At 55.3% G+C, this 57,671-nt stretch carries 54 protein-coding genes, 2 tRNA genes and 1 riboswitch (1 of these 57 running past the window's edge); of the genes, 30 read left to right on the top strand and 26 right to left on the bottom strand.

All coding sequences use genetic code 11. From position 1 onward, the window contains the following. Together CMO10_RS11485 and CMO10_RS11480 are read left to right on the top strand one after the other, a co-directional pair. Positions 1-517 carry the 3' end of a sensor domain-containing diguanylate cyclase gene (locus CMO10_RS11485; protein WP_297022119.1) on the top strand. Its footprint begins 1,220 nt before the window's first position, so 517 of the gene's 1,737 nt are visible here — the last part of the coding sequence; the start codon falls outside the window, past its left edge; the stop codon is at positions 515-517. A 12-nt stretch (positions 518-529) separates the two neighbouring features. Then, positions 530-1,921, top strand: coding sequence for a DUF2336 domain-containing protein (locus CMO10_RS11480; RefSeq protein ID WP_297022117.1), 1,392 nt, complete (start codon positions 530-532; stop codon positions 1,919-1,921). Between the two features lie 31 nt (positions 1,922-1,952). On the opposite strand, the gene CMO10_RS11475 is transcribed toward CMO10_RS11480, so the two are convergent. Beyond that, positions 1,953-2,438 (bottom strand): GNAT family N-acetyltransferase, encoded by a 486-nt coding sequence (locus tag CMO10_RS11475; RefSeq protein WP_297022115.1) that lies wholly within the window; start codon positions 2,436-2,438, stop codon positions 1,953-1,955. 39 nt (positions 2,439-2,477) lie between these two features. Further along, positions 2,478-2,729 carry a sulfurtransferase TusA family protein gene (locus CMO10_RS11470; protein WP_297022112.1) on the bottom strand — a complete coding sequence of 84 codons (252 nt, stop codon included), beginning with the start codon at positions 2,727-2,729 and terminating at the stop codon, positions 2,478-2,480. Positions 2,730-2,849: 120 nt separating this feature from the next. Here CMO10_RS11470 and CMO10_RS11465 point away from each other — a divergent pair, with 120 nt between their 5' ends. The 3 genes from CMO10_RS11465 (at position 2,850) to CMO10_RS11455 (ending at position 5,273) form a co-directional block, all read left to right on the top strand. Beyond that, on the top strand, positions 2,850-3,773 hold the full coding sequence (locus CMO10_RS11465; RefSeq protein ID WP_297022110.1) for a sulfite exporter TauE/SafE family protein: 924 nt from the start codon (positions 2,850-2,852) through the stop codon (positions 3,771-3,773). After that, on the top strand, positions 3,773-4,540 hold the full coding sequence (locus CMO10_RS11460) for a TIGR02186 family protein (RefSeq protein ID WP_297022108.1): 768 nt from the start codon (positions 3,773-3,775) through the stop codon (positions 4,538-4,540). Before CMO10_RS11465 ends, CMO10_RS11460 begins: the two co-directional genes overlap by 1 nt. 229 nt (positions 4,541-4,769) lie before the next feature. Further along, positions 4,770-5,273, top strand: a complete 504-nt coding sequence (locus tag CMO10_RS11455) for a universal stress protein (protein WP_044828764.1) — start codon at positions 4,770-4,772, stop codon at positions 5,271-5,273. Between the two features lie 23 nt (positions 5,274-5,296). On the opposite strand, the gene CMO10_RS11450 is transcribed toward CMO10_RS11455, so the two are convergent. The 4 genes from CMO10_RS11450 to CMO10_RS11435 all read right to left on the bottom strand — a co-directional run bounded on the left by CMO10_RS11450 (position 5,297) and on the right by CMO10_RS11435 (position 12,402). Next, positions 5,297-7,291 (bottom strand): glycosyltransferase, encoded by a 1,995-nt coding sequence (locus CMO10_RS11450; RefSeq protein ID WP_297022104.1) that lies wholly within the window; start codon positions 7,289-7,291, stop codon positions 5,297-5,299. A 5-nt stretch (positions 7,292-7,296) separates the two neighbouring features. Beyond that, positions 7,297-8,523 (bottom strand): HlyD family secretion protein, encoded by a 1,227-nt coding sequence (locus CMO10_RS11445; protein WP_297022101.1) that lies wholly within the window; start codon positions 8,521-8,523, stop codon positions 7,297-7,299. 97 nt (positions 8,524-8,620) lie between these two features. Continuing rightward, positions 8,621-11,059: a tetratricopeptide repeat protein gene (locus CMO10_RS11440; RefSeq protein WP_297022100.1), complete on the bottom strand. Its 2,439-nt coding sequence runs from the start codon at positions 11,057-11,059 to the stop codon at positions 8,621-8,623. Positions 11,060-11,319: 260 nt separating this feature from the next. Next, positions 11,320-12,402: a saccharopine dehydrogenase family protein gene (locus CMO10_RS11435; RefSeq protein WP_297022099.1), complete on the bottom strand. Its 1,083-nt coding sequence runs from the start codon at positions 12,400-12,402 to the stop codon at positions 11,320-11,322. 175 nt (positions 12,403-12,577) lie between these two features. Here CMO10_RS11435 and CMO10_RS11430 point away from each other — a divergent pair, with 175 nt between their 5' ends. Both CMO10_RS11430 and CMO10_RS11425 read left to right on the top strand, forming a co-directional pair. Next, positions 12,578-13,015, top strand: a complete 438-nt coding sequence (locus CMO10_RS11430; RefSeq protein WP_297022097.1) for an Lrp/AsnC family transcriptional regulator — start codon at positions 12,578-12,580, stop codon at positions 13,013-13,015. A 46-nt stretch (positions 13,016-13,061) separates the two neighbouring features. Further along, the gene (locus CMO10_RS11425; RefSeq protein ID WP_297022095.1) at positions 13,062-14,912 is read left to right on the top strand and encodes an adenylate/guanylate cyclase domain-containing protein; all 1,851 of its coding nucleotides are present in this window, start codon (positions 13,062-13,064) and stop codon (positions 14,910-14,912) included. A gap of 102 nt (positions 14,913-15,014) precedes the next feature. Here CMO10_RS11425 and ykgO read toward each other — a convergent pair whose 3' ends face one another. Beyond that, positions 15,015-15,140: a type B 50S ribosomal protein L36 gene (gene ykgO, locus CMO10_RS11420; protein WP_007090004.1), complete on the bottom strand. Its 126-nt coding sequence runs from the start codon at positions 15,138-15,140 to the stop codon at positions 15,015-15,017. A 147-nt stretch (positions 15,141-15,287) separates the two neighbouring features. Further along, positions 15,288-16,346 carry a methyltransferase domain-containing protein gene (locus tag CMO10_RS11415; RefSeq protein WP_297022093.1) on the bottom strand — a complete coding sequence of 353 codons (1,059 nt, stop codon included), beginning with the start codon at positions 16,344-16,346 and terminating at the stop codon, positions 15,288-15,290. Positions 16,347-16,529: 183 nt separating this feature from the next. Here CMO10_RS11415 and CMO10_RS11410 point away from each other — a divergent pair, with 183 nt between their 5' ends. Further along, positions 16,530-17,891, top strand: a complete 1,362-nt coding sequence (locus tag CMO10_RS11410; RefSeq protein WP_297022091.1) for a DnaJ domain-containing protein — start codon at positions 16,530-16,532, stop codon at positions 17,889-17,891. Between the two features lie 57 nt (positions 17,892-17,948). On the opposite strand, the gene CMO10_RS11405 is transcribed toward CMO10_RS11410, so the two are convergent. From CMO10_RS11405 to CMO10_RS11395, 3 genes are all read right to left on the bottom strand, one after another. Then, complete coding sequence (locus tag CMO10_RS11405; protein ID WP_297022089.1) at positions 17,949-19,409, bottom strand: aminoacyl-histidine dipeptidase; 1,461 nt, start codon at positions 19,407-19,409, stop codon at positions 17,949-17,951. A gap of 188 nt (positions 19,410-19,597) precedes the next feature. Beyond that, on the bottom strand, positions 19,598-20,107 hold the full coding sequence (locus CMO10_RS11400; RefSeq protein ID WP_297022087.1) for a GNAT family N-acetyltransferase: 510 nt from the start codon (positions 20,105-20,107) through the stop codon (positions 19,598-19,600). Between the two features lie 81 nt (positions 20,108-20,188). After that, positions 20,189-21,820, bottom strand: a complete 1,632-nt coding sequence (locus tag CMO10_RS11395; protein ID WP_297022084.1) for a diguanylate cyclase — start codon at positions 21,818-21,820, stop codon at positions 20,189-20,191. 291 nt (positions 21,821-22,111) lie between these two features. On the opposite strand from CMO10_RS11395, the gene CMO10_RS11390 reads away from it, so the two are divergent. Further along, positions 22,112-22,723, top strand: a complete 612-nt coding sequence (locus tag CMO10_RS11390; RefSeq protein WP_297022081.1) for an NUDIX domain-containing protein — start codon at positions 22,112-22,114, stop codon at positions 22,721-22,723. 139 nt (positions 22,724-22,862) lie between these two features. Further along, a complete protein-coding gene (locus tag CMO10_RS11385) occupies positions 22,863-23,861 on the top strand; it encodes a cysteine synthase A (RefSeq protein WP_297022079.1) in 999 nt (332 codons plus the stop codon). A gap of 64 nt (positions 23,862-23,925) precedes the next feature. Here CMO10_RS11385 and CMO10_RS11380 read toward each other — a convergent pair whose 3' ends face one another. Further along, complete coding sequence (locus CMO10_RS11380) at positions 23,926-25,293, bottom strand: MFS transporter (RefSeq protein ID WP_297022076.1); 1,368 nt, start codon at positions 25,291-25,293, stop codon at positions 23,926-23,928. Between the two features lie 110 nt (positions 25,294-25,403). Here CMO10_RS11380 and CMO10_RS11375 point away from each other — a divergent pair, with 110 nt between their 5' ends. The 4 genes from CMO10_RS11375 to CMO10_RS11360 all read left to right on the top strand — a co-directional run bounded on the left by CMO10_RS11375 (position 25,404) and on the right by CMO10_RS11360 (position 29,360). Beyond that, complete coding sequence (locus CMO10_RS11375; protein ID WP_297022074.1) at positions 25,404-26,294, top strand: LysR family transcriptional regulator; 891 nt, start codon at positions 25,404-25,406, stop codon at positions 26,292-26,294. Between the two features lie 129 nt (positions 26,295-26,423). Continuing rightward, positions 26,424-27,443: an LLM class flavin-dependent oxidoreductase gene (locus CMO10_RS11370; RefSeq protein ID WP_297022071.1), complete on the top strand. Its 1,020-nt coding sequence runs from the start codon at positions 26,424-26,426 to the stop codon at positions 27,441-27,443. A 182-nt stretch (positions 27,444-27,625) separates the two neighbouring features. Next, the gene (locus tag CMO10_RS11365) at positions 27,626-29,200 is read left to right on the top strand and encodes an L-lactate permease (protein WP_297022068.1); all 1,575 of its coding nucleotides are present in this window, start codon (positions 27,626-27,628) and stop codon (positions 29,198-29,200) included. Position 29,201: 1 nt separating this feature from the next. Beyond that, entirely contained in the window at positions 29,202-29,360 is a 159-nt protein-coding gene (locus tag CMO10_RS11360) for a hypothetical protein (RefSeq protein ID WP_161794619.1), read from the top strand. 53 nt (positions 29,361-29,413) lie between these two features. On the opposite strand, the gene CMO10_RS11355 is transcribed toward CMO10_RS11360, so the two are convergent. Further along, positions 29,414-30,046, bottom strand: a complete 633-nt coding sequence (locus CMO10_RS11355) for a LysE family translocator (protein ID WP_297022062.1) — start codon at positions 30,044-30,046, stop codon at positions 29,414-29,416. Positions 30,047-30,401: 355 nt separating this feature from the next. Here CMO10_RS11355 and CMO10_RS11350 point away from each other — a divergent pair, with 355 nt between their 5' ends. Both CMO10_RS11350 and CMO10_RS11345 read left to right on the top strand, forming a co-directional pair. Further along, positions 30,402-32,042, top strand: a complete 1,641-nt coding sequence (locus CMO10_RS11350; RefSeq protein WP_297022060.1) for an inverse autotransporter beta domain-containing protein — start codon at positions 30,402-30,404, stop codon at positions 32,040-32,042. A gap of 71 nt (positions 32,043-32,113) precedes the next feature. Next, positions 32,114-33,277: a PA0069 family radical SAM protein gene (locus CMO10_RS11345; protein WP_297022057.1), complete on the top strand. Its 1,164-nt coding sequence runs from the start codon at positions 32,114-32,116 to the stop codon at positions 33,275-33,277. A 48-nt stretch (positions 33,278-33,325) separates the two neighbouring features. Here the strand turns inward: CMO10_RS11345 and CMO10_RS11340 are convergent, their stop codons facing one another. The 3 genes from CMO10_RS11340 to CMO10_RS11330 all read right to left on the bottom strand — a co-directional run bounded on the left by CMO10_RS11340 (position 33,326) and on the right by CMO10_RS11330 (position 35,201). Further along, a complete protein-coding gene (locus tag CMO10_RS11340) occupies positions 33,326-33,604 on the bottom strand; it encodes a tyrosine--tRNA ligase (protein WP_297022054.1) in 279 nt (92 codons plus the stop codon). Positions 33,605-33,902: 298 nt separating this feature from the next. Next, positions 33,903-34,430: a hypothetical protein gene (locus CMO10_RS11335; protein WP_297022051.1), complete on the bottom strand. Its 528-nt coding sequence runs from the start codon at positions 34,428-34,430 to the stop codon at positions 33,903-33,905. Positions 34,431-34,517: 87 nt separating this feature from the next. Continuing rightward, positions 34,518-35,201, bottom strand: a complete 684-nt coding sequence (locus tag CMO10_RS11330) for a hypothetical protein (protein WP_297022049.1) — start codon at positions 35,199-35,201, stop codon at positions 34,518-34,520. 254 nt (positions 35,202-35,455) lie between these two features. Here CMO10_RS11330 and CMO10_RS11325 point away from each other — a divergent pair, with 254 nt between their 5' ends. The 5 genes from CMO10_RS11325 to rpmF all read left to right on the top strand — a co-directional run bounded on the left by CMO10_RS11325 (position 35,456) and on the right by rpmF (position 38,659). Continuing rightward, positions 35,456-36,166, top strand: a complete 711-nt coding sequence (locus tag CMO10_RS11325; RefSeq protein WP_297022045.1) for an alanyl-tRNA editing protein — start codon at positions 35,456-35,458, stop codon at positions 36,164-36,166. A gap of 171 nt (positions 36,167-36,337) precedes the next feature. Further along, a complete protein-coding gene (sseA, locus tag CMO10_RS11320) occupies positions 36,338-37,195 on the top strand; it encodes a 3-mercaptopyruvate sulfurtransferase (protein WP_297022042.1) in 858 nt (285 codons plus the stop codon). 41 nt (positions 37,196-37,236) lie between these two features. Further along, the gene (locus CMO10_RS11315; protein WP_297022038.1) at positions 37,237-37,755 is read left to right on the top strand and encodes a GNAT family N-acetyltransferase; all 519 of its coding nucleotides are present in this window, start codon (positions 37,237-37,239) and stop codon (positions 37,753-37,755) included. After that, on the top strand, positions 37,752-38,438 hold the full coding sequence (locus CMO10_RS11310) for a GNAT family N-acetyltransferase (protein WP_297022035.1): 687 nt from the start codon (positions 37,752-37,754) through the stop codon (positions 38,436-38,438). The genes CMO10_RS11315 and CMO10_RS11310 overlap by 4 nt, the downstream gene beginning before the upstream one ends. Before the next feature lie 41 nt (positions 38,439-38,479). Next, a complete protein-coding gene (rpmF, locus tag CMO10_RS11305; protein ID WP_007090029.1) occupies positions 38,480-38,659 on the top strand; it encodes a 50S ribosomal protein L32 in 180 nt (59 codons plus the stop codon). 129 nt (positions 38,660-38,788) lie between these two features. On the opposite strand, the gene CMO10_RS11300 is transcribed toward rpmF, so the two are convergent. Then, the gene (locus CMO10_RS11300) at positions 38,789-39,745 is read right to left on the bottom strand and encodes a threonine ammonia-lyase (protein WP_297022033.1); all 957 of its coding nucleotides are present in this window, start codon (positions 39,743-39,745) and stop codon (positions 38,789-38,791) included. Positions 39,746-39,913: 168 nt separating this feature from the next. On the opposite strand from CMO10_RS11300, the gene metC reads away from it, so the two are divergent. Then, positions 39,914-41,098, top strand: coding sequence for a cystathionine beta-lyase (gene metC, locus CMO10_RS11295; RefSeq protein WP_297022031.1), 1,185 nt, complete (start codon positions 39,914-39,916; stop codon positions 41,096-41,098). Positions 41,099-41,175: 77 nt separating this feature from the next. Here metC and CMO10_RS11290 read toward each other — a convergent pair whose 3' ends face one another. The 3 genes from CMO10_RS11290 to CMO10_RS11280 are packed head-to-tail and all read right to left on the bottom strand — an operon-like array spanning position 41,176 to position 43,269. Next, complete coding sequence (locus CMO10_RS11290; protein WP_297022028.1) at positions 41,176-41,979, bottom strand: metal ABC transporter permease; 804 nt, start codon at positions 41,977-41,979, stop codon at positions 41,176-41,178. Then, positions 41,976-42,812, bottom strand: a complete 837-nt coding sequence (gene znuC / locus CMO10_RS11285; protein WP_297022025.1) for a zinc ABC transporter ATP-binding protein ZnuC — start codon at positions 42,810-42,812, stop codon at positions 41,976-41,978. The genes CMO10_RS11290 and znuC overlap by 4 nt, the downstream gene beginning before the upstream one ends. Continuing rightward, positions 42,793-43,269 carry a Fur family transcriptional regulator gene (locus CMO10_RS11280; protein ID WP_008890884.1) on the bottom strand — a complete coding sequence of 159 codons (477 nt, stop codon included), beginning with the start codon at positions 43,267-43,269 and terminating at the stop codon, positions 42,793-42,795. Before CMO10_RS11280 ends, znuC begins: the two co-directional genes overlap by 20 nt. Positions 43,270-43,420: 151 nt before the next feature. Here CMO10_RS11280 and hisI point away from each other — a divergent pair, with 151 nt between their 5' ends. The 4 genes from hisI (at position 43,421) to CMO10_RS11260 (ending at position 47,324) form a co-directional block, all read left to right on the top strand. Beyond that, positions 43,421-43,819 carry a phosphoribosyl-AMP cyclohydrolase gene (gene hisI, locus CMO10_RS11275; RefSeq protein WP_297022022.1) on the top strand — a complete coding sequence of 133 codons (399 nt, stop codon included), beginning with the start codon at positions 43,421-43,423 and terminating at the stop codon, positions 43,817-43,819. A gap of 53 nt (positions 43,820-43,872) precedes the next feature. Beyond that, positions 43,873-45,039 (top strand): CobW family GTP-binding protein, encoded by a 1,167-nt coding sequence (locus tag CMO10_RS11270; RefSeq protein ID WP_297022019.1) that lies wholly within the window; start codon positions 43,873-43,875, stop codon positions 45,037-45,039. Between the two features lie 370 nt (positions 45,040-45,409). Next, complete coding sequence (locus CMO10_RS11265; RefSeq protein WP_297022213.1) at positions 45,410-46,210, top strand: aldo/keto reductase; 801 nt, start codon at positions 45,410-45,412, stop codon at positions 46,208-46,210. A 460-nt stretch (positions 46,211-46,670) separates the two neighbouring features. Beyond that, a complete protein-coding gene (locus CMO10_RS11260; RefSeq protein ID WP_297022016.1) occupies positions 46,671-47,324 on the top strand; it encodes a YitT family protein in 654 nt (217 codons plus the stop codon). A 17-nt stretch (positions 47,325-47,341) separates the two neighbouring features. Here the strand turns inward: CMO10_RS11260 and CMO10_RS11255 are convergent, their stop codons facing one another. Then, entirely contained in the window at positions 47,342-48,226 is an 885-nt protein-coding gene (locus CMO10_RS11255; protein ID WP_297022013.1) for an AraC family transcriptional regulator, read from the bottom strand. 306 nt (positions 48,227-48,532) lie between these two features. On the opposite strand from CMO10_RS11255, the gene CMO10_RS11250 reads away from it, so the two are divergent. Next, positions 48,533-49,621 carry a Gfo/Idh/MocA family protein gene (locus CMO10_RS11250; RefSeq protein WP_297022011.1) on the top strand — a complete coding sequence of 363 codons (1,089 nt, stop codon included), beginning with the start codon at positions 48,533-48,535 and terminating at the stop codon, positions 49,619-49,621. Positions 49,622-49,737: 116 nt separating this feature from the next. Here CMO10_RS11250 and CMO10_RS11245 read toward each other — a convergent pair. From CMO10_RS11245 to CMO10_RS11225, 5 genes are all read right to left on the bottom strand, one after another. Next, positions 49,738-49,814 (bottom strand) — tRNA-Arg (locus tag CMO10_RS11245). Positions 49,815-49,960: 146 nt separating this feature from the next. Then, positions 49,961-50,254: an ETC complex I subunit gene (locus tag CMO10_RS11240; RefSeq protein WP_297022008.1), complete on the bottom strand. Its 294-nt coding sequence runs from the start codon at positions 50,252-50,254 to the stop codon at positions 49,961-49,963. Between the two features lie 145 nt (positions 50,255-50,399). After that, a tRNA-Pro gene (locus tag CMO10_RS11235) sits at positions 50,400-50,476 on the bottom strand. Between the two features lie 171 nt (positions 50,477-50,647). Continuing rightward, entirely contained in the window at positions 50,648-51,094 is a 447-nt protein-coding gene (locus CMO10_RS11230; RefSeq protein ID WP_044828733.1) for a DUF192 domain-containing protein, read from the bottom strand. After that, positions 51,091-52,185, bottom strand: a complete 1,095-nt coding sequence (locus tag CMO10_RS11225; RefSeq protein ID WP_297022003.1) for an acetoin utilization protein AcuC — start codon at positions 52,183-52,185, stop codon at positions 51,091-51,093. The genes CMO10_RS11230 and CMO10_RS11225 overlap by 4 nt, the downstream gene beginning before the upstream one ends. Positions 52,186-52,494: 309 nt before the next feature. On the opposite strand from CMO10_RS11225, the gene CMO10_RS11220 reads away from it, so the two are divergent. The 3 genes from CMO10_RS11220 (at position 52,495) to CMO10_RS11210 (ending at position 57,632) form a co-directional block, all read left to right on the top strand. Next, on the top strand, positions 52,495-53,664 hold the full coding sequence (locus CMO10_RS11220) for a GGDEF/EAL domain-containing response regulator (RefSeq protein WP_297021998.1): 1,170 nt from the start codon (positions 52,495-52,497) through the stop codon (positions 53,662-53,664). A gap of 33 nt (positions 53,665-53,697) precedes the next feature. Further along, positions 53,698-56,664: a PAS domain S-box protein gene (locus CMO10_RS11215; RefSeq protein ID WP_297021996.1), complete on the top strand. Its 2,967-nt coding sequence runs from the start codon at positions 53,698-53,700 to the stop codon at positions 56,662-56,664. 83 nt (positions 56,665-56,747) lie between these two features. Continuing rightward, a riboswitch (TPP riboswitch) is annotated at positions 56,748-56,859 on the top strand. Beyond that, the gene (locus CMO10_RS11210) at positions 56,850-57,632 is read left to right on the top strand and encodes an ABC transporter ATP-binding protein (protein ID WP_297021994.1); all 783 of its coding nucleotides are present in this window, start codon (positions 56,850-56,852) and stop codon (positions 57,630-57,632) included. Its footprint overlaps the riboswitch before it by 10 nt. The last annotated feature ends 39 nt before the right edge of the window (positions 57,633-57,671 follow it).

The raw sequence follows: 57,671 nt of genomic DNA, 5'->3' as shown, positions 1-57,671 counted from the left end.
CATGACCGGTCTGTTGAACCGTCGCGCGTTCTTTGAGGAACTCAAACGGCGCCACAGCCGCCTGCGCCGCGAAAATGCGCCAGCAGCACTGATGTATGTCGACATGGATAACTTCAAGCTGGTCAATGACATTCATGGGCATCAGGCCGGTGATGACGCCATTCTCGCGCTGACAAAGGTCCTGCTTGATAATGTCCGCCCGGCCGATCTGGTGGCCCGCCTTGGCGGCGACGAGTTTGTTCTGTGGCTGGAAGGTGCCGACATTAACGCAGCATCGGGTCGCGCAAAGACGCTGATGAAGGAAAGTGCTGTTCTTGGCAAATATTCTGGTGATGCCCAACATCCGCTGGGCATATCCGTGGGGATTGCCGTTCATGATCCGGATTCAAGAGAAACGCTTGAACAGCTTGTGCAACGCGCAGATCAGACCATGTATCAGGTCAAGAAAGTTGGCAAAGGCCGTTTTGGCATCGCTGCCGCACCCGGATCAAAAGATCCGGCAAAAATCGAAGATTAGGAGGAATGCCCGATGAAAGGGTTTTTGCAGCGGGTATTTAACAAGCGAAGCGAAACGCCAATTACCTATGACGAGGCCAAGGAAATGGCAGCAAGCCCGGACGCAGATGTCCGTGGCAAGCTGGCACAGCGCCATGATACGCGCCCGGAAATCCTTTATTTCCTGGCCACAGATCAGGACTCTTCGGTTCGTCGCCACATCGCGGCCAACGAAGCAACCCCGGTACAGGCCGACGTTCTTCTGACCGATGACACGGATGACAGTGTCCGTGGCAGCCTGGCTGAAAAAATTGCCAAACTGTCGGCGGGGCTCAGCCCGAACGAAAGTGACAAACTGCGCCGCCTGACCTATGAGGCACTCGATAAACTCGTCCGTGACCAGGCCGTCCACGTTCGTCAGGTCATTTCAGAGACCCTCAAAGATATTGCCGACGCACCGCAGCCAATCATTCAACAGCTGGCCCGTGACGCCGAAAGCGTTGTTTGTGGCCCTGTCCTGCAATATTCCCCGGTTTTGACCGAGGATGACCTTCTTGAAATTATCGAAGGCAGTTCTGGCCGTGGCGCGCTCAGCTTTGTCTCACGCCGCAGGAATGTTGGCGAAAAGCTTGCAGATGCGATTGCAGCCAGCAGTGACAAGGATGCAATTTCGCATCTGTTGGGCAACAAGTCGGCCCAGATCCGCGAAGAAACACTTGATCAGCTGATTGACCGCGCCCCGGATTATCCGGAATGGCATGAACCCCTTGTTGAACGTCCAAGCCTGACGCCGACCGCAGCTGGTAAACTGGCGCGCTTTGTTGCTGAAAACCTGATTAGCGTGCTCGAACGTCGCAAGGATCTTAAAAAGGACCAACTTGAGGCGGTGCGTGAAGTCGTTCAGCGCCGGATTGCATCCGGGGAGTTCGAAAAGCGCGACGATGTCGCGACTGACGCTAAAAAGATCAAGACCGAAAAGGAAAAAGGCAAAGCTGCCAATAAGCCAGATCCGAAATCAGACAAGAAGGGTGTTGTCGGCGACGACGATGAGGAAGAAGGCGAACCGGCCTTTGAAAAGGCGCTTGCCATGCACGCCAAGAAAAAGCTCACCGATCAGGAAGTCGCAAAGGCCTTGGCTGCCAATGACGTCAAATTCGCCCGTGCATCCCTTGCGGTTCTGGCAGGGATTTCGCCCGATGCGGTGACCAAAGTCCTTAACACCCATTCGGCCAAGGGCGTTGTGTCACTGGCGTGGAAAGCGGGTCTTCCGGCCGACCTTGCGGTTAAAATTCAAGTTAAACTGGGCCATGTCCCGCCCAGCCAGACGCTGAACCCGCGCAGTGGCAATCAGTATCCGCTGAGTGAAGATGACATGAACTGGCAGCTTGAATTCTTTACCGGCATGGCAACCAGCGGCGTGCGCTAGTTGCCGCTGGTCAGTTCTTTCTTCTTGGGGCCTAACCCGCCGGGCGTTCCATGCTGATATGCGGGATGCCGTCTTCGTCATATTCGTCACCGAATTGCACGAAGCCAAGGCTTTCGTAAAAATCGCGAAGATATAGCTGGCCGTTAAGATAGATCGGCTTGCCAGCAAATTGCTGTTCGCAGGCCGCAATCGCCCGCTTCATCACTTCGCGTCCAATCCCCTGCCCGCGCAAGCGTTCGCTGGTGACTACCCGTCCGATCGCCGGACGGTCGCCTTGTGCGGCGTGGTCGGGATCAATTCCCGGGGCAACAATTCGGGCCGCCGCCAGAACATCATCCCCCTCATAGGCGATCACGTGTCGGCACACAGGATCAAGCCCGTCGATATCGGGAAAGATACAGGTCTGCTCGATGATGAAAATCTGCTGGCGGAGCTTTAGAAGGCTGTGCACGTGACGTGCCGACAGATCGTCAAAATCACAATCCAACCAGGTCAAATCAGGTGTTGCTGGTGCCATTCGGGAGTCTTTCATTGTGGGGCGTTTAATAATCCGTTCTCAGGCACCGGCTTTTTCAATGTGATAGACGAACACATCGCCATCCTTTTCGGATGATATCAGGCGGTTTCCCGTCATCTCGCAAAAGGATTTCATATCGGCCACAGAGCCGGGATCCGTCGCAAGAACTTTCAAAACCCCACCTTCAGTGACCTCGCGCAGCGCTTTTTTCGCCTTGAGCACCGGCATCGGGCACATAAGGCCACGCGCGTCGAGAATTGCATCATGGGGACCACTTGAAGATGACGACATGAGAAACCTTATAAAAAATACGAAACCGGTCCGATATAGCGCCAATTGGCGATTGTTGCATTTGCACAATATGTTAGACTGAACAATAACAATCAATCAAACGCTGTTAGCCTGCCCGCGATGCAAATCTATCTCCCGATTGCCGAGATATCGGTAAATATATTTCTGATCCTTGGGCTGGGCGGCGGGGTCGGCTTTTTGTCTGGCCTTTTTGGCGTTGGTGGCGGCTTTCTGATCACTCCGCTTTTGATTTTTTATGGTATCCCCCCGGCTGTCTCGGTGGCGACTGCTGCCAACCAGATTGTTGCATCTTCCGTGTCTGGCGTATTCGCCCATTGGAAACGCGGCAATGTCGACCTCAAGATGGGTCTGGTTCTACTGGCCGGCGGTATTGTCGGGTCGACAGTCGGTGTCTGGGTCTTTGCCTGGTTGCGGTCACTTGGTCAGATCGACCTTGTGATTTCGCTCTGCTACGTGATCTTCCTTGGCATCATCGGCGGGATGATGCTGTTTGAGGCGACCCGCGCGATTTTCCGTACCCGGCGTCGCGGCGGTCAGATCCGCCGATCCAAAAAGCACCAGCACAGCTTTATCCATGGCCTACCCTTCAAGATGCGGTTCTATCGCTCGGGGCTTTATATCAGCGCACTCTTGCCGCTTGCCGTTGGCTTCTTTGTCGGCATGCTAACCGCCCTTATGGGGGTTGGGGGCGGCTTTGTCATGGTGCCGGCGATGATTTATCTGCTTGGTATGCCGACCGGGGTTGTGATCGGTACATCGCTGTTTCAGATCATCTTTGTCACCGCCAACGTGACCTTCCTGCAATCGGTACAAACCCAGACTGTCGATGTCGCCCTTGCCATCCTGCTCTTGATTGGCGGCGTCATTGGTGCGCAATTTGGCGCGCAGTTTGGTGCGCGGCTTAAGGCGGAACACCTGCGTGCCCTGCTGGGCCTTCTGGTGTTGTCAGTTTGTCTGAAGCTTCTGTTTGATCTGGTGATCGCACCGAGTGATCTTTATTCCGTCATGCCGGGGGATCTGTGATGACAGTTTCTTCCCGCGTGCTTATGGCGATTGTCGCACTTGGCATCATGCCAATTCTAGGTCTTGGCGGACTAAGCAAAAAGGCCGCTGCCGATCCGCTCGTGGTGGATCTTTCGAACCATCTGGTTGCCATCACCACGGGCTTTACCGGCACCAATGTCTTGTTGTTTGGCGCGGTCGAGGATGAAGGCGATGTGATCGTCACCGTGCGCGGCCCGGACCAGGACATGGTGGTCCGCAAAAAGGAGCGCAAAGTCGGCATCTGGGTCAATAGTGAGAGCGCACGCTATAAAAACGTGCCCGCTTACTATACCAGCGCAGCCAACCGCCCGATGGATATAATCGCGCCGGCCGACGTATTACTGGATTATCGTATTGGTTTGAAAAATCTGCGCTTTGTGCCGGAAAGCAAACTGAACGACAGCGATCAGAAAGTCTATCGCGAGGCACTGGTGCGCAACATGCAAAGTGCCGGTCTGTTTGGCGAACGCCCGGCCAAGATCAGCTTCCTATCCAATCAGCTGTTTCGAACCGACATTCATTTCCCGGCCAACACCCCGACCGGCACCTACACCATCAATGTCTATCTGATCCGGGATGGTGGCGTTGCCAGCGTTAAAACAACGCCATTGGTTGTGTCCAAAACCGGGGTCAGCGCCGAGGTCTATGAGTTTGCCCATCGCTACTCGGCACTTTACGGCATTATTGCCGTGATCATTGCCGTGGTTGCCGGCTGGATTGCCAGTGTCGCGTTCCGCAAACGCTAACACCGGGTTGGCGCGATCAGCGCATGGTAGCAGCGCTTCGCACCTTGCGACTTCGCAGATGCAGCATTATTTCCCCTTATAGCGCAACGCATAAATCTTTGTCGCGATTACCAAAAATCACTTGGAAACCGGCATTGAGTTGCGGCACAATTTGACTGTCCGCTCGTAACAACAGTCCCACATCTGTTCAGTGCCGCAGCGGTTGAGTGCAACTGTTCAGAGAACCCATATGCCTTCTTTTGACGCCGATCAGGAACTCCGTGCGACCTCAAACAGGACATTTCTTGTTGTCGTGGATGACAGCGATGAAATGACCAAGGCACTGCGTTATGCCTGCCGTCGTGCGCAACATACCGGCGGCCGCGTAGCCCTTCTCAGCGTCATCGAACCTGCCGAATTCCAGCACTGGATGGCGGTTGGCGACCTGATGAAGGAAGAAGCCCGGGACGAAGCAGAATCACGCGTGAACGAACTTGCCGCCTATGTTCATGAACAAACCGGCAGCATGCCGCTTCTGTTTATTCGTGAGGGCCGTCTCAAGGACGAATTGCTGAACCTTCTTGATGAAGAAGAACAGATTTCCATTCTGGTTCTGGCGGCTGGCACGACAAGTGATGGCCCCGGCCCGCTGATTACGGCACTCACCAAAAGCGACACGGTCGGTCAGCTCCGCCTGCCGCTCACCATTGTGCCCGCAGCCCTTTCCGAAGCCGACATCGACGCGCTTAGCTAATTGGATCTCAGGGGCCGTTGCGCCTAACTCTTTACCGGTCCCCGACCAAATATCCGGCGCAACAACGCGCCCCAAAGCGCGACACTGCCCGCTGGCTTTGACGCGTTATCGATCCCGCTTGTGTAAAGCACGCGGATCAGGGCATCACGCACCTCGCCCTCTGGCTCAGGTGTAAAGTCGAGTGTCAGAACCAGCTGTTGCTGATCGTTGACGAAGGCGCGCGCCAGCTTGGCATCAAGAATAGGCAGTTCGTCAGCATCAAGCTGAATGGATGCGCCTTTCTGGAACTTCTCGCGATCAACACCCTCTGCTGGGCACATCATCCGCGCCCCGCCCAGCGACATGTCGGTAATCGTCATATCAAGCGGTTGATCATCCTTATTAGCCCTGACCCGCGCTTTCAGGGTGATCGGGAAACGTTCCTGTTGGCGTTGCACCGGGCTTTCAAAGCAGATCAGGATCGCGACAAGCAGCGTCAGCGAATTGACCGCAGCCCACAAACCACCAACCGCCAGGAAGTCGGCATTATCAATGATCCGGACATCCGTATTGATGTTGTAGAAGAACCCGCCAATCGTCAGAACGAACAACACACCAAGAATGATCGCCTCATTCATCGAGTTCCCGACCCCGGACTGCGATCCTTTGGGGGTGACCTTGAACGGGCGGCCAAATGGCCGGAGCAGCGAGGATACGACAATCGGAAACAGCCGGAGTGATACCAGCACCGCCGGCCCCTCGTTTACGATGGGATAGGCCTGCCGGCCATTGTGCCAAAGTGCTGTTCCCCAACCACCGATCAGCACCGGCAATTGCCAATAAAAGATCTCCCAGCTTCGGGCGTTTTCAAGCGGTTGCAATCCGAACCAGAAATAAAAGATCGGAATCATGATCACCAGCAAGCGGGCCGGGATATGAAACACCCAATAGATCGGAAACAGCAAAATACGCTGCCAAAGTGAAAGTCCCGGGCCAAGCGGCCCGGCTTTCAGAAACAGGGTCTGAATACCCCCCTGGCACCAACGTTCGCGCTGGGTATGAAAGGCCAACAGGCTTTCGGCAGCGAGCCCGATCGACAGCTTCTCATTGAGGTAACGCGTGCGATAACCTTTGCGCAGCATCTCAAGCGAGGTCAGAATATCCTCTGTAATCGATGCGGTTGGTACACCGCCAATGGCATCTAGTGCCTTGCGCCGCATAACCATGCAGGACCCGCAACAAAACATCGAATCCCAGGCATCAACCGACGGCGCGATATGATCAAAGAACAGCCTTTGTTCATCGGGCCAGCGATCGGCAATCCACAGATTGCGCTGCATCGGATCCTTGTTAAAGAAGTGCTGCGGCGTCTGGACAATGCCAATCGTCGGATCTTCAAAGAACCCGACAACACGTTTCAGGAAGTGGCGATAGGCGACGAAATCCGCATCGAATATGCAGACAAGATCACCATCCGAATGCGCAAGACCATTATTCACGTTCCCCGCCTTGGCGTGACTACCATCCTTGCGTGTCAGATATTTCGCACCCTTTTCCTCACAGAAATCGCGAAGCCAGTCGCGCTTGCCGTCATCAAGTACCCAGACCGTCTTGTTCGGGTAATCAATTGCAAGTGCGCCAACAATACTGCGCTCAAGCACATCAAGAGGTTCGTTATAGCTCGGGATAAAAACATCCACACTTGGCCAACTCTCATGCGGGCGGGCCGATAGTCTGGCATAGGCCTGATCGGCCTCGGCACTGCGATCAACAATTTTGCAATGAACAAGTGACTGGCGCAGCATGTCACACAGAAACACGATCTCGATCGCAAACAGGAAGACAATCCACCATCCCTGAAAGGTGGTGAGATCGGCGGGCATGACGGTTTCCGTGATCCGCCAGGGCAAATAGCGCGCGATCAGCGCAATCAGGAAAAACACAACCAGCCAACGTGCCCATAACTGATCACGTCGCAAGAATGGCGATGCCAGCATCATGACACCGATGACAAGTGCCATGGGTGCAAATTGCGCCATCCAGTTCATTCTGCCGCGTCGCTTTCAGCAAACCAGGTGTGGAACCGGCTGGGAATGCTGACTTCTGCGCGACGACCGACATTGCAAAAGGTTTCCGGACGGTCTTCAAAACCGGCATCAGGCACCTGCACCACCAGAAGCACTTCATCCTTTTTCAAAAGCGGCGGCAAGGCGGCATATTCAAGTTCCGGCGTCACAGCACGCGTGCCAATCACCCCGCTGACCGTCCCGTCATAAACCTCTGGCGAACCTTGCAGGCGCACCGTGACCGTTGTGCCAATAGCGACCCTATCCGACAGGCTCTCATCCACCGGGACTTCAACACGAATATCCGAGCAATCAAGAATCTTCGCCAAGTCATTATTCTTGGTCACAGTTGCCAGTTCGGCCGCGATCCGGCGCCAGATCAGTCCGTCAATCGGGCTGCGAACCAGCATGGATTCACGCCGACCGGCACGCGCGGTTTCATCGCGCAACTGGTTCTCGATGGATGCCATACGACCATTGGTCTCGGTCAGCTGCACATTCAGGTCGGCAATTGCCAGCACAACCTCATCAAGGCGCTGCTGTGAATACGGCACATCATTCTGGCCATCGCCGATAAAGATCCCCTTTTCAAGCGATCCGGATTCCTTGCGATAGCGTTCCTCGTCCGCACGCGCGCGTTCGACCTCTTGCAATGCCTGTTCAAGCAGGCTTTCGGCCTCATCCACACGCGCCTGTGCAACATGTCCGTCTGCAAGCAGTGTATTTTGACGGCTCAGGCTTAATTCGCGTTCCTTGACGACCGACAGCCAGCCTTTCTGACGTGCCTGGGCCTCAAGGACTTTGTAATGCAGGCTTTCGAGTGAACCCGAGACCATTTCACGCACCCGCTCGCCCAGTTCACGGCGCAGGCCGTTCAGCGTCGACAGCTTTTCGATCAAGGCAGTTTTGCGCGACCGAAGCAGCTGATACTCGCCATCAAGCTGGGCGAGCAACGCCTGGGGTTCAGTATCGTCGGTGATACGCGTGACAATCGACCCGGCAGAAACCGGTTCGCCAACATCGGGAATTGCACGAACAAGCTGACCACTGATCGGGGCCTGAATGGTCACCAGTTTGGCATTCACCACACCGTTCGGACGGATATCGGAAACCGTCAGCGGTGCGAGTTGCCAGATCGCAATAACCACAATCACCAAGGCGACAATCAGACGAACGATTTGCCCCTTGGAAAAACGCAAGACCATAAGACTACCTCAACCGGAACTGGCATGACTGCCGTGCACAAACATCCACATAGAATGTGTGGGTCGGTTGGGTAGTTTCAAGGATATCTATCGGAAATTAAATCACTTTATCTGCTGGCAGCGCGATGGATCGGTCCAGGAACTGCATATAGGCATCAAAGGATGATTTCTGACCAAACAGGATGTGCGACCGGCTCTTGATCGCGTGCGAAACCACTGAGCGTCGGCGCTTGTCAGTCGCCAGCGTCAGCGCTGTATCAACGAAATCAGCCGAATGATAGGCAACACAATCAAATACCGATATCTGGCGATAGCATGTGTGGCTACGGCGCGAGCGCGCTGCATTGCCAGGCAGGGTCACAAGCGGCACCCCAAGCCCCAAACAATCAAAGGCCAGCATCGCATCATTCCATGCCGGACTTTCCAGCACGACATCAACCGCACACAGAAGCGACAGCAAATCGGCGCGATTGCGCACATCGACAAACCGCATCCGTCCGGCCACATCCGCATGATTAACCGCAAAACGACGGCCCCACGCGGCATCCCAGCTGTCACGTTCCGGCGCAATCAACAGAAGTTCGGCCGTCTCATCAAGACGCAGGATTTCCGCAATCAGCGGATCAAACTCGGCCGTCAGGACATCAAGCGGCTGGGGACACAGATACGTGTTGCGGTCCTGCGCCAGTCGCCAACGGCGCTGCAATTCGGTCGTCGACATCTCGACCGGTTCTGGCGGGCTGGCATTCACAAACAGGCCAGGTAGGCGCACCAGTTTCTCGCTAAAGCGTTTTTCGCCACCAGCTGTTTCCCAATCCTCGGCAATCAGGTGATAGTCGATATTGGAAAGTCCACTGGTCGCGGCAATCCCGCCACCGGAAATCTGAAGCGGTGCCAGACGCCAGCTTGCCAGCAACATGGTATAGGCATCCGCCTGCGGGTCGACATAATGCAGAACATCAAGCCCAAGCCCGGAAATCACCCGTGCCGAATGCAAGGGATCAAGCGGTAATGGCACGACCAGATCGGCATGTTCATCAATGCGCGCGGTAATGTCATCCTCGCCAGTTGGCGGACGAATAATGGTGACGTCAAACCGGTCGCGATCAATCGCCTCGGCAAGGCCCGCGATCCAGCGCCCGATACCGTTGTCACACATATTGGCTGAAACGATGCCAATCCGGATTTTACCGCCAATGCGTGCGGTTGCTACCGTGACTTCCGGCACGTCATAGCCCGACACCAGCCGTTCCCAATAATGGCCAACTGCACGCAGCTGCTTGTCGCCCTCTGGACGCAATGCCGCGCGCCAGACCGGCGGGAACCGGGTCAATACAATCGGATCAATCGGATCGGTGCCGACAAATTCAAGATCAGGCTCAAGCGCATCTTCATCCAGCGTGTCATCAAGAAGATCACGCACGACTTCGTCATTCTGGGCTGCAAGGTCGGTTGGCACCGGCGCAAACAGCAACCGGCGCGCAGTGCGGAACAAGGCGGTGTTTTCACCAGCTGCAATCTTGCGATCAATGCCGTTTTGCAAAACCGATTGCGCCGATCCGGTATCGCCTTCTTCGGCAAGTTCGACAGCAAGACGGAACACCGCATCATCGCCGCCACCGGCACCGATGGCAGCACCAAACCGTTCGACCGCCTCGCTATGACGGCCGACAAGGCTAAGCGCCTCACCCATCATCAAAAGCAATTGCGGATCTTCGGGATTACGCGCCAAAAGCGGTTCAAGCGCGCCGATGGCCTCAATCCCCTGCCCGACCCGCAGGTTAAGCAGCGCAAGGGTTCTGCGCGCCTTGGCATCATCGGGATCAAGGGCAAGAACCTGTCGCAGGCAATGCTGGGCACCGGCAAACTGACCAAGCCGGAAAAGCGCATCACCATAGGCCGTCAAGGCGCGCGGGTTCCCCGGCTCCAAAGAAAGCGCACGGCGTAGTGGTTCGCTTGCGGAAACTGTGCGTCCCTGATCAAGCCGGATTTGACCGATCAGAACCAGCGCATTGACAATGTCATCGCGCATCTTGAGTGCTGTCAGACAGGATTTTTCCGCCCCCTCAACATCGCCCATCGCATATTGGCAGGCGGCATAGTTGGCATGGATTTCGGCAATGTCCGGTGCGAGCTCAAGCGCGCGTTCATAGTTTTCACGCGCGGCATCAAGTTCATCGAGCTGGCGATAGGTGTTGGCGACATTGCAATAAAGTGCTGGCGCATCCGGGCACAGGCGAATGGCGCGCTTAAACGCCCCGACGGCATCACGAAGCTTGCCAATCGCCTTTAAGGCCTGTGCATGGTCATGCTGGATTTCGGCACTATTGGCATCGGCGATCGCGGCTCGTCCCATACGTTCAGCGGCCAGGGTCTGGTTCCCGTGACGCATGGCGACCAGGCCTGCCAGATGCATTGCTTCTGCGGCCTGCGGGAATGAACGGATCATTCGCTGACAGGATTCTTCTGCCTCTGCATAGCGACCTGCCTCATACAGGTTCAAAGCAGAACGGTAGATGTCGGCAAAATCAGACAAGGAATACCTATTACCCAAGAGAAACCGTATTTTGCCCCACCATAAGGTCGAAGCGTTAACAAACCACGTCTTTGCCATAAATTTTCCAACCATTCCATGCGTGGAAAAACAGTGCAGATATGCCGCTTTGACCGCCGAACCTCACCCAACCAATCAGGTCAACAATCGCCACATAAAACATTGAAAACAAAAAGAACCCCTCGGAAACGTTTCCGAAGGGCTCTTTGTACAGGGGCTTATGGATGCGCCAATTGGCCTGATTAGTTGGTGTAGCCGAAGTATCGCCCGAACCGGTTTGCCAGAAAATCTTCGAGTGTGACCTCTTCCTGACGCACATAACCGGATGCTGGCAATTTACCGGTCAGAACCATATCCATCACGGCACACAAACCGGCCGATGTCGTGATCTGGATCGCCGACCAGTCCTTGCCGCCAACATGCGTACCATGCACCTTGCGAATGAAGCTCTCTTCGCGCAGTTCGCCGCGTTGGGTTCCAACCGCATCGGCAAAGATCACGATCACATCCTGCTTCGTCACTGGCAGGGCATTCTCAAAGATCTCCTTCATCATATCCGGGCGCTCGCCCAGACGAAGGTCCTCTATCAGGATTTTCAGGATTTCCTGATGCCCCGGATAGCGCACAGTCTTGTAATCAAGATTATCGACCTTGCCCTCAAGCATATCGCACAAGGCGCCGACGCCTCCCGACGTATTGAAGGCCTCATACTCCGTGCCATCGATGGTGAAGCGCTCATAGCCTTCAAGCGGCAGCACTTCGACGCGCTTGCCATTCAGGATCGCTTCACACGGATTGAGATACTCGTTGATCAAACCATCGGTCGACCAGGTCAGGTTATATTTCAAACGGTTGGTCGGATTTTGCGGCAAGGCTCCGACACGCAGGCGAAGCTTGTTCACACGATCAAAGCGCTTAAACAGGTCGTGGGCCGCAATCGAGATGAACCCGGGTGCCAGACCACATTGCGGGACAAAGGCACATTCCGCGCCCTTGGAAATTTCGCGAATGGCGCGCGTGGTTTCAACGTCTTCGGTAACGTCAAAATAGGATGCCCCGACCGCACGTGCGACGCGGGCAATCGCCACATTCAAAAAGAACGGACAGGTCGACAAAATCGCGTCATGCCCCTTGGCGGCCTCGGTCAATGCGGCCTCATCGGTGACATCGACCTTTACAAGCGTCGCGGCATCATCCTGGGCACAGATCTCAAGCATATCACCACTGGCATCGGCCAGCGTGACCGCATAATCGCCACTTTCATTGAGCATTACCGCAGCAATACGGCCGATCTTCCCGGCCCCGAGGATCAAAATCTTTTTCATTTTCTCTAACTCCCGAACGAACAGACATCATCAGCACTGTTTCACCTGTGATGCTGCGCCTGCCCTGATCATGTTTTGTTTTTGCCTAATAATGTTCCGCCGCTAGACGAACGCTTTCAACCCGGCAATACTGTTAAAACAAAACAAAAACCCGTCATTTTAATGGGCTTTACCGATGAAACGTCAGATAGATGAAACTGATCGCCGACTAATCACCCGCCTGCAGGAAAATGCCCGCATTCCGACCGCCGCCCTTGCACGCGAAGTCGGCCTGTCACGCAGCGCTGTTCAGGAACGTTTGGAACGCCTTGAAAAGGCCGAGGTCATAAAGGGCTACACCGTTCAGCTTGGCGACCATGCAAAGCCCGTATTGCTTGCCGAAGTCATGATCCAGCTTGAACAGAAACAGTCGGTTGGTGTGGTTGGCGCACTTCAGAAAATCCCGCATTGCATTCGCTGTCTTGCGGTTTCTGGCGAGTATGACCTGATTGCCGAGGTTGCAGCCAACACGCCAGAGGAACTTGACGGCGTTCTTGACCGGATCGGCGGGATGGCCGGAATAAAACGCACATCAAGTTCGATCATCCTTTCAACCAAGTTCGATCGCCGCTAAGATCAGCGCGGGGTTGGGGAAAACCTCTTTTCGGGAAGAAAACCGAGTGAAATCAAAACGCAGATACTCTGTCCTGTCTGTACTGCTTGCCGGTTTTATCGCCACCAGTGTCTTTGGCGTCGGACTATCCCTTTATGTTGGTCTCGGAACGGCCTATGAGAACACCCGCAATTTGTGGGTGATGCTGGCCGATATTGATCTGACATCGGTCCAACGCACCATGCATGAACGCATGAGCGAGGTTGATCAACGTTCCGACTGGGTTGCCGAACAGGTGGCAAGTGGCGTCCTTGATCCAAGTTTCCAATATGGTTGGACCAATGCCATGCGCGCCCTTGCGGCAGCCGACATGGATGTCATGGCCTATGGATTGGTGACCGGCGACCGCCAATTCATCGGCTTTAACCCGGAAGATATGAGCGAAATCAGGCGCACCCTGCCCGAAGACGACATTCTTTTTTCCGAACTTGCGCATATCCGCGGCCCCGTAACCAACCGGACCGGCTATCCACGCTGGGACCCGTTCTTTAACCGCACCGTCCTGACAAGCTGGGTGCCACTTTTCTATGACGGACATTATCTGGGCACCTTCATCCAGTACCTATCGCTGTCCAATCTGTCAGAAAGCCTGATCCGTGGCCGTGAAGATTTGCCCGGCACGCCCTTTATCCTGATTGGCGGCAATCGGGTGATGGCCCATCCTGAACTTAGAAACTGGGGCGAGAAAACCGCAAGCGCAGGCGACAATGGTGCGGAAATCGCCCGCAGCCCAATCCCCCTGCCCACAATTCATGATATCGGTGATCCGGTTCTGGCCAACATTGGCAAGTCCGAAAACATCAAGCTTGATCCCGATGACGAACGCCATAGCAGCGGCATCAGCCTTGCGGGGCTTAGTCACAATGACCGTTATCATCTGATCGTCACGCGTCAGATCCTCACCGCCCCGATTTCACCGGTTGTAATCGGCATGTATTTTGACGAGGAACTGTTTGACGATGAATGGGATCGACTGGTTCTGGCATCCGTCCTTGGCGGCGGCGTTTTCGTGTTGTCGGTCATCGTTGCGATTATCCTGTCGCGCCACTTCACCAAACCGATCCGCCGTTTTGCCAGTGCTGCACGCGCCTTTGAAGACGAAGACATTGCGTCCTCGGATATCCCGCAACTTAAGGGCAGCCGCATTCGCGAATATGACGACGCTGCCAGGTCATTCAATCACATGATGATGGCCGTTCACGACCGCGAACGTATCACCAGCCTGTTTGGTAAGTTCGTACCACAATCGATTGCCAAAAAACTTCTGGCATCGGGCAATGATTCCGGCGTCCTGCCGCCGCAGACCTCAGAAGCCACGGTGCTGTTTGTTGATATTGTAGGCTTTACGTCCATGTGCGAAAGCCTTGATCCGAAACAGATCATCGCCATGCTCAATGATTATTTCGATTGCGCAACCCGGATCATCGAGGAACGTGGCGGCATCATCACCCAGTTCCAAGGCGATGCCATCCTTGCTGTCTATAACGTGTTTGATGATCTTGAAAACCATGCGGACGCAGCCGTCGACAGCGCCATCGCGCTTCAAGCCGAAGTCGAAAAACGCACCTTCGAGGGCCTTGAGCTCAAGGTTCGCTGTGGTGTGAATACCGGCTCGATGGTTGCCGGGAATGTCGGCGCAAAGGCACGCCTGTCCTTTACGGTGCATGGCGATGCCGTCAACACGGCCTCACGGCTGGAACAGGAAAATAAGGTACTGGGCACCAATATCCTGATTTCGGAAACGACCCGCAACCTGATGGCCAACCCGGACCGGGTCAGCAAGGCGGGGGATGTTCTGCTGCGCGGGCGTCACACGCGAACCGAGCTTTTCACAACCAATCCGAAAAATCAGGCATAGCTCTTGCGGCGCGCCGAAGGAAAAGCATCCAGACAAAACAAAACGCCGCATTGGATAAACCGATGCGGCGTTTTGTAAAACCTTAGAACAAGGTACCGGGAATTAACCCTGGCGTGCCTTGAAACGCGGGTTCTTTTTATTGATCACGTATACGCGGCCACGGCGGCGCACGATACGGCAGCCTTTTTCCCGCAGCTTCGCGGATTTCAATGAGTTCCGGATCTTCATAATCTTAAACCTTAGAAACTTGGCCCCTTCGAGGAAGCCGGAAAATAGAAGTACGACATGCCCCTGTCAACACCTAAAACAGGTTGCGGCGACAGAAAGTGGAACAAATCCCCTTCAAGTCGCCAGCAGCACATAAATTCCGAGCGATCAGTTGATCGTTGCGTAGAACCGATAAAAGGCCAGGCTGCCATTTTCAAGCATTTTTACGCGATTCATCCACATTTCCATCTCTGGCTCGAGATAATCCATGATATCGGGGTCAAGACCAGCGTTCTGAATGTCTGAAAGCATCGTCATCCAGGCGAGTTTGATATGCTTAAGATGCGTTTCCGACTCATCCTTGGCGATGCGGATATCAAATTTCAGCTGCCCCAAACGCGATTTGTATTCCTGTGCGGTCCAAGGGAACAGTTCTTCGTCTTCAAGCTTCGCCCAGTTTGCCAGCTCATTCTCATCAAGATCGCGTGTCAGAACATAATCGGTAATCAAAAGCTGCCCGTGTTCACGCAGGGTTTCGGCCAAAGCGGCCAGAAACGTTTCCTTCCCCGGGATTTTGTAGAGCTCGCCATAGGAATAAACGACGTTGAAATAGCCCTTGCGAAGGTCTGGCTGCAGCGGATCAAACTTCTGAACCGGGACTTTCTTCTGAACACCGGCATGAACCGATCGATCCATCCCCAAAAGTGCCAGTTCACCATCCGGCTCAAGCGCGGTTACCCAGACACCAAGCCGATCGGCAAGCACACGCGCCACACCACCCAGCTTCGCACCGATCTCAAGACAACTTAGCGTCTCATCGAGTGCAAGCGGCTTTGCAAGTTCCAGCGCATATTCATGCCCGCCGGGCATCATGATGCCATGATCAAACAGCTTGTCATAAAGGCGGATACGATCAGGCGGCCAGCGACCGATTTCTTCATCAAGATCGAGCTCGGAAAGCTCCGGCTCGACCGGGCGCGCCAGCCAGACACGCATCTTGCGCAACCAGTCGGCATAGGCATCGATTTCAAGCTGCAGCAGGTAATACTCGACCGGGTCGTCATAGCCTTCCCACTTGGCACGCAACCGCGTCCCGAGACCAAGATGATGTCCCGGCGGCATTTCGAACTCGGGCGCCTCCCCTTCGGCGACGCCAGCGGACATGCCATCCGCATCGGACATATCGTCATCCGCTTTGGACTTGCGTTGCCAGAATTTCAGTTTCAAAGCGACTACCTGTTCGTTCTCATTTGGCGCTCATGTGATTCTTGAAAATATGGCAATTAGTCAAAAGTGACAACGTGTTAAGATTTCAACCCTATGATTGTATGGTGAAATGCCATCTTTAAAATTATTATCGGCTGATTTCGCGCGCCGGAAAGCATGTCTTGACAGGAATTTTCATCAATCATGAGCACTGATCGCCTCGGCATCTACTATCGCATGCTGAACATTGCGCCCGGCGCGAGCGCGAAGGAAATCAAGCTGGCCTACCGCAAACTGGCCTTTGAATTTCACCCTGACCGCAACACCGACCCGGACTCGGAAGACAAGTTCAAGGACATCACCGAGGCCTATGAAATTCTGATTGGCGAACGCAAACCACCAAAGCAGGCTGGCAATGGCACGGCAGGCACCCAAAAGCCGGGGAATAACGGTAACGGGCAATCAACATCGACCGGATATGGGCCGAATGCCGCGGGCCCGCAAAACGCCAACCGCCAAAAACAAGGTTTCGCCGGTGATGGCCGCAAGCAGGATAAGCCCAAGGAAACCGCCGAGGAAAAAGTTGCGCGTGCTAATCAGGCCTATCGCGAACAGCAGGCCAAAACCAATGCGCGCAAAAGCAACATTCATCCCGGTGCACGGCGCCATAAAACCAAGAAAACCGAACCCAACGCACAGGGTTTTATTCAATGCGCGGTCACAGGCGTCGTATCGGCCCAACCGCGCCAGGTTGAATTCAAGGTCGTGCGCGGTTTTCTGAATTCCTGCAATATCGAAACCATCACCGCCAACCTTGCCCCCAAGGGCGCAAAGCGCATGGCGCTGAAAGCCAGCTTCAAAACCTGGCTGCGCGGTTTCTGGGGTTGGAAAAGCTTCCTCCCCGCATGGAAAGCGATCTTGGGAAATATGCGCGGCGGTACGTTCCCGCCTGAAGGCAACGCCAAGATGCTGTTTACACAAGCCAATGCCTTTGAACGATCAGGCAACAAGCCGCTTGCCCGCGCGGTATTGCTTCAAGCACTTGATTTCATCGGCAGCAACCGCTCTGTCCTTGCCGAACAGGTACGCGCGACCCAGCGTCGCCTTGATGACGGACAACCGGCACGCCGTGTGCGTGATGAATGGAAACGTGCGGGCATGTTTGATGCCCTTTTGCATCTCAGCCCGCTATTTTTCCTGATTTTTGCGGCCCTGATCGCCTTTGGCCCGGGTCAGGGCTTTGTCACCCGTGACATTCCGGAAATTGTCGCCCGGCAGAGCACGGAAATCACCAAACAGGTCAAGGACCTGATCGGGAATGACCGCGAACCTTATTATGTTGATCGCGAACTTCTGAACCTGCGCGACGGGCCAAGTGTCAATGATAACATCATTCGCCGCCTCACCCGGTTTGAAACCGTCTATGTCGCTGGTGACAGTCAGGGTTTCTGGATCGAAATCGAAACCAGCATCGGCGAAAGCGGTTTTGTAAACCTTGATGCTCTGGTGCCAGGCAACGGTTCTGAAGCCCGTGATGCATGGTGTTCCGAAAACAAATGCGACTGACCGGTTTCCCGATCAGTCGCATCAAATTCCGCAAGCCCTGAAATGGACTTATCCGTTTTATCCTTTGGCCGGGATCGCCTTAAGCGCCGCCAGAAGGTAATCCCAGAAGCGCGCAACGCTTGGGACATGCACGCATTCATCCGGGCTGTGGGCACGTTTGATGGTCGGACCAAACGAAACCATATCCCAATGCGGATACTTTGATCCCAGAACACCGCATTCAAGACCCGCGTGGATCACGCGAATTTCCGGCTCCTTGCCAAACATGTCCTTGTGAACAGACTTCATCAGACTGACCACTTCGCTGTTGGCATCCGGCTTCCAGCCCGGATAGGCATCGCCCCAGGCAACCGACGCGCCTATATTTTCAAACACCGCCGTTGCCACTTCGCGCATGGCATCGCGGGCCGAGTTGATCGAGCTGCGCGCAGACAAGGTGACGTCGGCCTTACCATCGGCAAGCTTGACGATGGCGAGGTTGATCGAGGTTTCTACAACCCCTTCGACCGAAGTGCTCATGGCCTGAACACCGTTCGGCGCACCAACGCAGGCATTGTTGAATGCCTTGGAGTCTTTTGCGCTCATCGCCTTGGCAGGAAGATCTGCCTCGGTCGCGCGAATGGCGAAGTTTGGTTCAATCGCGCCGATTTCGTCTTTGACGTCATTTGCAAATGCGCCAAGAGCTGCTTCAAAATCGGAAGCCTTGCCTTCGGGCAAGACGATGGTGGCAAACGATTCACGCGGGATGGCGTTGCGTGCGGTACCGGCATTGATCGCAACGATACGCGCATCAAAATCACGGATAGCAGTGCGCAGGAAACGCGCCATCAGTTTGTTGGCGTTGCCAAGACCCAGAATAATATCAATGCCTGAATGGCCACCTTTCAAACCGGTCAGCGCAATCTCGCGCGTGACCTGTCCGGCGCCAACGGCTTCTTCTGCATATTCATAGCTTGCCACAAGATCACCACCGCCAGCACAGCCAACGCAGAGCTCATACTCGTCTTCGGTATCAAGGTTGAGCAGGACCTCGCCTTTCAGGCGGCCCGGTTCAAGGTTCATCGCACCGGTCAGGCCACGTTCTTCATCAACCGTGAACAGAAGTTCAAGCGGTCCGTGCTCAAGACCATCTTCGGTCATGAAGCCCATCATGGCCGCAGCACCAATGCCATTATCAGCACCAAGGGTGGTGTTGTCGGCCGTGATCCATTCGCCGTCCATTACCATGCGGATCGGGTCGGTATCAAAATTGTGGGTCGAGCCAGAATTGGCCTGGGTCACCATATCGACATGGGCCTGCAGAATGACCATTTTGCGGTCTTCAAATCCCGCACTTGCCGGAACAGAGACAACAAGGTTGCTGCCGCTATCGCGGAAATGCGCAAGGCCCTTGTCATCGGCCATCTTTTCGAGAAGCTGCAAAACAGCTTCTTCCTTGTTGGACGGACGCGGGGTATCGCAAAGTTTCTGGAAATTGTCCCAGATTGCGACGGGCGCAATTTTACGGATCTCGTTCACGGTGGCGCTCCTGGCAAATTTTCGTCTACGGGTTCTCACTTACCCAGACCTGTTGATTACCTTATTGCCGCGCGAATTTAAAGCATGCCCAAGGCGTTTTTACCCAAGCCACATACAAATTCGAAAAAATAGGGCGTTAACCGCAATTAACGCGATCAAGACACCAATCTGCGCAACAAGATTTTACGTTAATTGACGCCAACCACCTGACTACGGCGTTGCAACAGCATGACATCACGCCAAAGCCCCGCCATCGGGCCATAGCCCATACGTCCAAGCCCGCGTTTACGGCCAACCGTTTCAAAGCCAAGGGATTGGTGCAGGGCAATGCTGGCTTCATTTTCCGGGAAAATACCGGCCTCAAGCGACCAGATGCCGTGCTCTTCGCTGGATTTGATCAGTGCCGCCAAAAGGGATTTGCCAACACCCTGCCCCTGACAATCCGGGTCGACATAAACCGATATCTCGGCAATGCCACGATAAACACATCGGTTTGAAACGCCCGACAACCCGGCCCAGCCGATTACCATGTCGTTATCATCGCAGGCAACCAGACGGCATTCGGGCAAATGTCCCTGATCCCAGCTTTCCCAGGTACCCGGGTCTTCCTGAAATGTGGCATGGCCGGATTTGATCGCCCGGCCATAGATTTCAACAACGCGATCCCCGTCGGACGGGGTCATGGGACGAATATGCATCAACGCCTCGCTAAGCACATAGCCAAAGGGTTTGGCAGCGGATTGAAACTTTGATGGGAATATTAATCGAAGAACAGCCGATCAGCTATCGGCTTCTTCCCCGGAAAAGCGAAAGATCAGCTGATCGCGGCCGGCGTCCTTGGCGGCATACATCGCTGTGTCGGCGACCTTCATGGCCTCCGCCAGCTCGATGAAGTTCTGACGCCCTTCGCCGCCCACGGTCGCGCCAAAGCTTGCCGTGACATGGACAAACTGCTTGCCGGACTTGTCGATCGGCACCTTGATCTCGCGGATCATGTTCGACAGCCGCTCGCCAATGCGTTTGGTCACGGCGGCCGTTGCCGATGGCAAAAGCACCGCAAACTCTTCACCGCCCAGACGCACCACAAGGTCATCATCACGCAAGGCCTGGCGCAGAGTATCGGCGACCTTTTCAAGAACCCGGTCACCTATTGCATGGCCATAGGTGTCATTGACGTTCTTGAAGTAATCCAGATCAAGGATGATCAGACCAAAGATCCAGCTTTTGTCCTTCAGGTGGCGAATTTCGCGCAAACGGCTGACCGCACTTTCAAAGCCGCGACGATTAAGCGCGCGGGTCAGCGCATCGGTCGAAGCCAGCGTATCAAGCATCTGTTCCTTGCGCTTGTGATCGGTGATGTCGGTGGCCGACACCATCACGCCGCCATCATCCATCATGTTCATGCGGATATCGGCCAACCGCCCCGATGGCGTTTCCATTTCATCAAGCGTCGCATGACCATGGCCGTTTCGCTTCATCTCGGCACAGCATTCATGCAACGCCGAAATATCAAAACCGTGGCTGTCATCATCGGTTTTCTCGCCCCCGAACAGGCGTGAGAATTCGTGATTGAAATGAACAACTTCAAGATTGTCATCAAGCATCGCAACCGCTGATGGCACCATCCGGATGACTTCGGTTACCGCCTGCTCAAGACTTGCCTTGGCGCGGACAAGCTGCTGATGCATCTCGACTTCATCGCGGACATCATGCGCGGTCGTCAAAATGGCGGGCTTGCCATCATGCCAAAGAATGCGCTCATCGGTGAGATCCCGCCAAACCGAACTACCATCATCGAGAAGATCACGTACGCGGTGCCGGTCACCGCGCCGTTCACCATTGAGGATGGCGGCAACATGTTTGATCGCACGCGGGCGGTTTTCTTCCGGGATAAAGCGCAGGATATTGGGATTTTCCATGAATGAACTGGCGCTTTTCGCCCCCATCAAACGGGCGAAGCTTTCATTCACGTAAAGTGCTGTCATGTTGCGATGGACCATGACACCGATAAAGGATCGGCCCAGCATGTGGTCGACCTGCATCGCAGTCGTGCCATTGTCGATCATCTGGGCTGTCGTCAGAACCGCATTGCCGTCTTCCCACTCGACGGTCTCGTCGCTGATTTCCATCCAGACCGGGGTGCCGTCCGTCCGGATGTTATAGACCTTCTTCCAGCCGTGGAAGCCGCTGCTGTTCTGGAAATTCTCGGAAAGCTTGTCCGCCTCGTGATGGAAGCTTGGCGGGATATACTGATGCATGTCAGGGTCGCTCATGAAGTCGCGAACATCCCGACGGCCCAGCATTTTCGCATAGGCATCATTGACATACACAGCTTCAAGATCCTTGTGTACAACAACACCTACACGTGACCGCCCATACAGACGTGCGATTTCCGTTGGCTCGAACCGCATCAACGTCCTGTATCCCCCAAAGACACTAAACCCTGAATTAAAGCACAGTTATTTGCGACTTGTTTCCGTGCCCGACATATCCAAAAGGTTACACCAGTTCTGATACAATTGAAACCAGCGGATGGCGCCCCTACCCCGACGAAGGGCACCCCGCCGCGAAAACGGTCTGGTATCAACCAACAATAGATAAATCCGAATGCACATAAGCATAATAGAATATTAAGAACAATGACAAATCACCACGCTGCCACCATAAAGACCGCAGATATCGGGAGAAACTCTGTGAAACCCATGCAATTTAAAATAATTGACCTGAAACGCACCTGGGACGGCTATTGCAAGATCGATGTCTATCGCCTGCAACATGACCGATTTGACGGCAGCCAAAGCAATATTCTCGAGCGCGAAATTCTCGAACGTGGTCACGCCGTGTCCGTCCTGCCCTATGATCCGGTGCGCGACGAAGTCGTCCTGATTGAACAGTTCCGACCTGGCACCATATCAGTACAGGCCAGCAATCCGGATATGCCCGTTTGGCTGACGGAAATCGTCGCTGGCATCATCGAAGACGGTGAAACGGCCGAAGACGTTGCCCGCCGCGAAACGCATGAAGAAGCCGGATGCAACATCATCGGGACGCCGGAACTGATATCGCACTATTACGTAACGCCGGGCTGTTCGAGTGAAACCGTCACCCTGTATTACGGACAGGTCGACACCACCAATGTCGGCGGATTGCACGGTGTCGCCGAGGAAGGCGAAGACATTCGGGTCTTTACCGTCTCGGCGGAAGAATGCTTTGCGATGTTGCAGAATGGACAACTCTGCAATGCAATGACGACCATCGCGGTCCAGTGGCTGATGCTCAACCGTGATCGACTTCGGCAGAATTCAGGGGTTTGAACAGTTCACCGCAATTGATGGGAAAAGCGATAATCACACAAATTTTACGTGTTATTTTTTTAAACTGCCTTGACTTTTGTGTGCAAAAAGACCAATCAACTATCAAACACATTTGAAATCACCATGTTTGGAGTCTGTCATGGACATTCGCAATGGCACCATCGAAGCCATTGGCCGCACCCCGCTTGTGAAGCTTAAAAAGGTTTCCGAGCTGACGGGCTGCACCATTCTTGGCAAGGCGGAATACGCAAACCCGGGCGGGTCGGTCAAGGACCGTGCTGCCCTTGCCATCATTCGCGATGCCGAGGCGCGCGGCCTTCTGAAACCGGGCGGCGTTATCGTCGAAGGTACGGCTGGCAATACCGGCATTGGTCTTGCCACCGTGGGCAATGCGCTGGGCTATCGCACCGTGATCGTCATCCCCGAAACGCAAAGCCAGGAAAAGAAAGACCTTCTGCGTCTTCTGGGGGCTGATCTGCGCGAAGTACCTGCCGTCCCCTATCGTGATCAGAACAACTATGTGCATGTCTCCCGCCGTCTGGCCGAAGAACTTGCACAGTCCGAACCAAATGGCGCGATCTGGGCCAACCAGTTCGACAACGTTGCCAACCGTCAGGGTCACATCGACACCACCGCCCCGGAAATCTGGGACCAAACCGATGGTAAGGTTGATGGCTTTATCTGTGCGGTCGGCACCGGCGGCACGCTGGCTGGTGTTTCCATGGGCCTTAAGGAGCGCAACAAAAACATCCAGATCGGTCTTGCCGATCCGATGGGTGCGGCGCTTTACAGCCACTACAAGTTCGGCGAACTGAAATCCGAAGGCAGTTCGATCTCCGAGGGCATCGGTCAGGGTCGTATCACCGCCAACCTTGAAGGCATCGAAATCGATCACCCGTTCCAGATCTCGGACGAGGAAATGCTACCGATCGTCTTTGACTTGCTTAAGGAAGAAGGCCTGTGCATGGGTGGCTCGACCGGGATCAACGTTGCTGGTGCGGTGCGCCTTGCCCGTGAACTTGGCCCGGGCAAAACCATCGTCACCATTCTCTGTGACCTTGGCACCCGCTATCAGAGCAAGCTCTGGAACCCCGCCTTCCTTAAGGAAAAAGGCCTGCCGAGCCCTGATTGGCTCTAAGCCCGGCCCAAATCCGTTCCAAAAGATTAAACCCCCGTCCAATGTGGCGGGGGTTTTGTTTTGATCAGGCCGTTCGAGCGACCTGCATTTCTGATTGGCGGGCCGCCTGTGCCGCGCGCGCCCAAAGGTAAAGCCCGCACAAAAGCCCGCAAAGCAACAGCGAACCGGCGAAGCCCGCCACCGCGTTCCAGCCGCCCTGATCCCAGAACCAGCCACCGACCGATCCCATGATGCTTGAACCCAGATAATAGGCCAGCAGGTAAAGCGACGATGCGTGGCCCTTGGCCGTTTCGGCGAGCCGCCCGACCCAGCCACTGGCAATCGAATGGGCGACAAAAAACCCGCTGGTCAGGATGACGATCCCGCCAATAATCACCGAAAGACTGTCTGCCACCGTCAAGCCGACCCCAACGGCGGCCAGCATCAAGCCCGCGACCAGCACCGGACCACGGCCGATCTTGTCAGACAGTGCACCGGCAACTGATGAGGTCACCGAGCCACACAGATAGACAACAAAGATCAGACCGATCTGGCTCTGACTAAGGCTATAGGGCGCATCCGAAAGCCTGAACCCGACATAGTTGAACACGGTGACGAAACAGCCCATGGCAAAGGCACCAATCAGGAACACGAACGGCAAGCCGGCATGTTTCAGATGCCCGCCCCAGGCGCGCACGTGATAGCCCACCTGAAAGCCCGGACGGCGCACGAAATTGCGTGATGCCGGCAACAGGATGGCAAATCCAAGGGCCGCGACAAGACCAAGCGCCCCCATCGCACCAAGGGCAACATGCCAGCCAAACAGATCGGTCAGGAAGCCAATCACAACACGGCCACTCAGGCCACCGATTGCCGTGCCGCTGATATAAATCCCCATCGCCATGCCAAGGCCCTTGGGATCGATTTCCTCAGCCAGATAAGCCATGGCAACAGCAGGAACCCCGCCCAGCATCAGCCCTTCAAGCGCGCGCACGACAAGAAACGCATGCCAGTCCGACAGAAACGGTGCAATCAGGTTCAGAACCGATGCCACACAAATGGAAATCAGCATCAATTGCTTGCGCCCGACGGCCTCGGACACCGCCCCGGCCAATAAAATGGCGAAGGCGAGAAAGCCGGTCGTCAGTGACAGCGCAAGCGAGCTTTCCGCAGGCCCGACCATGAAATGCCCGGCGAGCTCCGGCAAAAGCGGTTGCACACAGTAAATCAGCGAAAAGGTAGCGTAGCCTGCCAGAAACAGTGCAATGCTGATACGGCGAAACGCACCCGATCCCGGCATGATCCCCACTGGATCATCGGTTTCGGCGACGTTGGTGGACGCGAGCGGGCTGAGCGAACGCATATCATGCGACGCATCAGATATCGCCGTATCAGCGGCACTTTCAGAAACTGCGGAATGTGCTTCCTGGGCATTTTCCCGAGAAACAGCCATTTGCGACCTCATTTGGAGCAAATCAAAAGGTGACGCTTATGATTGCACTCTCGACCTCATCCGTCCAATATATGGAAGTGTCTTTTGTGATATGTTTTGGATATATCAAAATGGAACTGCGCCATATCCGCTACTTCCTTGCCGTCGCCCGCGAAGGCAACTTTACCCGTGCGGCTGCGCGCATTGGCATAGGGCAACCGCCACTTAGTCAGCAAATCCGCGACCTGGAACATGAAATCGGAACCGCCCTTTTCCACCGGTTGCCGCATGGGGCCGAACTGACCGAAGCCGGAACGGCATTTCTTGAGGTCGTAGCCCAATTCCCTGATCTCGCAGAGCGCGCCATTCGCGCCGCCCAACGGGCCGGGCGCGGCGAAGTCGGATCCATCCGGGTTGGGTTTACCGCATCTGCCGCCTTCAGCCCCTCTGTCCCGAGGGTATTTCGTGACTTCCGGCGCAGTTACCCCGGCGTTGAAATGACGCTGGAAGAAGCCAACTCGGCCCAGCTGGTCGCTGGCCTTAATGATGAACGCCTTGATGCGGTCTTTCTGCGTCAGGATGCGATTGCCGGTGATGGCATTCGCCTGCATGTGATTTCAAGCGAACCGATGGTGCTCGTCCTGCCGTCCGGACATCCGGCTGCGCAGCGAGAAAAGGTTGCCCTTTCCGAGCTTTGTGACGAGGCCCTGATCCTGACCCCGCGCGCTGTCGGCCCGACCCATTACGACAAGGTCGTCACAGCCTGTCGTGACGCCGGATTTGAACCCCAAATGGGTCAGATCGCCCCGCAGCTGGGATCGGTGATCAATTTCGTCGCCGCCGAACTTGGTTTTTCACTGGTTCCCAAACCAATGACGCAGTTGCAAGCCAAGGGCGTTGCCTATCGCGAGATCGAAGGCGAAGTCCCGATTGCACAGCTCTCGCTTGCCTATCGCAGCAATGACATCTCGACCGCACTGCGTAATTTCGTCAGCCGCACTCTGAGCGCCCACCAAGGCTGACCCGGCCAACCAATCTGCCTTCGGGGCTGGCATGGGGGAAATTTCACGCTAGATTAATGCCAACCGTGAAATCAGGCGCGCCGCAAAAAACCAATTCTGCGATTCCCGCGCCAAACCGAAAGTCTGGCTATGCTACGATATTCCCTTCTTGATCTTTGCCCGGTGAATGCGGGTGAACATCCCTCTGACGCGCTGCGCAATACACTGGCGCTTGCGCAACATGCCGAAAAGCTTGGCTACCATCGCTACTGGCTGGCCGAACATCACAATATGCCCGGCATCGCGAGTGCCGCGACGTCTGTCGTGATGGCGCATGTGGCGGCGGGCACCAAAACCATACGGGTCGGTTCGGGCGGTGTGATGCTACCCAACCATGCGCCGCTTGTGATCGCCGAACAGTTCGGCACCCTTGATGCGCTTCATCCCGGCCGTATTGATCTGGGCATCGGCCGTGCGCCGGGTACGGACCAACGCACCGCCGCCGCCCTTCGCCGCGATATGCATGGTTCCGAAGAACGTTTTATTCAGGATGTCTTGCAGGTTCAGGCATTCCTTGCCCCGCTTGAAGGCAACCCGCCGATCCGTGCCGTCCCGGGTTATGGATCACAGGTTCCGATGTGGCTCCTTGGCAGCAGCCTGTTTTCTGCTGATCTGGCGGCACGCCTTGGCCTGCCCTTCGCCTTTGCCTCGCACTTTGCACCCGACATGCTGATGGATGCGCTCACCCTTTATCGCAACCGGTTCGAGCCAAGCGAACAGCTTGATAAACCCTATGCGATTGCCGCCATGGGCTTCTTTGCAGCTGATACCGACGAGGAAGGTGAATATTTGGCAACCTCGATGCAGCAGCAGTTCCTTAATCTGCGGCGCGGAACACCCGGACAGTTGCCCAAACCGGTCAAGGACATGAACGAGGTCTGGAACCGCGTTGAAAAGGCCGGCGTCGATCACGCCATGCGCTACGCCGCCATCGGGGGCCGTGACACGGTGCGCAAGAAACTGCGTGAGTTTGCCTATATGACCAGCGCCGATGAAATCATGGTGACTGCCAACATCTATGATCAGACCGCACGTCTGAAATCCTTTGAAATTGCCGCTGATCTGTTTGGGGAAATTAACGAAAAGTCTGACAATAAAGACTGCGCCTAAAGGCCGACAGACCATACGCTTTTCGCAAATGCCGGGCTCCATGAGAGTCCGGCATTTGCATTTCATCATACGAAATACCAGAACACACCACTTGCGCTTGCATCATTGGTCGGACAATATGCGCCTCCCGTTGAATCCATCAACGATAGCCCCATGTTTCAAAAGGTTATGGTGCGCCCTTCATGACCGACTTCCTGCTGGCAGCCCTGCCAATCGCGACCATTCTGTTTCTAATGATCAAGGCCAACTGGGGTGCTGCGCGCGCCGGTGCCGCCGCATGGTTTGTGACGGTCATCCTTGCCGTCTTCTTCTTTGGCGCACCGACCGACATGCTGATCATCGCCCAGGCCAAGGGCGTGATGCTGGCCCTTTATATCCTGTATATCGTCTGGGCAGCCCTGATCCTTTATTTCGCGGCCGAAGAAGCTGGCGCGATCAAGACCATCGGGCGCGCCATTCGATCGCTGACCGATGATCGCCCGCTACAACTCCTGATATTGGGCTACGTCTTTGCCAGCTTCCTGCAGGGCGTTGCAGGCTTTGGCGTTCCGATTGCCGTTGTTGCACCGCTTTTACTGGGCATGGGCTTTTCGCCCGTGCTGGCCGTTGCCGCACCGATGATTGGCCATAGCTGGTCGGTGCTGTTTGGCAATATGGCGACCTCGTTCGAAGCGCTGATTGGTGTGACCGGCATTCCGGGCACGGAACTGACCCATTATTCCGCGATCCTTCTGGGCTTGTCGGGCTTTATGTGTGGTGCTGCTGTGCTGTGGCTGGATGGCGGGTTCCGCACCATTCGCCGCCGCATTGTGCCGCTGGTCCTGATTTCCGGTGTGATGGGTGTCGTGCAGTATTTCATGGCCAATTACGGTGTGTGGACGCTGGGTGGCCTGACCGCCGGTATTGCCGGACTGGTTACCTCGATCATCGTGACACGGTTCTGGAAGCCTCATCCCGATGATGTCGCCGAACAGGTTGCCGATGATCATCACCACATGCCTTTGATCGAGGCGCTGACACCCTATCTGGTCTTCATCGTTCTGGTGACTCTCGCGACCTTTGTCCCGGCCGTTGAAATGCTTCTGGGCACGGCCCGCTTCACGCTTGATTTCCCGGAAACCGCCACAGCAGCCGGTTGGGTGATCGAAGCCGAAAGTGCCAAGGCCATCGCCATCTTTGGCCATCCGGGTGCGCTGTTGCTCTATACCGCTGCCATCAGCTTTACCTTCTTCAAGCTCCGCCGCCATTACGATAACGGGATTGGCAAACGCATCTGGCAACGCACGCTTAAAAGCGGCCTTCCGACCAGTATTGGCATGGTGCCGGTGATCGGCCTTGCCATCATCATGGATCACGCGGGCATGACCTATGCCCTGGCCGAAGGCGGTGCAGCGATCTTCTCAGGCGCCTTTGCCGTCGCCTATCCGGTGATCTCGCCCGCCATTGGCGCACTGGGTGCCTTCATGACCGGCAGCACCAACAATTCCAACGTCGTCTTTGGCATGTTCCAGCGCCACACAGCCGAACTTTCCGGTCTATCGACCGCCCTTGTTCTTGCCGCACAGGCAACGGGCGCATCGCTTGGCAGTATGCTGGCCCCGTCAAAAATCCTGGTGGGTTGTTCGACAGTGGGTCTGTCGGGCAAGGAAGGACCGGTCTTGTCGGTCGTTCTTAAAACCGGTGTCATCCTGACCGCTCTTTGCGGCTTCATGGCGCTAGGCATTCTTTTGATCACGACGATGAACGGGGGCGCATAATATGAAACAGAAACTGTTCAATCCGGTCTTTCTCGTCCTGACCTCGATCATTCTGCCGATCGCGGCCTTTGAAGCACTGGTGACAGACAACATTGCCGCAAGCGACATCCTGTTCGCCCTGTTCTGCGCGATCATGGCGCTGATCGTCGCGCGCAAATAAAAGGCCCGCCGACCAAACGGACGACGGGCACTTTTCAAAACTTGCCAAAAACCTTACGGGCGGAGCGCTGCCAGCTTGACGCCAAAGGCAATGAACACCGCCCCTGTAGTTGCCTTGAGCGCGCGCTGGAAACGGCCACTGCCGGCAAAACGCGTGAGACGCGCCAGCAACATGATCATGGCGGCAAACCACACGGCATTGATCGCCGCATGCAGGCAGACCAGCATGAAGGCCGACGTCACCGCCCCCTCACCCACGGGGATGAATTGCGGGAAGGCTGCCAGATAAAAGATCGAAACCTTCGGGTTAAGGGCGTTGGTCAAGAACCCCTCACCATAGGCCTTGATGAGCGTGCGCTTGCGCTTTGCCGGTGAAACCTCGGCAACGGTTTTCACCCCACGCCATGCATCACGCAGCGCCTTGAACCCGACCCAGCACAAATAGGTCGCACCAAGGAACTTCACGATCATAAATGCCTGTGCCGATTGCACCAGAATCACCGAAATACCAAGGATCGACAATGTTCCGTGCAGGTAAAAGGCACTGACGAACCCGGCGACATTGGCCATCCCGGCCGCGCGCCCGGATGTCGGGACGGTTTTTGCGACCAGCACGCCATTGGGTCCCGGCGACATGACAAGCAGTGACGCAACCAGCGCAAAACTCAAAACCTGTGACCAATCCATGGGGCGATCCTTTGCAAATGATCAAACGGTGCGCATTGACAGATGACGTTTCGCACCTTGTCTTGACTATATCCCGGCTCGATCAACCAGCAAGAAAATCATTGTGACCATACATTTTCCCTGCCCGATCCGGTCAGCCTGCCGGGACCAGGAAAATGATAACTTCTGGGAAAATGATAAAGAATAGAAGTGGCCGCCAGGATCAGGCGGCACTACGGTCGTTTCAATAAAAATCAACATGGCAAAAGCCATGCAACGGCGGGGCACGAAACTCCCCACGAGCAAAATCTTCTGATGTCTTGGCAATGTGCCTGCACCCGCAGGCGCAATGTGAGCCCTGCTGACTAGGTTAAACATGCACGTTACCCGATCCATCCGCTCCATCGCCCTTTGCGCCCCCTTTCTGCTAGCTGCAACAGTTGCCCATGCCGCCGCAGAACCATCCGGCCCAAAATGGGGACCGCATATTGATCTGGAAGGCAAAGGCGGGACGGACCGTAACATTGGCGAGACGGACCTGTTCATTCCGCTTTGGCAGGATGAGGACACACTGACCTTCACCAGCCTTCGCGCCCGGATGGATGACAATAACAGCCACGAAGGGAACTTCGGTCTTGGCATCCGTCAGATGCTTGATTCGGGATGGAACATTGGCGGCTACGGGTATTTTGACCGCCGCCACAGCCCCTATGGCAACAAATTCAACCAATTGACCTTCGGCGCAGAGGCCCTGTCGCTTGATTGGGATTTTCGCGCCAATGCCTATGTCCCCATCGGCACCACACAATACTTCGAGGACAGCCTCAGTACTGTCGATGTGAGCGGCACCACCTTGATGTATAGTCAGGGCGAAGAACGTGCCCTGCGAGGTTTTGACGGGGAAATTGGCTGGCGCATTCCGTTATTTAAGGCTGATGCTGGACAGCAACTCCGTGCCTATGCGGGTGGTTATCGCTTTACGGAAGACGGTGTTGATACGGTACAGGGTCCGCGTGGGCGACTGGACCTGACCTTTGATGAAGTTCCTTTTTTATGGGAAGGATCGCGCTTCTCGCTCGGGGCTGAAATTCAGCATGACAGTCCACGCGGCACGCAGGGTTTTGCCAGCTTCCGCCTTCGTATCCCCTTACAAGGTTTTGGCGATGCCCCGAAACCACGCCTGACAGCGATGGAACGACGCATGACCGATCCGATCATCCGCGACATTGATGTGGTCAGTCAGGCCGGACAGTTCTCGGAAGCAAGCGCAATCACCCAAACAGCGGACGGCGAAACGATCACGCTTTTAAACAGCAATTCAACGTCGGCGGGCGATTTTGCCACCGCCATTGCCAATGCAGGTGCCAATTCCACCGTTGTGCTGAGCGGGAACTACACAAATGTCAGTTCCATCACCAATGTTCAGGATGGGCAAACAATTGTCGGCGGAGGTGCACTCGACATCAAAACACCGACAGGGCGTCCGGTTACGGTCACCATCCCAGATTCCTCAATCTCGGGCCCGGGTGACAGCGGCGGTGGTAGTGGCGCCGGCCGCTTCTTTGACATGGCCGATAACAGCAGCCTGATTGGTGTGACGGCAAACCTTACCCGGTCATCAAGCACAACCATCGTGAGAATCGCCGGCAAGAACAATGTCACAATTCGCGACAACAAACTGACAACAACCGTCAGCGGGTCAACTGCATCCACTTTTGATATCGAAGACGGTCAAAATATTACAATTGAAAATAATGACATATCCATAATTGCCAATGGCAGCACTTCTCATTTCCTGGCGATCCGTGGCACCAACTCAAACATCAGAGTCAACGACAACAAGATTTACACAACAGGGACGGCCGCCACCAAACGTTACATTTTGCTTGCTGGAAGCGTAAATATATCCAACCTGTCTGGTACAGGTAATACGTCCAACATCACCACGTGTTACATTGGTGGCAGCCTTGGCACCGTTACAGGAACAATCACGACAAACGGCACCAATTGCCCCTGAGCTGATACTTCACAAATTTATGCCATCGCCTTTAACTTGAACGTTCTTCTTTTGTTCCTTATCATGTCTACATGAAGAACAACATCGCACAGACGTCCGATCCAACCCCTACCGCCATTTTTGATGATGGGTGGTCAAACGCGGGATGTGAGCCGAACATCTTGCCCGCCCGCGGACAAAAGGGGCGCGGGGCCGTGTCCAATGTTGATGGCCGGTTTGAAAGACATATCCATCAGGCGGTTGATGATGGCTGGGCCACCCACCTGCTTGAAGAACAGGAACCGCCGCGCATCAAAACCACCCTTGGCATAGATGGCGCGCGATCTGTCATCACCCGTAATCAAAGCCCCGATGTGCCGTTTGACCGGTCGATCAACCCCTATCGCGGGTGTGAGCATGGCTGTGTCTATTGCTTTGCCCGCCCGACACATGCCTATCTGGGCCTGTCCCCGGGGCTTGATTTTGAGACCAGGCTTTTCTGGAAACCGGAAGCCGCCCAGCTTTTGCGCAAGCAACTCTCATCCAAGGCCTACCAACCCGCCCCGATCGTGATTGGCACAAGTACGGATCCCTATCAGCCAGTTGACCGTAAAAAGAACCTGACGCGCTCCATCATCGAAGTCCTGTCTGACTGCCAGCATCCCTTTTCGCTGATTACCAAAAGCGCACTGGTTACCCGCGACATTGACCTGATCGCGCCGATGGCCGCCCGAAATCGAGCATCGGTTGCCGTTTCAGTCACAAGCCTTGATCACCGGCTGTCAAACCTTCTTGAACCGCGCGCCTCTGCGCCGCATCGAAGGCTTGAGGCGATCCGGAAGCTTTCAGATGCCGGCATCCCAGTCACCGTGCTGTGCGCGCCGATCATCCCGGGCCTCAATGACATGGAAATCGAAAAGATCGTCGCCGCCTGCAAGGAAGCCGGGGCGCAATCGATTGCCCATATCGTGCTCCGCCTACCGCTTGAAATCGCGGATCTGTTCGAAGAATGGCTTGATGCCCATTACCCGGACCGCAAGGCCAAGGTGATGTCGCTAATCCGCCAGATGCGCGATGGTCAAACCTATCAATCGGAATTTGGCACCCGCATGCGCGGCACCGGCCCGATTGCCGATCTGATCGCCAAACGTTTTGAAACTGCGCGCAAAAAGCATGATCTGGTCAACAGATCACTTAACCTTGATTGCAGCGGTTTCAAACGCCCCTGCGCGAACGGGCAAATGTCGCTGTTTTAACACCACCAGCAACATCGCCCCTCGCCTGCACTCGATATGGCATGCTGATCAATCCGCACGCCGGATCAGCATTGTGCTTTTCGCGCCAACCGTCAGGCGCAGCACTTCGCCATCATCAAAGGCGTAGCTCAGGATATGATGATCCGGATCGGTTATCGGCCTGCCTTCGATCCTGACAGCTCCGCTTGCGACAAGCTCGCCTGCGGCCAGACTGGTATCGGCAAAACCCGCCATCAGAATAAGCGGCACCACCCCAATCCCGTCTTTCAGGGCATTGGGCGTGAAATCAAGTGTCGGCATGCGATCGGCAATAGAAATATGGGTCATTTTCCGGTTTCCTTGTTGGTGAAGCCACCTCGGGCAAACCGGTTCATGGAAAAAACAAAGGCCGCCCTGGGGCAGCCGGTCTTGGTTTATTTTACAAACATCAACAGGCGCCGCGCTATGTGCACGACGTAAAATAGGCGTTCTGATGTGTAACAATGTTTTCCATGCTTTTATGCATATGGCGCTTTTTTGGTTTGGTCAAGCCGCTTATTTAGAGCACCTCCCAGCAAAGAAAACACCCGCCAGAAAACCGGCGGGTGCGACGAAAGCTTGATTGATAAGCTGGTTAGCGGAACTTTTAGCTCACCACGCGATAACGTGCGTGGGCTGCCGGTTCGCTAATGATGGCCGGATCAATCATGGCGTTGATTGCTTCCTGTGCCTCGCTGGCAGCAACACCTTCGCGGTCTTTGGCAGTCACATTGCCATCTTCGGAAAGCGCCCTTGCGCGTGCGTTTTCAAAGAAGCGCAGACCGCGTTTTTCCATGACATACAGGGTTTCACCACCCCATTCTCCGGTCCAGACAAGCCCCGAAAGGCCTTCCATTTCGCGTTCAATGCGGGTCGGTGAAATCGGCATGCCAAGGCAGGTGGTCAAAAGGAAGGAAAGCTCGGCCGCGGTAACACCATCTTCGCAGCATTCCTCGGCCAGAACTGACATCACGGCCATGGTCACAACCCGAAGCGAAACCTTGTCGGTCTCAAGCCCCGGGAAACGATTCTGCTGAAGTTCAACAATGTCATTGGCGATACGATCAACATCCCCACGGATGACATAACGCCCGCGCCATACCCGGCAGCTGCTTCTGACTTCCCACTCGCTCATGATTTTGGTCCCACCCGTTTTTGTTTGTCCCTGCAAAAAAGATACAACAATCATACATTTCGTCAATATCTTTTTCGACTTTTTGTATTATTTTCTACACTCTTGACGGAACCACTGGAAGCCATCGCCGGCAACGGTATATCCGTCCTCGTTTTCGACCTCTTCCAGGTAACCCCGCAGCACCGCTGCATGGAAATCGCGACTGAAATTTCGCGGCATCCGCAGATGATCTTGACGGCGCAGCAATCGGCGCACGTCCCCACGTGTGACGAAACTTCTGCCATCACGATATTGCAGCCAGATCGCAGCAAGCAAAATCGTCTCGGCAAAGCCACGCGGCTGCAAGCGCGCCACGAGATCGCCAAAGCTTCCGACAAATCCGGTGATAAACATGCCGGGATCAATGGCACCCGAAACTGCCAGGTCACCGCCATATCCCGATACTGGTTGCCCCGCACCTACTGCGGTTCCCCCACCCGCAGCATCGCGAGCATAATCATCACTCAAACGCCCAGCACTGTCAGATACAGTCGCGCCAGACTCTGCACGTTGCACGCTGCGCCCGTCATCAGAAGCGCTCTGCACATTCCCTTGCGCCCGCACTGCTGGTCCTGCCGATACAGGCCCCGCCATCATGCCCGCTCCAGACGGCGCCTGCCCGAAGAGAGCCGCCATCACCACAGGTAAACGCGCCGGCGGGATCGCACATTCGAGATCCACCGGCCCGAAGTCCCCTTCACCGGAAAGTTTGACATGAATAACGGCTGGCACGGCTGCTGTACTCCTGAATTACACGGCACCGATACCATACACTTCGTATATATTTCAACATAAATCTAATATTTATGTATAATTTTATACATTCCACGGTTGAGCACCCCAGCAACTTTGTGCTCGACAACGCCTTTGCACCCACCGCACCATGAACCAACAAACCGGCCCTGCGCATCTACCTGCCCCGCCAAGGACCTGCGCGCTGGCCGGAGAAATCAAGAACGCCACCACACGGGAAGGAAGAGAGAAACATGACACGTCTTTTGTTTCGCGAAGACGCCTATGCACAGAATTGCACCGCCACCGTCACCAGCATTTCAGATCGCGGCATCGAGCTTGATCAAACCGTGTTTTATGCCACAGCAGGCGGACAGTCCGGCGATATCGGAACCCTGACCCTTGCCGATGGCACGGCATTACCTGTCGCAACCACAGTCAAGGATCGCGAAACCGGACGCATCCTGCATATCATTGCCGATGATCACCCCCTGCCCGCGGTTGGTGATGCCATCACAGCCGAGCTTGACTGGGACAACCGTCACAAGCTGATGCGCTTTCACACCTGCCTGCATCTACTATGTGCCGTGATCGAGGGGGATGTGACCGGCGGCAATATAGCCGCCCACAAGGCACGCCTTGATTTCAACCTGCCGGAAGCAGCACTTGATAAGGACGAAATCACCGAAAAGCTCAATGAGCTGATCGCACGCGATGCCGATGTGTATGATGGTGAAATCACGGTGGCCGAACTTAAAGCCAATCCGGAACTGGTGCGCACCATGTCCGTGCAGCCACCGATGGATGGCAACGCGATCCGCACTGTCACCATCGAAGGCATTGATTTCCAACCATGTGGCGGCACCCATGTCCGCAAAACCGGTGAAATCGGCAAGGTCACAGTATCGAAGATCGAAAAGAAAGGCCGTCAGAACCGCCGCATCAACGTCGTCTTTGCAGACTGACGTGCATTATATCTGACAACCGGCAGATGGCGCGCAAACCCAACAGCGCGCTGTGACTGCCGGTTGCCAGCGGACGGCAGGACCGTTACAAATTTAGACTGAAACTCAGGACCAATTTAAAATGATCCCGGAGCCAACCGGAATCACACCATTGCCAATCGGAGCTTGTCCATGACCAACCCACTTTCCGACGCCCTTGTTTCCACCCAATGGCTTGCGGATCACCTTGATGCACCGGACGTGCGCGTCGTCGATGCCAGCTGGTATATGCCAGCCGAAAACAAGAATGCCCGCGACTTCTATGACGCAGAACATATTCCGGGCGCGGTTTTCTTTGATATTGATGATATCGCCGCCGACGATAGCGCCCCGCTGCCGCACATGATGCCTGATGCGATCAAGTTTTCCGCCAAGGTCCGCAAGCTCGGCCTTGGTGACGGTGTCCGTGTCGTGGTCTATGGCCAACAGGGCTCCGCCCTTGCCGCGTGCCGCGCATGGTGGATGCTGCGTCATTTTGGTCATCATGACGTTGTTGTGCTTGATGGCGGTTTGCCGAAATGGCTGGCCGAAGGACGCCCGGTGACCGATGCCCCGACCCCGCCGCGCGAACGCCACTTCACCGCACGCGCCAACAGCTTCCTGCTGCGTGAATTTGATCAGGTTCTCTCGAACGTCAAAACCAAACGCGAACAGCTGGTCGATGCCCGCGCGGGCGAACGGTTCCGCGGCGAGGTCGATGATCCCTGGGGCAAATCCGGCCACGTTCCCGGCTCCTATAACCTGCCCTTTACCGAGCTTCTGAACACTGATGGCACCTTCAAATCAGCAACCGAAATCAAGGCCGCATTTGACAAGGCGGGCGTAGACCTCGGCAAACCGGTGGTCGCAAGCTGCGGCTCTGGCGTGACCGCGTGCGTTCTGGCAATGGGCGCCTACATTTCGGGCTATAAACAGGTCGCAGTTTATGACGGCTCCTGGGCCCAGTGGGCCACAACCGAAGACAGCCCGGTCGATACCGGCCCGGCATAAGACCGATCTGATCCCTTCAGACATTTAAGATGAGAAACCCGATGCCCGCCCCATCCCCCTTTGGTCTGGAACTGGCCAATAATACCGCCGACGCGGCGGGCATCGAACTTGAACAGCTCAAAACCCCTACAGCCGAAGACATCGCCGCCATCACCCGGCTTTGGATCGCAACCGGCCTGATCCCGGCCATCCGCGATGCCCGTCAGGATATCGAAAACTGCATTTCGGCCGACAATGGCAGCCTGATCGTTGCCCGCATGCCAAATGATCAACAGATCTTCGCCACCATGATGACCGGCCATGACACTGTTTTTGGCTGGATACACTACCTTGCAATTGCCGAACACGCCCAAGGATCGGGCATTGGCAGTGAGCTGGTGGCACTGGCCGAGGATATCCTGCGCCTTTCCGGGCTGGGTGAGATCCGGGTTACCATTGAAAGTGCCGCAGCGGATGATTTTTACACCAAACTCGGCTATGACTTTATCGGAAGCGTCACCGATCAGGATCAACCTGATTCGCCCCAAAACAAAATAATGCGCAAGAGTTTAGTCCAATGACCCCATCCAATCCGCGCAAGCTGGAAGTTGTTGTCAGCTTCCTTGAAATGCAAAGCCCGCCCGATCGCGTTCCAGCCATCGTCCCGCCGGGCAAGGTCGCGATTATCCGTGCTGAAAACCCGACCCTGTCATTTTATCGCTACCTTTATAATACGGTTGGCGAACCGTGGCTGTGGTGGCTGCGCCGCCTCATGAGCGACGAGGAACTGGCACCGATCCTGGCCAAGCCCGAAACGCATGTTTATGTGCTGTATGTCGCGGGTGTACCGGCCGGCTTCGCCGAGCTTGATCTGACGGATTTTGAATCTGATAACGTCATTGATCTGCATTATATGGGCCTGATGCCGGAATTCATCGGCAAGGGCTTTGGCAAATACCTGCTTGATTGGGCGATTGATACCGCCTGGAGCTTCAAGCCCGCCCGCCTGACGGTCAATACCTGCACACTTGATCATCCAAGTGCACTTGGGGCTTATCAAAAGGCAGGTTTTGCGATATACGACCAGCGAACCGATATTGTGGACGATCCGCGTGATACCGGGCTGATCCCGCACATTGATCATCATGTTGATCATGATGGCCATCCTGCTGGTGATGCGCCCAAACGTGAAAGTGACAGTGAAAATGCAAATAATGCAGATTCCGACACTTTGATCGTTGACTTTCCCGACCGCGCACGGTAACAAGCGCGCCTGAGTTTACCCAAGCCAGAGGATGATGACCCATGGCAGTGCCAAAGAAAAAAGTGACCAAGTCCCGTCAGGGCATGCGTCGCTCGCATGACAAGCTCGCCAAGGGCTCGTACCGCGAAGACAAAGAGACCGGCGAACTGCATCGCCCGCACCACATTGACCCGAACACCGGTATGTACCGTGGTCGTCAGGTGGTCGAGCCGAAGATGTAATTCCGTACCGGAGAGCTTTTTGCTCTTTGGCGGTTTGCGACGCTATATATTTCCACGCCAGTCCAATCGGGCTGGCGTCTGGTTTAAAAAGGGATGAAACCGTCTGGTTTCATCCCTTTTTATTTGCCCCTACTCAAACCCGTCGGCACCGGTCCCGCAGACAATTACGCCGACCCGCCCCGGGGCCGCATCGCCCAGACGATCGTTCATCACTGCTGCAATACCGGCCGCTGCTGACAGTTCGACCGAAAGACCAAACTCTTTCCAAAGCCACCTTGCGGCCTTTTGCATTTCCTCGTCACTGACAAGGGCAATGCGATCAACGTTTCTTGAAATCAGATCGACATTAAGTGCTGATGACTGACGCGGTGCCAGACTGGTCGCGGCTGTATTGACACTTGACAGTGTCACGACCTCGTTGGCCTTAAGGCTTTCAAACAGGGTTGCCGCCCCGGTCGGCTCAACACCGATCACCCGGATCGAGGGACGCAATAGGCGGGCGGCTGTCGCCACACCGGAAATCAATCCACCGCCACCGATTGCGACCACCAGCGTATCAAGGTCAGGTTGCTGCTCCAGAAGCTCCAGCGCAATCGTGCCCTGCCCTGCGATCACCTTGGGATCGGCAAAGGGATGGATATAGGCCATGCCGCTTTCACGCGCGTGCTCCATCGCCGCACGGTTGGCGTCATCCCAGACAGCCCCGATCAAGGCAACATCAACACCTTGATCGCGCAGTTTCTTGACCTTGGGCTTTGGCGTATTGGTCGGCAGGAAGATTTTCACAGGAACAGCAAGGGTGCGTGCCGCATGGATCACGCCCATGCCGTGATTGCCACCCGATGCGGTGCAAAGCCCGGCTGCTCGTTGCTCGGGATCAAGCGCCAGTGCAGCATTCATAGCACCACGTGCCTTGAAGGATCCGCTGACCTGCATGTTTTCAAGTTTAAGAAACATTTCGGGGATGCGATCGCGTGCAGCAAAACCCGTTGTGTCACCAAAATTGCTGGCTTCAAACACCGGGGTCAGGCGCACATGGTCTGATATCGCCTTGCGCGCGGCACGAAAATCCTGAAGTTCAATCACGAGGCCCCCTTTACAATTCTTTTGTCATTCTTTGCGGTTATTGCCCGTAAGAAATAACCCGATAACCGGGTTTAACAATGGCTTTGTCGCAAAAAGCCTTGAATGCCCGCCGCCAAGGTGGTTTGTCTTTGAAGCACAAGACGTCGCGCCCAAGGAGTACCGCCAGACATGTCATCGCAAAGCCCCAAACATACCGCAACCAAATTGGTCCATGCTGGCCGCCGTTCCAGCCAGTATCACGGTGTGGTCAACCCGCCGGTCCTGCATGCCTCGACCATCCTGTTTGACAGCCTGGCAGAACTTGAAAAGGCTGGTGCATCGGCACCGGGCAAAGTTACCTATGGCCGCCACGGTACGCCCACGCGCTTTCTGCTTGAAGAAGCTGTTGCGGAACTTGAAGGCGGTTATGGCACGCTTTGCGTATCGTCTGGCGTTTCGGCCATCACCAATGCGATCCTGGCTTTTGTAAAGCCTGGCGATCATATCCTGATCACCGATAGCACCTATTTCCCGACTCGCAACTTGTGCAATACCTTCCTTAAGAAGTTCGGGGTCGAGACGGAATACTATGATCCGGCGATTGGCAGCGACATTGCAGGCCTTATTCGCGACAACACCGCCCTTGTCTGGTGCGAAAGCCCGGGCTCGCTGACCTTTGAGATGCAGGATATCCCGGCCATCGCCAAGGCGGCGCATGCGCGCGATGTTAAAGTCCTGCTGGATAACACATGGGCCTCACCGATCCTGTGCCGCCCGTTTGAACTCGGTGTTGATGTCTCGGTTCAGGCCGGCACCAAATACATTGTCGGCCATTCCGACGTCATGCTGGGCACCATCACCACCGCGACCGAGGAAGACCTTCTGACCATTAAAAAGCAGGTCCTGATTTCAGGTGACGCGGTTGGGCCTGATGATTGCTACCTTGCCCAGCGTGGCCTGCGCACCCTTGCCGTGCGCCTTAAACAGCATCACGAAAGCGGCCTTAAGGTTGCGAAATGGCTGCAAACCCGACCGGAAGTCAAACGCGTCCTGCATCCGGGTCTTCCCGATGATCCGGGCCATGCTATCTGGAAACGCGATTTCTCGGGCGCATGCGGCCTGTTTTCCTTTGTCATGGAACCGGTCGAGAAAGCCCAACTCGCCAATATGGTCGATCACATGGAACTCTTTGGCATGGGCTTTAGCTGGGGCGGCTTTGAAAGCCTGATCCTGCCGTCTGATCCAACCAAAATCCGTACTGCCACCAAATGGGACGAAGACGGCCAACTGATCCGCCTGCATATCGGCCTTGAAGACGCAGACGATCTGATCGCCGATCTGGAAGCCGGATTTGAGCGCCTGAAAACGGCCTAAAAACAGCCATCATCAAAATGAAAAACGGCGCGGAAATTCCGCGCCGTTTTGCTTTGTCACCATCGACAAGATCCGCTTTACGAAACAAGCTTCCGCATAACCGGCGCAAATCCTGCCGACAGGATAAAGATCGCAGCTGCCGAAATCACAATACTCGGCCCGGCCGGGGTATCGACATGCCATGACAGGGCAATGCCTGCCAGAACGGCAGCTGCACCAAACATCCCCGCCCCAATCGCCATTTGTTCCGGCGTCCGGGCAAAAAAGCGTGCGCTCGCGGCCGGCACGATCAAAAGAGCTGTGATCAGAAGAACACCGACAATCTTGATCGCCATGCCGATCACAAGCGCCATCAACAGCATGAAGATCAAACGCAACCGTTCGACCGGAATGCTCTCAGCCGCAGCAATTTCCGGGCTGACCGTGAGTGCCAGCAACGGGCGCCACATCCATGTCAGGATCCCAAGCGCAAACGCCCCACCAACACCCAGAAGCCAGATATCCGCCGCATTGACCGCCAGAATATCGCCAAACAGATAGGCCATGAGGTCAATCGCCACACCCTGCACAAAGGCAAGGGCCACCATACCAAGTGCCAGCGTGGAATGGGCCAGCATGCCCAGCACGGTGTCATTGCCAATCCGTGATTGCCGCTGACCAAAGGCCAAAATAAGCGCCGCTGCCAGACAGGTCGCGATCATGCCAATCCGCACATCCACCCCGATCAGAAGACCAAGCGCGACCCCCAAAAGGGCCGTGTGGGCGAGCATATCGCCAAAGAACGCCATGCGCCGCCAGACGATGAAAGCCCCAAATGGGCCACAAACGACGGCCAGCAAAACACCGCCCAAAACGGCACGAAACAGGAAATCATCCATCATTGGTGTGTCCCTGCCCCTTCTTTGACGGTTGTGCCGTGATCATGTGCGTGGTGATGATGGTCGTGCGAATGATCGTGCGTATGATCATGGCCGCATCCGCCGACAACATGCCCCGACAGATCATGTTCATGATCGTGTTCGTGGTGATAAATGCCAATCGCATCGGCCTCACGCACCCCAAACAGCGACCGGTATTCCGGATGCTGGCGCACGGTTTCGGGCTGCCCGTGGCAGCAGACATGACGGTTGAAACATACCACCTGATCGGTCTTGGCCATCACCAGATGCAGATCATGCGAAATCATCAGAACCGCACAATCAAGCTCGCGGCGGATGTCATCAATCAGGCGATAAAGCTCCGCCTGACCGGACACATCAACCCCTTGCGTCGGCTCATCAAGCACCAGAAGGTTCGGGCGCAGCAAAAGGGTACGCGCCAGCATCACACGCTGCGTCTCGCCGCCCGAAAGCTGGCTCATCTGCGCATCGATCACATGCCCCGCCCCGACCTGGCCCAGAACGCCTTCGCATTCAGTCCGGCTGGCAGAGCGGGTCAATGTCAGAAACCGCTTCACGGTCATCGGCAGAACCTGATCGATAGCAAGCTTCTGCGGCACATAGCCGATTGTAAGCCCGCGTTTGCGCACGACCTCGCCACTATCGGGCTTCTGCAAGCCCAGAAGCGTTTTGACCAATGTGGATTTGCCCGCCCCGTTCGGCCCGATCAGGGTGATGATCTCGCCCGGATGAATGGCAAGCGATACCTGATCAAGGACGCGCTCATTGCCAAAGGACAGGATCAGGTCACGGCCTTCAATGAGTGGCGCAGTCATGGCACAGCCCCTTGATCTCGACCGTGGTCGCCTGAATGGTAAAGCCGACACTGCGCGCGGCCTTGCGCACCGCGTTGCTCATATCCTCGTTCACCGCCTCGGCCACGCGGCCACAATCAGTACAGATGAAATACTGCCCCAGATGTTCGCAATCGGGCCGGTCACAGCCGAAATAGGCATTAAGCGACTCAATGCGGTGCACCAGTCCAAGCTCGGTCAAAAATTCCAGCGCACGATAGACCGTGGGCGGCTGCACACGTTGCCCTTCGGCCGTCAGCGCATCGAGCAGCTCATAAGCCGTCACCGCCTTGTGCGATTGCCAGATCAGGGTAAAGACCTTCCGGCGCATATCGGTAAAGCGGGCATTTTCGCTGTCACAGACTTTCTCTGCCTGCGCAAGTGCGCTATGCACACATCTGTCGTGATCGTGGCCCTTTTTCGGGAAAAGATCGCTCATAGCTGAATATCTCGTAACGACGGCCACCTGATTTCGGCAGCTGAGGCTGCAGCGATTTCAAAAAGCCGTGGCATCTGATGAAATGTTATAATATATCATTTTCTGACGCGCCGAACGTCAAAAGTCAACCACCATCGACCGGAGCACCCCCATGACGGGCTCAAATGCATTGATTGCCGACAAACTGAAATTCAACGAAAACGGCCTGATCCCGGCAATCGCCCAGCAACATGACAGCGGCGAAGTCCTGATGATGGCCTGGATGAACCGCGACGCGGTGCTTGAGACACTTGAAACCGGCCGAGTTTGCTATTTCTCGCGCTCTCGCGGCAAACTCTGGCGTAAGGGCGAAAGCAGCGGTCAAGTACAGAAACTTGTCGATTTTCGCTATGACTGCGACATGGACACCATTCTGGTCGAAGTCGATCAGATCGGGGTCGCGTGCCACACCGGTCGGCGCAACTGTTTCTATTTCGCCGCACGTGACGGCGAAGAAGTCGTGATTTCCGAACCGGAAGTCTCGGTCGAAGAGCTTTACGGCAAGAAATAAGCCCCACTGTCATTGTCACTTTCACTGCCCCAAACCACAAAACCTGATTGATCATGGCCCTTTCCAACGAACAGTTTGACCGCATCGCCACCACCGTCATTACCGGCTTTCTCGGCAGTGGCAAGACCACGCTTCTCAACGCCCTGCTGACCCAGGACGGCATGGACAAGACCGCGGTCCTGATCAACGAGTTTGGGGAGATCGGGCTTGATCACCTTCTGGTGCGCGAAGTCTCCGAAGACGTGGTGTTGCTGAATTCGGGCTGCATTTGCTGCTCGGTGCGCGGCGATCTGATTTCCGGTTTGCGCGATCTGTTTGTCAAACGTACGCGCGGTGAAATCCCGGAATTTGATCGGGTGATCATTGAAACCACCGGCCTTGCCGATCCGGCCCCGATCCTGCACACCCTGATGACTGACCCGCTTCTGACCACCAAGTTCCGTCTTGATAGCGTGGTCACCACGGTCGATGCGCTCCATGGTGCGGGGCAGCTTGATAACCATCCCGAAAGTGTGAAGCAGGCCGCGGTTGCCGATCGCATCCTGATGACCAAGGCCGATCTGGCTGATGACGCCACACGGGTAGAACTTGAAGACCGCCTGCGTGCGCTTAATCCGGCCGCGCCGATTTATCCGGTGGTCAATGGCGATATTGCGGTTTCCAAGCTTTTCAATGCCGGGCTCTATGATCCGACGACCAAAAGCATGGATGTACAGAAATGGCTGCGTGATGAAGCCTATGAACAGCATGGCGACGACCATCATCATGACGAGCATGGGCACACGCACGATCATTCTCACGACCACGGCCATGCTCATGATCATTCCCATGACCATGATCACGAGCACCACCACCATGATCACAGCCATGATGTAAACCGCCATGATGATCACATCCGGTCCTTCTGCATCACCTTTAATGAACCAATCCATTGGGACGCGTTTGTTACGTGGGCCGAAATCTTTACCCAGATGCGCGGCGAAAGCCTTTTGCGGGTAAAAGGCATCCTTAATCTGGTGGGCGAAGATGCGCCGGTCGCCATTCATGCCGTGCAGCATGTCTTTCACCCGCCGGCATCCCTTCCCGCCTGGCCAAGCAACGACCATCGATCAAAGATCGTTTTCATCACCAAGGATCTCGGCCCGCAGGTAATTCGTGACTCATTCTATCATCTCAATGCCGCGGTCAGCGAAACCAGCGAAGATAACGCAGGCAAATAATAATCCACGGCGTTTGAGCCACATCAAGGATTGCCCACCGGGATTGGGCCAATCTCGTTCTTGGCTTGATACAGCCTCACTCTAAGTCCTGAACTTCGGGCGACTCATTACCCATGGTCGCCCTTTTTCTTTGCCTGAATTCAGGCTCCGAATATCAGGCGTTCCCGCACAACACCCCGAATGCACAGCCTTTCTCATCCTGATGTACAGGTTGCGCCGTTACGTCATTGGACTAAATCTGGCGCACATATCGGGCAAACTGACACCTGATCGTCATTTGCACATGACCTCGGGAACAGCCAAAATCACAACAATCAAACTTCACAGGGGGTAAACCAGCATGATTTACCGGAACTGGTAGGGCGTTGAAATTCCCGCCCTTGGCTTTGGGACGTATGAGCTCAATAACGATGATGCCGCGACCATGATCGCGGAAGCCGCCAAGATCGGCTATCGCCATTTCGATACCGCCCAGATGTATCACAATGAAGAAGGCGTCGGTCGCGGCCTGAAGGCATCCGGCCTTGCACGCGACGACTATTTCGTCACCACCAAAATCTGGTACGACAAATTCCAAAGCGGCGATCTCCAGACCTCGGTCATGGAAAGCCTGCGCAAGCTTGATCTTGAACATGTCGATCTGTTGCTTCTGCACTGGCCGACCGACGATGTGCCGCTTGAAGAAACCATTGCGGCATTGAACGAGGTCAAAAACCTCGGCATGACCCGCCTGATCGGGATTTCAAACTTCCCGACTGCCCTGATCGAAAAGGCCGTGTCGCTGTCCAATATTCCCCTCACAGTCAATCAGGTCGAATATCACCCCTATCTTGATCAGACCAAGGTGCTCGAAAGCCTGCGCGCACGCGACATGCTGCTGACCGCCTATTGCCCGATTGCGCGTGGCACGGTCCTGAAGGACCCGACGCTTAAGGCCATTGGCGAGAAATATGGCAAATCGGCTGTTCAGGTGACGCTGCGCTGGTTGATGCAACAAGACAGCGTCGTGGCCATTCCGAAATCGGGATCGCCGAAAAATGCGGCAGCCAATTTCGATATCTTTGATTTCGAGCTGTCTGAAAGCGATATGGCCGCGATCCATGATCTTGCCAAACCGGACGGTCGCCTGATTGATCCGTCCTTTGCCCCGAAATGGGATCAGGCCGCCTGACCCCAGCAAAGAAGACCTTCGCAAACACGCATAAAATTACCAAGACCGGCCCCGTTTGGGTCGGTCTTTTGCGTTTGGGGATGCCCCCATATCAAAAACGCGCGATTTTCGCCCCCTTCTTGCGCACAGCTTGTTTCGCACCTGCGAAAGGCGTATTTTTAGTGAGGGTCAGGGCCTATCAATTTGATTGGAATGGCAGACGTTATATTTGTGAAATTCAAGGAAAAGCGCGCCGGGCGGGCTGGTGCCCCGGACAAGGGGTTTGACGCAGGAGTTTGCAAATATAACGTCTGTCCTTCGGATTGAACGGATTTGCACGGGCTACTTTGTCGCAAAACCTTGAAAGATAGACATCTTCCCGCGGTTTTGCTTCGCGTATCCGCACAAATCCGATCAACCATTCGAACCAAATTGATAGGTCCTGACCCTAATTAATCAACCAACTGGCGGCATTTCGCTTATGAGCACCGAAAACACAACCGATACTGCAACCACCACCAGCACACCGAAAAAGGACGATATCGCCCATCGCCTGTATGAGGATGTGCTGGCCCTGTTGCTCGGCACCATGGTGGTGTCACTCGGTGTGACGCTTTATAGCGAAAGCATCCTTGTCACCGGCAGTACCGCCGGGGCCGCCCTTTTGATCGAGCATGCCACGGGCCTGTCCTTTGGCGTGATCTTCTTTGTGATCAACCTGCCGTTTTACTGGCTGGCGTTCAAACGCATGGGCAAGGCATTTACCATCAAGACCTTCATCGCCGTTGGTCTGGTCTCGGCCTTCTCGAAACTGACCCCGATGCTGGCGACGTTCGAGACGCTCAACCCGATCTATGCCGCCGTTGCCGGAGGTGCGTTGATGGGGATTGGCCTGCTCATGCTGTTTCGCCATCGCGCCGGCCTTGGCGGGGTCAATATCCTGGCCCTGTATCTGCAGGAAAACTTCAACATCCGCGCCGGTTACTTCCAACTTGCCGTCGATATGGTGATCCTCGTCTGCGCTTTCCTGACCTTGCCGTTTGACAAGGTCCTACTCTCAATCCTCGGCGCCGTCGTGCTCAACCTGATCATTGCGCTGAACCATCGTCCGGGGCGGTATTTCTCCGCGCGATAGTATTCACCGCGTCGAGATTACGCTGCATCCGTCCCCGAGGCCTGCAACCGCTTGGCATCGTACGACGGTGCCAGACCGAACAGACGGGTGTATTCACGGCTGAATTGGGAGGCGCTTTCATAGCCGACGTCAAAGGCTGCACGGCCGACTTCGGCACCCGCAAGGATGGCGCGGCGTGCTGCCTGCAGGCGGAGTGTTTTCTGATATTGCAGCGGGCTCATGCCCGTTGCGTTGCGGAAATGGCGGCGGAACGATGCCGGGCTCATGCCCGCACAATTGGCCATGTCGCCAATCGGAACGCTTTGATCGATATTGTTGCGGATCCAGTTGAGCGCGCGGCGAACCTGCGCGATTTTTGGATCGGACGCAACGATCTGATGCAGCGCTGCCGCCTGCGGCCCGCGCAGCAGGCGATAAAGAATTTCCTTTTCAAGCAAGGCGCCCATCACCGCGACGTCTTCGGGGGCGTGTTTGAGCGCAAGCAAGCGCTGGCAGGCATCAAACAGAGCATCGGGGGCCGGGCCGACGGCAAAACCTTTACGCGCATCCGGGTCAACATCCGGGGCCTGGGCCACCAGATCGGCCAGATGATCGCGATGAAGCGCGATGCTGATCGCCATATAGGGCTCATCTAAACTCGCCTTGGTGATCTGACCCGCCACAGGCAGGTCGATCGAACCGACAAAGCAGGACCCCGGCGCATAATGCAGGATGCTGTCGCCGACAATGACTTCCATCGATCCCTGCAAAACGATGCAGGCCACCGGTTCATAGAGTGTGACCACAGGTGCCCCGGCCTCTGTCACCGCATAAAGATCAAACCCGTCAAGGATGTTGACGAATTGGCCCGGCTTGGCGATTTCGCGGGCCTGAGAACAAAGTTGCTGGAGTTTTTCTTGCATCTTGATGCTCTGAAACGGTGAAGGACGGAAGCACGATCCATCGATGATTTAAGCCATATTTGCCCGCAAGAGCACGGCCGCAATCGGCAAATGATCAAATTAGGCAAATAATAGATCGAAACCTGCAAGCACGAAGCCCGACAACGAGCTTAAATGGTGCCCATACACACGGCGTCGCAGGCTTTGCACATATCAAAGCATAAGACGCCATGAACGTTTTTGGCAAATCCATCTTTGCGCAGCCGCATTGCAGGCAAGGACGCAAAGACGGCGTTTGCCGGAGCTTTCGTGCAAGGAGCACCTTCTATGTCTAACTCACCTATTCGCGTTGGCTTTATCGGCCTGAACCCTGACAGCCACTGGGCCGCAACCGCCCACCTTCCGGCCCTCAAGGCACTTGGTGATACCTATGAGATCGTTGGCGTTGCCAACAGCACACCGGAAAGTGCCAAGCGCACCGCCGATGAATTGGGCCTGAAATATGCCTTCTCAAGCCCCGCCGAACTTGTTGCATCCCCGGAAATCGACCTTGTCGTCGTTACCGTCAAAGTGCCCTATCACTACGAGCTGGTGTCACAGGCCCTTGAAGCTGGCAAGCATGTCTATTGCGAATGGCCGCTGGGCAATGGTCTTGATGAAGCAGTTCGTCTGGCCGAACTCGCCAAGCAGAAAGGCGTCGTCGCCGCTGTCGGCACGCAGGCCCGCACCGCGCCGGAAATTATCCATCTGGCAAAGCTGATCAAGGATGGCTATGTCGGCAAGGTTCTGTCGACCAGCCTGATCGGCACCGGCGGCAACTGGGCCAACCAGTGCATCGCTGAACACTATTACCTGTTTGATCGCAAAAATGGTGCGACCATGCAGGACATCCCGATGGCTCATACCCTGGCAGCCGTCAAGGATGTTCTGGGCGATTTCGGCACCCTTGATGCCACGTTCCTCAGTAACTTTGACACCGTAAAGATCGCAGAAACCGGCGAAGAAAAACCGAAAAACGCCGCCGATCAGGTTCTTGTTCAGGGCACCATGGCAAGTGGTGCGGCCCTTTCGGTGCATTACCGTGGTGGCGTTTCACGCGGCACCAACCTTCTTTGGGAAATCAACGGGACCGAAGGCGACATTCAGGTCACCGCAGGCCTTGGTCATGCCCAGATGGTTCAGCTGACCATCAAGGGTGCCAAGGGCGAGGAAAAGGAACTGAGCGATCTGATGCCAGATGCATCCGTCTATGAAGGCATGCCGGAATTCCCCGGTGCACGTAACGTCGCGGGCATCTATGCCCGTATCGCCGATGACATCAAAAACGGCACTAAAACAGCACCGACCTTTGCTGACGGCGTTGAACTGCACAAGGTTCTTGATGCCATCGAAAAATCGGCAGAAGCCAAGAACTGATCACATCTGATCCAGCGGGACCAACATCCCGCGGCTTGATCATCGGCGATCACCTGAAATCCGGGGCCTGCTTTGCGGGCTTCGGATTTTTGTTTTGCGCTATTGGGAGATAAAAATGGCGATCCCTGCAGGACTCGAACCTGCAACCTACAGATTAGAAGTCTGTTGCTCTATCCAGTTGAGCTAAGGGACCGCTGGGTGGGGGCTGGTTTGCTTATCCCCCGGGGCATGGCCTTGGACGCCTGCCCGATTGAGTGCAGGGTTTAACGTCCCCTGTCAGACGAAACGGGGCGGAAATCCGCCCCGAGAATTGGTCAATCGCCGCTGGCAACTGCCAGATCAGACAACGCGCTTGAACGCGAAGTTATCGGCATAGGATTTGATCTGAACCTTGCGCGGTTTCGGCATTTCGATATCCGCGATCAGCTTGTGCTTGGCCGCAAAGGCCTGCGCTTCTTCGAGGGGTTCGAAATACATGCGGACCTGACCACGGGTATCGGTCGATCCAATCCAGCCCATCAACTGATCGGCAACCTTTTTCGCACCCGGTTCAAATTCCATGACCCAGTGCTTGGTTGCAGCCTGACCGGACTGCATGGCGTTCTTGGCAGGTTTGTAAACACGGACCTTCATCTGGACCCTCGTCTTGACCGTCGGGATAAGATGGTGATGGCAGTTAAGCGGGCCTCTCTAACCCCTGCTATCTCTTCATCTTTTACACCTTTTATCGCCAATTGGAAATCCCGTTGGGCATCCGAAAAACGATAAAAGGGGAAAATGGTCGGGAAGGCGAGATTCGAACTCGCGACCCCCTGCTCCCAAAGCAGGTACGCTACCAGACTGCGCTACTCCCCGACGCGGATGTGGATTTAGCACCATCTTGCTGGGTGGGCAAGACCGCATTACGCGTTTTTATGTAAAAAATGGCGCAACAAGTTTCGCAAAAACCAAAGGCCGCAGATATCACCTGCGGCCTTGCTATTGCTGATTGATCGCCCGGCTGTCTGTTGGCCGGGGCTTTGCTGGTCAGCGCGGAAGTCCTTCGACCTTCTCACCAACTTCAAAGCCCATCCGGTCGGCTGATCCGCCATTCAGTTCCAGCACAAAGCGTACGGGCCTTGGCGACGGAATGATGGTTTCCGATTGCGGGACGGTGCGCTTTTCAATACCGACAATCGTGCCATCGGCTGCGATGAACAGCATATCAAGCGAGATAAAGGTGTTTTTCATCCACATCGAAATGTCGCGCGCGCCGCCGAAATCAAACAGCATGCCGGCATCATTGGCCATTTCGGTGCGGAACATCAGGCCGCGTGACCTTTCTTCGGGTGTCACGGCCATTTCAACATTGAACACTTCGCCATCAACAAGAAGACGCGACCGTTCAAATCCGGTTGCCTTTGCATTCAGCCCGGCAACAACCGCCGCGCTGACAAAGCACACAACCAAAGCCATCTGAAAGAACGACTTCATACCCCATATCCTCTTAGTCTTCTGACGCGCTCCCGAACCTCGTCCCGGATGGCGCCACCCCGCCATGGATCTGCAAGTGTGGTAAACAACTCACTTGCGGGCTGTCTGCCACGGCTATGCGACCATTTTATGACACGCAGGATATTTTCCGCTGTGATGGGTAACACATCAGGTATTTCGATCCCGTTAATGGTTGCCCACACCCCGGACCAACAGCGTGCAACGCCATATGGACTATATCCTCCGCCGCCAAGAACCAGACTTCGGGGCGCCAATCGGGTCATCGTCCCCACGACTTCCCAGATCGACTGATTGCCCAAAAGCTGTCTGGACAGTGGATCTTCAGCAAGAGTATCACATCCACATTGCAAAACAATAGCTTGCGGCGCAAAACTTAATCCAAGAGGAATCAAATATTCAAAAAGGACGTAGCGCATCTCATCATCATGCATGCCACCAGGCATCGGAAGGTTGCGCGCCATGCCGCCCGCAATGTCATCAATTGCGCCGGTTTTGGGCCACAGGTCTTCCTGATGCATTGATACGGTCAGAACACGCTCATCCTCGGCAAAGGCGTATTGCACCCCGTCCCCGTGATGAGCGTCGATATCGACATAAAGGACCCGGTCCAACCCGCTATCAAGCAAGGCATAAATACCCAGAACCGGGTCGTTGAAGTAACAAAACCCCGATGCCCGATCACGCAGACCGTGATGGGTGCCCCCTGCCGGATGATGGATGATCCCGCCATCGGCGATCAGGTTGGCTGCCATCACCGATGATCCGGCCGCGGTCGCCGGACGCCGGAAAATTTCCGGGTAAATCGGATTACCGTTCTTGCCGAGCCCGAACTTTTCCATCAAATCATCGGGCAAGGCCTGATCACGTTCGGCCTGCATGACGGCAGCGATATAGTCCGGATCATGAAAGCGCGCCAATTGATCGGGTGTTGCCACCGGCCCGGTCAGATAGGTTTCCTCATCTACCCACCCCAGCGCATGGACCATATCAACCACCAGCGACACCCGCGGGATCGCCAGCGGATGTTTCGGGCCATAGCTTGACCCGCGATAGATCTCGGCCGCGATCATGCGGGCTGGAACGTCTGGGGTTCTGTAGTCAGGCAGGTTCACCATTTCAAACCAGATGATGATGCAGATGTATCGTCAGAAGTGACCGGTTTCTTGGGTCGGCGCAAGACTGGATTTAATCAAAATCCCCGGATAACCCGCCCCGTCAGAACGGGATTGCATCCCTGATCGCGCCGAGGTTGCAAAAATATATCCTCAAATGGGGATATCGCCCCTTATACATCCCAATAGTCTCCCCATATCGTTCTTAATGGACAGTTTTTCTCCGGTCTTTTCGCGTATTCTTTTTGACATCTGGTGAGACTAGCCTTGCATATTTCGAAGACGGATCAGATCAACATTCTGATCATTGATGATGAAACGGATATGAGCGAATTCGTGGCCGACGCGGTCACCGCCATCGGGCACAATGCGGTTGCCGTATCCGATGCGGATGATTTTGTTCGGGCCTATTCGACGGCGTTTGACGTCATCATCCTTGATCTTTTCATGCCGAAACTTGATGGCATCGAAATCATTCGTTTCCTGCATGAAAATCGCTCCAGCGCGTCGCTTATCCTCATGAGCGGCAAGGACAAATCGATCCTGCATTCTGCATCAGAACTGGCCTCCGCACGCAATATCGAAGTGCTCGGCGTACTCGAAAAGCCATTCACGATCGATCAACTCGAGGCCGTTCTCAGGAAATTCGTTCCCCATAAATATCGCCCGCAAGACACGCCCTCTGCCCTGCCAACCGAAAAGGGGCTGCGTCGCGGCATTGAACAACGCGAATTCTTTCTGGCTTATCAGCCGCAATTCGATTTCAAGACCGGCAAGATCGCAGGTGTCGAGGCATTGCTACGCTGGCAGCATCCGACACGTGGCTTGATCCATCCCGGGCTTTTCATCCCGCTGGCAGAGCAATCCGGGCTGATCAACCAACTGACGGAATATGTGCTTGAAGAAGCCATGTCGCAAATGGCGAAATGGCGCGATCACGACATCACCATGTCGATCAATGTATCGCCAACAACAGTTGTTGATCTGGATATGCCCGAAAAGCTTGATGACATGATCAAGGCACGTGATATCGCGCCAGAAAAGATCATCATTGAGCTGACCGAAACCGCCATCATGGAAAATGTCAGCTCCTATATGGATATCCTGACCCGGCTTCGGATGAAGAATTTCAATCTGTCGATTGATGATTTTGGCACCGGTTATTCATCAATGCAGCAACTGGTGCGCGTGCCGTTCAACGAACTGAAAATCGATCAGTCCTTTATTCGTCAGGCCCTTACCGACCGTGAATGTCAGGCGGTCGCCCAGATGTCGCTGTCACTCGCCCACGGGCTTAACATGCGCGTCGTCGCCGAAGGGATCGAGGATCAGGAAACCTATGACTGGCTCAAGGAATTGGGCTGTGAAATCGGTCAGGGATTTCTGATGTCGCGCCCCATTTCGCCCGAAGAAATCGAAGAACGCTTCCTGTCCTGAATTCGGGTTCAACTTCAAAGTGACGGCACGCCGATGAAAAAGCCCCTGCTCCTTGCGAAAATCCTGACCCCGATGATCCTGGTTGCCCTGATCATTGGCATCGGTGCGCTTCAGGTTCTTTACAAGGACATGCTCAAGGAACGCAGTGCATCGATGCTCAGTCTGGCGAAAACCAATGCTGAACTGATCAACGCGGTTGCCGCCTATGACTATCGCCATGCCCCGGCCGAACATAAAGAACGTGCCTTTGGCGTAACCCTGTCGCAGGTCACCGCGGCATTTAACGCCCTTTCAGCACTTGAGGGCACCGAAGAACTTCTGATCGTGCATCAAGAAGGCAACATCATTGAAATTCTGGTTCATCAGGAAACCAAGATTAAAGAACGCGATCATAGCGCCTCGATCCCGCTTGAGTCCGACTATGCCAAACCCATGATTGAGGGGCTCAATGGCAAGTCGGGATTGATGTGGGTCCATGACGATCACGGTAATGAACTTCTTGTCGCTTATGCCCCCGTCCCCAAGATGTCCGTCGCCGTACTGGTTGAAATTACCCGTGACGAGTTGATCGCGCCTTTCAAGGCTACCGCCATCATGCTGATCACGCTGGGGATCGCTGCCATTGGTGTCGCCACCGCCTATACCTACTCCCAGATCATGCATGTGATTAAGCGCGCATTCAGCGCGCAGGAGGACGCCCACAAGGCCCTTGGCGAGGCCCAAGCCGCCAAAAAAGTGCTTGAACATGCCCTGAAATCATCGAGCGAGGGCTTTGCCCTGTTTGACGCCGATGACCGGCTGGTGATCTGTAACGATGTCTATCGCGACATCTATAAAACCCATGCGGATGCCATCAAACCGGGTGCCCGGTTTGAGCATATCCTGCGGGTCGGCTTGTCTCGCGGGGCGTTTCCTGATGCAGTTGGGGTTGAGGAAATCTGGCTTGCGGATCGACTTGAACAGCATCGCAAACCAAAAAGCCGCGTTGAACAACAGGTTGGCGAGCGTTGGCTGCTTATTTCCGAACAACGTACCGATGATGGCGGTATCGTTGGCGTTCGAACCGACATTACAAGACTGAAAACCAAGGAACGCGAACTCCGTGACAGCGAAAAGCGTTTCCGTGATTTCACCCAGACTGCATCGGATTGGGTTTGGGAAACCGATGTCGAACATCGCGTCAAAAATACTAGCATTCGACCAAGCGACATTCCCAACTTCGATATCGATAACGTACAGGGCAAGCGGCGCGACGAATATGCAGCCGAACCGACCGACACCCCCAAATGGCGCAAGCATTACGAATTGCTCGAAGCCCGGCAGCCATTTCGCGATTTCCAGTATCAGGTCCAACTCAATGACCATACCGTACTGACGATTTCGATTTCCGGCGTGCCGGTATTTGATGATCTTGGCACCTTCCTTGGTTATCGCGGCACCGGGCGTGACATCACTGCCCTGATTGAAACCCGTGAACGGTTCCGGGTGGCGTTCGAAAGTGTCACGGTCGGGATTATCTTTGCCGACGAAACCGGCGTGATCGAAGGCTTCAACCCCGAGGCCGAAAACATCTTTGGCTATAGTGCCGAGGAAGTCATTGGTCAGAATGTCTCGATCCTGATGCCCAATCCGGACAGCGCACGCCATCACACCTATATCAAGAATTACCTTGGCACCGGGGATGCCCAGATCATCGGCAAGGGCCGTGAGGTCACGGGCAAGACAAAGGATGGTACCCTGTTTCCGATGAACCTTGGCATTGCCGAGATGAATGTGCAGGGCCGCCGCCATTTCATTGCCTCGATCACCGATCTGACCGTCGAACACGCCCTTGAACAGCAACTGCGCCGCTCGCAAAAAATGGAAGCCATCGGTCAGTTGACCGGCGGGGTCGCCCATGACTTCAATAACCTTCTGGGCATTATTGTCGGCAACCTTGATCTTGCCCGGCGCAAGCTTGATGAACACTCCCCGATCACAAAGTTCGTCGGCAAGGCCATGACGGCGGCAGATCGCGGTGCGACCCTGACCCGGCGTCTCCTGAACTTCTCGCGCCAGGCGCCAGAGGAAAACGCCGCAGTTGTCATCAACGATGTTCTGATCGAGTTGCGCGAACTGATCGGCAAATCGATCACGTCCAAAATCCTGTTTGAGCTGCGCTTGTCCGACGATCTTCCGCCGGTCCGCCTCAATGTCGGAGATTTTGAAGATGCGATCATTAACCTTGCCGTCAATGCCCGCGATGCCATGCCCGAAGGCGGCCAGCTCACCATCGAGACCCGTGTTTCGCACATTGATGCTGTCACCGTTCCGGCCGTTCAGAAAGTCCCGGAAGGCGATTATGTCGAACTGATCGTCAGCGACGATGGCAAGGGCATGACGTCTGAGGTCGCCGAACAGATCTTCCAACCCTTCTTCACCACCAAGGAACGTGGCAAGGGGACTGGCCTTGGCCTTGCAATGGTGTATGGCTTTGTCAAACGATCCGGTGGCTATATCTCGCTTTATTCCGAGGTTGGGCTTGGCACCACGTTCCGTATCTACCTGCCGCTTGCCGATGATGAAGACCACAAGGTTCTGCACACAAGCTTCGATACCGAAGCAGAACCGGAACGCGGCACAGAAACCGTTCTGATCGTTGATGACGAACAGCAACTGGCCGAAATCGCGGCCTCGGTCCTTGGCGAATATGGCTACAAGACCATCACCGCCCATAGTGGCAAGGAAGGCCTCGCGCTTGTTGAAGAACGCGATGACATCGACATGGTCCTTACCGACATCGTCATGCCCGGCGGCATGAACGGGTTGGAGCTGGCCGACAAGGCACGCGAACGCCGCCCCCATCTTGCGGTCCTGACCTGTTCGGGCTTTACCGCCGATGTCTTGCACCAACGTGCGGCTGACAAGCCGGTCTATCCGCTGATCAACAAGCCCTATAATAACCGCGAACTGGCCAACGCGGTGCGCAAGACGCTTGATCAGGTCCGTGAGGAAACCTGAGGGATCCTCGCATTTCATTTTGCCGATCTCATTTACTTTGCTGTCACAAACCTTGACGTCTGCGTTTTGTCTGCGCATAGTCCCGTGATCTCCGGGGGGGCCGATCGTAAATCGGCTGAGAGGTTCGGTGTTGCCGAACGACCCTTTGAACCTGAACCGGTTAAGACCGGCGTAGGAAGGATCGTATGCGCAATACAGAACAAGCGCCCCAGACAGCGCAAAATCTCACCAAATTTGATGTCGCCCTGCGTGGCGGAAGCGTTGCCTTTAACGGCACGGACATCTTCCATGACCTTGACCTGACATTGCGCGCAGGCAGTTTTACCTGTTTGCTGGGGCCAAGTGGTGTCGGGAAAAGCACGCTTTTGCGTTATTTTGCCGGGCTGGTCGAAGGTGATGTTAGCGGTACCATCACGTGTTCTGACAACACCCCGCTTGCTGGCCGGGTCGCCTATATGGCGCAACAAGACCTGCTTTTGCCATGGCGCAGTGTTCTTGAAAATGTGGTCCTGGGCGCTGTTTTGCGCGGTGAGAAGCCAGAACATGACAAAGCCTCACAATTGATTGACGAGGTCGGCCTGGCTGAGGCCGCCCATCTCCGCCCGGCTGAGCTATCGGGCGGCATGAAACAGCGCGCTGCCCTTGCTCGCACCCTGATGGAAGACCGTCCGGTTGTGTTAATGGACGAACCGTTTTCCGCGCTTGATCCGCTCAATCGTCTGCGCCTGCAGGAACTGGCCGCACGGGTTCTGCGCGGTAAAACGGTGTTGCTTGTGACCCACGATCCGCTTGAAGCGCTGCGTCTTGGCGATCATGTCCATGTTCTGTTTGGCAACCCGGCACGGTTGCAGGATGCCATCACGCCCAAGGGCCAAAGCCCGCGCAACATCGCCGATCCGGGAATTCTGGCACAACAGGCCGAACTCCTTGGCCAGCTTGGCGCTGATCTGTCGGGGGGTACGGCATGAGCAAGCAAAACAATCCTCATACAAATAGAAAAGAAGTGA

It is taken from the genome of Thalassospira sp., from assembly GCF_002709775.1.
Lineage (GTDB): Bacteria > Pseudomonadota > Alphaproteobacteria > Rhodospirillales > Thalassospiraceae > Thalassospira.
This window is presented reverse-complemented; position numbering and strand designations above follow the sequence as displayed.

Bases quoted from the DNA above. Each gene is read 5' to 3' on its own strand.
- CMO10_RS11460 (WP_297022108.1), top strand. From the start codon at position 3,773: ATGACAGTTTCTTCCCGCGTGCTTATGGCGATTGTCGCACTTGGCATC.
- ykgO (WP_007090004.1), bottom strand. From the start codon at position 15,140: ATGAAGATCCGGAACTCATTGAAATCCGCGAAGCTGCGGGAAAAAGGC.
- CMO10_RS11390 (WP_297022081.1), top strand. From the start codon at position 22,112: ATGCAATTTAAAATAATTGACCTGAAACGCACCTGGGACGGCTATTGC.
- CMO10_RS11480 (WP_297022117.1), top strand. From the start codon at position 530: ATGAAAGGGTTTTTGCAGCGGGTATTTAACAAGCGAAGCGAAACGCCA.
- CMO10_RS11260 (WP_297022016.1), top strand. From the start codon at position 46,671: ATGAGCACCGAAAACACAACCGATACTGCAACCACCACCAGCACACCG.
- CMO10_RS11280 (WP_008890884.1), bottom strand. From the start codon at position 43,269: ATGAGCGATCTTTTCCCGAAAAAGGGCCACGATCACGACAGATGTGTG.
- CMO10_RS11470 (WP_297022112.1), bottom strand. From the start codon at position 2,729: ATGTCGTCATCTTCAAGTGGTCCCCATGATGCAATTCTCGACGCGCGT.
- CMO10_RS11255 (WP_297022013.1), bottom strand. From the start codon at position 48,226: ATGCAAGAAAAACTCCAGCAACTTTGTTCTCAGGCCCGCGAAATCGCC.
- CMO10_RS11240 (WP_297022008.1), bottom strand. From the start codon at position 50,254: ATGAAGGTCCGTGTTTACAAACCTGCCAAGAACGCCATGCAGTCCGGT.
- CMO10_RS11355 (WP_297022062.1), bottom strand. From the start codon at position 30,046: ATGGATTGGTCACAGGTTTTGAGTTTTGCGCTGGTTGCGTCACTGCTT.
- CMO10_RS11310 (WP_297022035.1), top strand. From the start codon at position 37,752: ATGACCCCATCCAATCCGCGCAAGCTGGAAGTTGTTGTCAGCTTCCTT.
- CMO10_RS11215 (WP_297021996.1), top strand. From the start codon at position 53,698: ATGAAAAAGCCCCTGCTCCTTGCGAAAATCCTGACCCCGATGATCCTG.
- sseA (WP_297022042.1), top strand. From the start codon at position 36,338: ATGACCAACCCACTTTCCGACGCCCTTGTTTCCACCCAATGGCTTGCG.
- CMO10_RS11455 (WP_044828764.1), top strand. From the start codon at position 4,770: ATGCCTTCTTTTGACGCCGATCAGGAACTCCGTGCGACCTCAAACAGG.
- CMO10_RS11365 (WP_297022068.1), top strand. From the start codon at position 27,626: ATGACCGACTTCCTGCTGGCAGCCCTGCCAATCGCGACCATTCTGTTT.
- CMO10_RS11210 (WP_297021994.1), top strand. From the start codon at position 56,850: ATGCGCAATACAGAACAAGCGCCCCAGACAGCGCAAAATCTCACCAAA.
- CMO10_RS11375 (WP_297022074.1), top strand. From the start codon at position 25,404: ATGGAACTGCGCCATATCCGCTACTTCCTTGCCGTCGCCCGCGAAGGC.
- CMO10_RS11230 (WP_044828733.1), bottom strand. From the start codon at position 51,094: ATGAAGTCGTTCTTTCAGATGGCTTTGGTTGTGTGCTTTGTCAGCGCG.
- CMO10_RS11380 (WP_297022076.1), bottom strand. From the start codon at position 25,293: ATGGCTGTTTCTCGGGAAAATGCCCAGGAAGCACATTCCGCAGTTTCT.
- CMO10_RS11435 (WP_297022099.1), bottom strand. From the start codon at position 12,402: ATGAAAAAGATTTTGATCCTCGGGGCCGGGAAGATCGGCCGTATTGCT.
- CMO10_RS11465 (WP_297022110.1), top strand. From the start codon at position 2,850: ATGCAAATCTATCTCCCGATTGCCGAGATATCGGTAAATATATTTCTG.
- CMO10_RS11395 (WP_297022084.1), bottom strand. From the start codon at position 21,820: ATGCGGTTCGAGCCAACGGAAATCGCACGTCTGTATGGGCGGTCACGT.
- znuC (WP_297022025.1), bottom strand. From the start codon at position 42,812: ATGACTGCGCCACTCATTGAAGGCCGTGACCTGATCCTGTCCTTTGGC.
- CMO10_RS11370 (WP_297022071.1), top strand. From the start codon at position 26,424: ATGCTACGATATTCCCTTCTTGATCTTTGCCCGGTGAATGCGGGTGAA.
- CMO10_RS11270 (WP_297022019.1), top strand. From the start codon at position 43,873: ATGGCCCTTTCCAACGAACAGTTTGACCGCATCGCCACCACCGTCATT.
- CMO10_RS11250 (WP_297022011.1), top strand. From the start codon at position 48,533: ATGTCTAACTCACCTATTCGCGTTGGCTTTATCGGCCTGAACCCTGAC.
- CMO10_RS11410 (WP_297022091.1), top strand. From the start codon at position 16,530: ATGAGCACTGATCGCCTCGGCATCTACTATCGCATGCTGAACATTGCG.
- CMO10_RS11345 (WP_297022057.1), top strand. From the start codon at position 32,114: ATGAAGAACAACATCGCACAGACGTCCGATCCAACCCCTACCGCCATT.
- rpmF (WP_007090029.1), top strand. From the start codon at position 38,480: ATGGCAGTGCCAAAGAAAAAAGTGACCAAGTCCCGTCAGGGCATGCGT.
- metC (WP_297022031.1), top strand. From the start codon at position 39,914: ATGTCATCGCAAAGCCCCAAACATACCGCAACCAAATTGGTCCATGCT.
- CMO10_RS11445 (WP_297022101.1), bottom strand. From the start codon at position 8,523: ATGGTCTTGCGTTTTTCCAAGGGGCAAATCGTTCGTCTGATTGTCGCC.
- CMO10_RS11475 (WP_297022115.1), bottom strand. From the start codon at position 2,438: ATGGCACCAGCAACACCTGATTTGACCTGGTTGGATTGTGATTTTGAC.
- CMO10_RS11400 (WP_297022087.1), bottom strand. From the start codon at position 20,107: ATGCATATTCGTCCCATGACCCCGTCCGACGGGGATCGCGTTGTTGAA.
- CMO10_RS11385 (WP_297022079.1), top strand. From the start codon at position 22,863: ATGGACATTCGCAATGGCACCATCGAAGCCATTGGCCGCACCCCGCTT.
- CMO10_RS11360 (WP_161794619.1), top strand. From the start codon at position 29,202: ATGAAACAGAAACTGTTCAATCCGGTCTTTCTCGTCCTGACCTCGATC.
- hisI (WP_297022022.1), top strand. From the start codon at position 43,421: ATGACGGGCTCAAATGCATTGATTGCCGACAAACTGAAATTCAACGAA.
- CMO10_RS11450 (WP_297022104.1), bottom strand. From the start codon at position 7,291: ATGGCGCAATTTGCACCCATGGCACTTGTCATCGGTGTCATGATGCTG.
- CMO10_RS11340 (WP_297022054.1), bottom strand. From the start codon at position 33,604: ATGACCCATATTTCTATTGCCGATCGCATGCCGACACTTGATTTCACG.
- CMO10_RS11225 (WP_297022003.1), bottom strand. From the start codon at position 52,185: ATGATCGCGGCCGAGATCTATCGCGGGTCAAGCTATGGCCCGAAACAT.
- CMO10_RS11430 (WP_297022097.1), top strand. From the start codon at position 12,578: ATGAAACGTCAGATAGATGAAACTGATCGCCGACTAATCACCCGCCTG.
- CMO10_RS11315 (WP_297022038.1), top strand. From the start codon at position 37,237: ATGCCCGCCCCATCCCCCTTTGGTCTGGAACTGGCCAATAATACCGCC.
- CMO10_RS11350 (WP_297022060.1), top strand. From the start codon at position 30,402: ATGCACGTTACCCGATCCATCCGCTCCATCGCCCTTTGCGCCCCCTTT.
- CMO10_RS11290 (WP_297022028.1), bottom strand. From the start codon at position 41,979: ATGATGGATGATTTCCTGTTTCGTGCCGTTTTGGGCGGTGTTTTGCTG.
- CMO10_RS11335 (WP_297022051.1), bottom strand. From the start codon at position 34,430: ATGAGCGAGTGGGAAGTCAGAAGCAGCTGCCGGGTATGGCGCGGGCGT.
- CMO10_RS11325 (WP_297022045.1), top strand. From the start codon at position 35,456: ATGACACGTCTTTTGTTTCGCGAAGACGCCTATGCACAGAATTGCACC.